This is a genomic window from Microbacterium sp. KRD172 (genome assembly GCF_017168295.1).
GTDB lineage: Bacteria > Actinomycetota > Actinomycetes > Actinomycetales > Microbacteriaceae > Microbacterium > Microbacterium profundi.
Genome location: NZ_JABFAS010000002.1, coordinates 1,403,785 through 1,460,518 on the forward strand (window position 1 = coordinate 1,403,785; position 56,734 = coordinate 1,460,518).

55 protein-coding genes, 2 tRNA genes and 1 pseudogene (2 of these 58 running past the window's edge) are annotated in these 56,734 nt (G+C 66.2%); 49 read left to right on the top strand and 9 right to left on the bottom strand.

All coding sequences use genetic code 11. The features are described 5' to 3' along the window. Window positions 1–639 carry the 3' end of an excinuclease ABC subunit UvrB gene (gene uvrB, locus J1M43_RS07100; protein ID WP_033107524.1) on the top strand. The gene continues 1,437 nt to the left of window position 1, outside the view, so 639 of the gene's 2,076 nt are visible here — the last part of the coding sequence; its start codon lies off the left edge, out of view; it ends in the stop codon at window positions 637–639. Between the two features lie 17 nt (window positions 640–656). Continuing rightward, the gene (locus J1M43_RS07105; protein ID WP_033107525.1) at window positions 657–983 is read left to right on the top strand and encodes a TfoX/Sxy family protein; all 327 of its coding nucleotides are present in this window, start codon (window positions 657–659) and stop codon (window positions 981–983) included. A 31-nt stretch (window positions 984–1,014) separates the two neighbouring features. On the opposite strand, the gene J1M43_RS07110 is transcribed toward J1M43_RS07105, so the two are convergent. Beyond that, window positions 1,015–1,257, bottom strand: coding sequence for a hypothetical protein (locus J1M43_RS07110; protein ID WP_033107526.1), 243 nt, complete (start codon window positions 1,255–1,257; stop codon window positions 1,015–1,017). A gap of 45 nt (window positions 1,258–1,302) precedes the next feature. On the opposite strand from J1M43_RS07110, the gene J1M43_RS07115 reads away from it, so the two are divergent. The 11 genes from J1M43_RS07115 to J1M43_RS07165 all read left to right on the top strand — a co-directional run bounded on the left by J1M43_RS07115 (window position 1,303) and on the right by J1M43_RS07165 (window position 13,177). Next, entirely contained in the window at window positions 1,303–1,758 is a 456-nt protein-coding gene (locus J1M43_RS07115; protein ID WP_033107527.1) for a MarR family winged helix-turn-helix transcriptional regulator, read from the top strand. Between the two features lie 76 nt (window positions 1,759–1,834). Beyond that, window positions 1,835–4,723 (top strand): excinuclease ABC subunit UvrA, encoded by a 2,889-nt coding sequence (uvrA, locus tag J1M43_RS07120; protein WP_033107528.1) that lies wholly within the window; start codon window positions 1,835–1,837, stop codon window positions 4,721–4,723. Next, window positions 4,723–6,627, top strand: coding sequence for an excinuclease ABC subunit UvrC (gene uvrC / locus J1M43_RS07125; protein WP_033107529.1), 1,905 nt, complete (start codon window positions 4,723–4,725; stop codon window positions 6,625–6,627). Before uvrA ends, uvrC begins: the two co-directional genes overlap by 1 nt. 48 nt (window positions 6,628–6,675) lie before the next feature. Beyond that, window positions 6,676–7,548, top strand: coding sequence for an RNase adapter RapZ (gene rapZ, locus J1M43_RS07130; protein ID WP_033107530.1), 873 nt, complete (start codon window positions 6,676–6,678; stop codon window positions 7,546–7,548). Window positions 7,549–7,618: 70 nt separating this feature from the next. Continuing rightward, a complete protein-coding gene (gene whiA, locus J1M43_RS07135) occupies window positions 7,619–8,596 on the top strand; it encodes a DNA-binding protein WhiA (RefSeq protein WP_033107531.1) in 978 nt (325 codons plus the stop codon). 151 nt (window positions 8,597–8,747) lie between these two features. Then, a complete protein-coding gene (locus J1M43_RS07140) occupies window positions 8,748–9,374 on the top strand; it encodes a superoxide dismutase (protein WP_033107532.1) in 627 nt (208 codons plus the stop codon). Window positions 9,375–9,475: 101 nt separating this feature from the next. Beyond that, entirely contained in the window at window positions 9,476–10,486 is a 1,011-nt protein-coding gene (gene gap, locus J1M43_RS07145; protein WP_033107533.1) for a type I glyceraldehyde-3-phosphate dehydrogenase, read from the top strand. Window positions 10,487–10,493: 7 nt separating this feature from the next. After that, a complete protein-coding gene (gene pgk / locus J1M43_RS07150) occupies window positions 10,494–11,708 on the top strand; it encodes a phosphoglycerate kinase (protein WP_033107534.1) in 1,215 nt (404 codons plus the stop codon). Next, window positions 11,699–12,487, top strand: coding sequence for a triose-phosphate isomerase (tpiA, locus tag J1M43_RS07155; RefSeq protein ID WP_033107535.1), 789 nt, complete (start codon window positions 11,699–11,701; stop codon window positions 12,485–12,487). Before pgk ends, tpiA begins: the two co-directional genes overlap by 10 nt. Before the next feature lie 82 nt (window positions 12,488–12,569). Further along, window positions 12,570–12,818 carry a preprotein translocase subunit SecG gene (gene secG / locus J1M43_RS07160; RefSeq protein ID WP_033107536.1) on the top strand — a complete coding sequence of 83 codons (249 nt, stop codon included), beginning with the start codon at window positions 12,570–12,572 and terminating at the stop codon, window positions 12,816–12,818. A 2-nt stretch (window positions 12,819–12,820) separates the two neighbouring features. After that, window positions 12,821–13,177, top strand: coding sequence for an RNA polymerase-binding protein RbpA (locus J1M43_RS07165; protein ID WP_033107537.1), 357 nt, complete (start codon window positions 12,821–12,823; stop codon window positions 13,175–13,177). A 78-nt stretch (window positions 13,178–13,255) separates the two neighbouring features. Here J1M43_RS07165 and J1M43_RS07170 read toward each other — a convergent pair whose 3' ends face one another. Then, the gene (locus J1M43_RS07170) at window positions 13,256–14,353 is read right to left on the bottom strand and encodes a hypothetical protein (RefSeq protein ID WP_033107538.1); all 1,098 of its coding nucleotides are present in this window, start codon (window positions 14,351–14,353) and stop codon (window positions 13,256–13,258) included. 133 nt (window positions 14,354–14,486) lie between these two features. After that, a tRNA-Gly gene (locus J1M43_RS07175) sits at window positions 14,487–14,560 on the bottom strand. 108 nt (window positions 14,561–14,668) lie between these two features. On the opposite strand from J1M43_RS07175, the gene J1M43_RS07180 reads away from it, so the two are divergent. From J1M43_RS07180 to J1M43_RS17080, 14 genes and pseudogenes are all read left to right on the top strand, one after another. Then, window positions 14,669–14,745 (top strand) — tRNA-Pro (locus tag J1M43_RS07180). Window positions 14,746–14,805: 60 nt separating this feature from the next. Next, a complete protein-coding gene (gene tig / locus J1M43_RS07185) occupies window positions 14,806–16,254 on the top strand; it encodes a trigger factor (protein WP_206476380.1) in 1,449 nt (482 codons plus the stop codon). A gap of 219 nt (window positions 16,255–16,473) precedes the next feature. Continuing rightward, entirely contained in the window at window positions 16,474–17,067 is a 594-nt protein-coding gene (locus J1M43_RS07190; RefSeq protein WP_033107540.1) for an ATP-dependent Clp protease proteolytic subunit, read from the top strand. Between the two features lie 19 nt (window positions 17,068–17,086). Then, window positions 17,087–17,734 (top strand): ATP-dependent Clp protease proteolytic subunit, encoded by a 648-nt coding sequence (locus tag J1M43_RS07195; protein ID WP_033107541.1) that lies wholly within the window; start codon window positions 17,087–17,089, stop codon window positions 17,732–17,734. Between the two features lie 249 nt (window positions 17,735–17,983). Continuing rightward, the gene (locus J1M43_RS07200) at window positions 17,984–18,952 is read left to right on the top strand and encodes a sugar-binding transcriptional regulator (RefSeq protein WP_240545709.1); all 969 of its coding nucleotides are present in this window, start codon (window positions 17,984–17,986) and stop codon (window positions 18,950–18,952) included. After that, window positions 18,949–19,950, top strand: coding sequence for a deoxyribose-phosphate aldolase (deoC, locus tag J1M43_RS07205; RefSeq protein ID WP_033107542.1), 1,002 nt, complete (start codon window positions 18,949–18,951; stop codon window positions 19,948–19,950). Before J1M43_RS07200 ends, deoC begins: the two co-directional genes overlap by 4 nt. A 79-nt stretch (window positions 19,951–20,029) precedes the next feature. Continuing rightward, window positions 20,030–21,472 carry an aldehyde dehydrogenase family protein gene (locus J1M43_RS07210; protein WP_033107543.1) on the top strand — a complete coding sequence of 481 codons (1,443 nt, stop codon included), beginning with the start codon at window positions 20,030–20,032 and terminating at the stop codon, window positions 21,470–21,472. Then, window positions 21,469–22,320: an aldehyde dehydrogenase family protein gene (locus J1M43_RS07215; RefSeq protein ID WP_033107544.1), complete on the top strand. Its 852-nt coding sequence runs from the start codon at window positions 21,469–21,471 to the stop codon at window positions 22,318–22,320. Before J1M43_RS07210 ends, J1M43_RS07215 begins: the two co-directional genes overlap by 4 nt. 229 nt (window positions 22,321–22,549) lie before the next feature. Continuing rightward, entirely contained in the window at window positions 22,550–22,705 is a 156-nt protein-coding gene (locus J1M43_RS07220) for a type II toxin-antitoxin system RelE/ParE family toxin (RefSeq protein WP_200881043.1), read from the top strand. A 5-nt stretch (window positions 22,706–22,710) separates the two neighbouring features. Then, on the top strand, window positions 22,711–23,016 hold the full coding sequence (locus tag J1M43_RS07225; protein WP_033107624.1) for a helix-turn-helix domain-containing protein: 306 nt from the start codon (window positions 22,711–22,713) through the stop codon (window positions 23,014–23,016). A gap of 183 nt (window positions 23,017–23,199) precedes the next feature. Continuing rightward, window positions 23,200–24,468: an ATP-dependent Clp protease ATP-binding subunit ClpX gene (gene clpX / locus J1M43_RS07230; RefSeq protein ID WP_206476381.1), complete on the top strand. Its 1,269-nt coding sequence runs from the start codon at window positions 23,200–23,202 to the stop codon at window positions 24,466–24,468. Next, window positions 24,465–25,004: an NUDIX hydrolase gene (locus J1M43_RS07235; RefSeq protein WP_206476382.1), complete on the top strand. Its 540-nt coding sequence runs from the start codon at window positions 24,465–24,467 to the stop codon at window positions 25,002–25,004. Before clpX ends, J1M43_RS07235 begins: the two co-directional genes overlap by 4 nt. A 34-nt stretch (window positions 25,005–25,038) precedes the next feature. Next, window positions 25,039–25,152 (top strand): annotated as a pseudogene (locus J1M43_RS17075) (epoxide hydrolase); the annotation flags it as partial. A gap of 29 nt (window positions 25,153–25,181) precedes the next feature. Then, window positions 25,182–25,364, top strand: a complete 183-nt coding sequence (locus J1M43_RS17080) for a hypothetical protein (protein WP_206477425.1) — start codon at window positions 25,182–25,184, stop codon at window positions 25,362–25,364. Between the two features lie 20 nt (window positions 25,365–25,384). On the opposite strand, the gene J1M43_RS07250 is transcribed toward J1M43_RS17080, so the two are convergent. From J1M43_RS07250 to valS, 3 genes are all read right to left on the bottom strand, one after another. Beyond that, window positions 25,385–27,433, bottom strand: coding sequence for a M3 family metallopeptidase (locus tag J1M43_RS07250; RefSeq protein WP_206476383.1), 2,049 nt, complete (start codon window positions 27,431–27,433; stop codon window positions 25,385–25,387). A gap of 322 nt (window positions 27,434–27,755) precedes the next feature. After that, window positions 27,756–27,971 carry a hypothetical protein gene (locus J1M43_RS07255; protein WP_033107548.1) on the bottom strand — a complete coding sequence of 72 codons (216 nt, stop codon included), beginning with the start codon at window positions 27,969–27,971 and terminating at the stop codon, window positions 27,756–27,758. After that, window positions 27,971–30,559, bottom strand: coding sequence for a valine--tRNA ligase (valS, locus tag J1M43_RS07260; protein WP_206476384.1), 2,589 nt, complete (start codon window positions 30,557–30,559; stop codon window positions 27,971–27,973). The genes J1M43_RS07255 and valS overlap by 1 nt, the downstream gene beginning before the upstream one ends. A 170-nt stretch (window positions 30,560–30,729) precedes the next feature. Here valS and J1M43_RS07265 point away from each other — a divergent pair, with 170 nt between their 5' ends. From J1M43_RS07265 to J1M43_RS07295, 7 genes are all read left to right on the top strand, one after another. Then, on the top strand, window positions 30,730–32,349 hold the full coding sequence (locus J1M43_RS07265; protein WP_206476385.1) for an ABC transporter substrate-binding protein: 1,620 nt from the start codon (window positions 30,730–30,732) through the stop codon (window positions 32,347–32,349). A gap of 7 nt (window positions 32,350–32,356) precedes the next feature. Next, entirely contained in the window at window positions 32,357–33,313 is a 957-nt protein-coding gene (locus J1M43_RS07270; protein WP_307823307.1) for an ABC transporter permease, read from the top strand. 2 nt (window positions 33,314–33,315) lie between these two features. Continuing rightward, complete coding sequence (locus tag J1M43_RS07275; protein WP_307823308.1) at window positions 33,316–34,176, top strand: ABC transporter permease; 861 nt, start codon at window positions 33,316–33,318, stop codon at window positions 34,174–34,176. After that, window positions 34,173–35,675, top strand: a complete 1,503-nt coding sequence (locus J1M43_RS07280) for an ABC transporter ATP-binding protein (protein WP_206476387.1) — start codon at window positions 34,173–34,175, stop codon at window positions 35,673–35,675. Before J1M43_RS07275 ends, J1M43_RS07280 begins: the two co-directional genes overlap by 4 nt. Window positions 35,676–35,772: 97 nt before the next feature. Continuing rightward, window positions 35,773–37,500, top strand: a complete 1,728-nt coding sequence (locus tag J1M43_RS07285; RefSeq protein WP_033107553.1) for a carbon starvation protein A — start codon at window positions 35,773–35,775, stop codon at window positions 37,498–37,500. Window positions 37,501–37,503: 3 nt separating this feature from the next. Then, window positions 37,504–37,788, top strand: a complete 285-nt coding sequence (locus J1M43_RS07290; protein ID WP_234001486.1) for a cory-CC-star protein — start codon at window positions 37,504–37,506, stop codon at window positions 37,786–37,788. Continuing rightward, window positions 37,731–38,774, top strand: coding sequence for an ArsA family ATPase (locus tag J1M43_RS07295; protein WP_235272486.1), 1,044 nt, complete (start codon window positions 37,731–37,733; stop codon window positions 38,772–38,774). The genes J1M43_RS07290 and J1M43_RS07295 overlap by 58 nt, the downstream gene beginning before the upstream one ends. Here J1M43_RS07295 and J1M43_RS07300 read toward each other — a convergent pair. Continuing rightward, complete coding sequence (locus tag J1M43_RS07300) at window positions 38,765–39,415, bottom strand: pentapeptide repeat-containing protein (protein ID WP_206476388.1); 651 nt, start codon at window positions 39,413–39,415, stop codon at window positions 38,765–38,767. The two genes, J1M43_RS07295 and J1M43_RS07300, sit on opposite strands and share 10 nt — an antisense overlap. 267 nt (window positions 39,416–39,682) lie before the next feature. On the opposite strand from J1M43_RS07300, the gene J1M43_RS07305 reads away from it, so the two are divergent. The 5 genes from J1M43_RS07305 (at window position 39,683) to ndk (ending at window position 46,405) form a co-directional block, all read left to right on the top strand. After that, a complete protein-coding gene (locus tag J1M43_RS07305) occupies window positions 39,683–40,528 on the top strand; it encodes a type IV toxin-antitoxin system AbiEi family antitoxin domain-containing protein (protein WP_206476389.1) in 846 nt (281 codons plus the stop codon). A gap of 352 nt (window positions 40,529–40,880) precedes the next feature. Then, window positions 40,881–44,255, top strand: coding sequence for an isoleucine--tRNA ligase (gene ileS, locus J1M43_RS07310; RefSeq protein WP_206476390.1), 3,375 nt, complete (start codon window positions 40,881–40,883; stop codon window positions 44,253–44,255). Next, the gene (locus tag J1M43_RS07315; protein ID WP_206476391.1) at window positions 44,252–45,604 is read left to right on the top strand and encodes a folylpolyglutamate synthase/dihydrofolate synthase family protein; all 1,353 of its coding nucleotides are present in this window, start codon (window positions 44,252–44,254) and stop codon (window positions 45,602–45,604) included. The genes ileS and J1M43_RS07315 overlap by 4 nt, the downstream gene beginning before the upstream one ends. Then, window positions 45,601–45,987: a DUF4233 domain-containing protein gene (locus tag J1M43_RS07320; RefSeq protein WP_206476392.1), complete on the top strand. Its 387-nt coding sequence runs from the start codon at window positions 45,601–45,603 to the stop codon at window positions 45,985–45,987. The genes J1M43_RS07315 and J1M43_RS07320 overlap by 4 nt, the downstream gene beginning before the upstream one ends. A 1-nt stretch (window position 45,988) precedes the next feature. Beyond that, entirely contained in the window at window positions 45,989–46,405 is a 417-nt protein-coding gene (gene ndk, locus J1M43_RS07325) for a nucleoside-diphosphate kinase (RefSeq protein ID WP_033107559.1), read from the top strand. An 83-nt stretch (window positions 46,406–46,488) separates the two neighbouring features. Here the strand turns inward: ndk and J1M43_RS07330 are convergent, their stop codons facing one another. Further along, a complete protein-coding gene (locus J1M43_RS07330; protein ID WP_033107560.1) occupies window positions 46,489–47,100 on the bottom strand; it encodes a vitamin K epoxide reductase family protein in 612 nt (203 codons plus the stop codon). Window positions 47,101–47,398: 298 nt separating this feature from the next. Between J1M43_RS07330 and J1M43_RS07335 the strand changes: the two genes are divergently transcribed. Continuing rightward, the gene (locus tag J1M43_RS07335) at window positions 47,399–49,765 is read left to right on the top strand and encodes an Rne/Rng family ribonuclease (RefSeq protein ID WP_052167125.1); all 2,367 of its coding nucleotides are present in this window, start codon (window positions 47,399–47,401) and stop codon (window positions 49,763–49,765) included. Here the strand turns inward: J1M43_RS07335 and J1M43_RS07340 are convergent. Continuing rightward, a complete protein-coding gene (locus tag J1M43_RS07340) occupies window positions 49,727–49,996 on the bottom strand; it encodes a DUF4031 domain-containing protein (RefSeq protein WP_033107561.1) in 270 nt (89 codons plus the stop codon). The two genes, J1M43_RS07335 and J1M43_RS07340, sit on opposite strands and share 39 nt — an antisense overlap. 215 nt (window positions 49,997–50,211) lie before the next feature. Between J1M43_RS07340 and rplU the strand changes: the two genes are divergently transcribed. The 9 genes from rplU to rsfS all read left to right on the top strand — a co-directional run. After that, window positions 50,212–50,520 carry a 50S ribosomal protein L21 gene (rplU, locus tag J1M43_RS07345; protein WP_033107562.1) on the top strand — a complete coding sequence of 103 codons (309 nt, stop codon included), beginning with the start codon at window positions 50,212–50,214 and terminating at the stop codon, window positions 50,518–50,520. A 20-nt stretch (window positions 50,521–50,540) separates the two neighbouring features. After that, window positions 50,541–50,801, top strand: a complete 261-nt coding sequence (rpmA, locus tag J1M43_RS07350) for a 50S ribosomal protein L27 (protein WP_033107563.1) — start codon at window positions 50,541–50,543, stop codon at window positions 50,799–50,801. Between the two features lie 114 nt (window positions 50,802–50,915). After that, the gene (obgE, locus tag J1M43_RS07355) at window positions 50,916–52,427 is read left to right on the top strand and encodes a GTPase ObgE (RefSeq protein ID WP_033107564.1); all 1,512 of its coding nucleotides are present in this window, start codon (window positions 50,916–50,918) and stop codon (window positions 52,425–52,427) included. Continuing rightward, entirely contained in the window at window positions 52,424–53,218 is a 795-nt protein-coding gene (gene proB, locus J1M43_RS07360) for a glutamate 5-kinase (RefSeq protein WP_033107565.1), read from the top strand. The genes obgE and proB overlap by 4 nt, the downstream gene beginning before the upstream one ends. A gap of 48 nt (window positions 53,219–53,266) precedes the next feature. After that, entirely contained in the window at window positions 53,267–54,592 is a 1,326-nt protein-coding gene (locus tag J1M43_RS07365; protein ID WP_084595907.1) for a glutamate-5-semialdehyde dehydrogenase, read from the top strand. A gap of 52 nt (window positions 54,593–54,644) precedes the next feature. After that, window positions 54,645–54,869 carry a hypothetical protein gene (locus J1M43_RS07370; protein ID WP_033107566.1) on the top strand — a complete coding sequence of 75 codons (225 nt, stop codon included), beginning with the start codon at window positions 54,645–54,647 and terminating at the stop codon, window positions 54,867–54,869. 5 nt (window positions 54,870–54,874) lie between these two features. Beyond that, window positions 54,875–55,477 (top strand): nicotinate-nucleotide adenylyltransferase, encoded by a 603-nt coding sequence (gene nadD / locus J1M43_RS07375; RefSeq protein ID WP_033107567.1) that lies wholly within the window; start codon window positions 54,875–54,877, stop codon window positions 55,475–55,477. Next, window positions 55,474–56,679, top strand: a complete 1,206-nt coding sequence (locus J1M43_RS07380) for a hypothetical protein (protein WP_206476393.1) — start codon at window positions 55,474–55,476, stop codon at window positions 56,677–56,679. The genes nadD and J1M43_RS07380 overlap by 4 nt, the downstream gene beginning before the upstream one ends. After that, window positions 56,679–56,734: the 5' end (the start) of a ribosome silencing factor gene (rsfS, locus tag J1M43_RS07385; RefSeq protein ID WP_206476394.1), read on the top strand. Its footprint extends 331 nt past the window's final position; the window shows 56 of its 387 coding nt (coding positions 1–56); the start codon lies at window positions 56,679–56,681; its stop codon lies off the right edge, out of view. Before J1M43_RS07380 ends, rsfS begins: the two co-directional genes overlap by 1 nt.

Genomic DNA, 56,734 nt, shown 5'->3' on the forward strand with positions numbered 1-56,734 from the left:
CACTCCGACGTCGACACGCTGCGAAGGGTCGAGCTGCTCAGCGAACTCCGCTCCGGCGTCTACGACGTGCTGGTCGGCATCAACCTGCTGCGCGAGGGCCTCGACCTTCCGGAGGTGTCGCTGGTCGCGATCCTGGATGCCGACAAGGAGGGCTTCCTGCGCTCGGGGACATCGCTCATCCAGACGATCGGCCGTGCTGCACGAAACGTCTCCGGCCAGGTGCACATGTATGCCGACAGGATGACCGACTCCATGGCGAGGGCGATCGAGGAGACGGATCGTCGTCGTGAGAAGCAGGTCGCGTACAACAAGGAACGCGGCATCGACCCGCAGCCGTTGCGCAAGCGGATCGCCGACATCACCGACGTTCTCGCGCGCGAGGCATCCGACACCGAAGACCTGCTGCGAAGCAAGAACAGGACGAAGTCCGGGCGCGGCAAGAGCCCGACGCCCCAGTTGCGCCGTGAGGGCATCGCGGCCGAGGGTGCCGAGCAGCTGGAGGACATGATCAAGGATCTGTCCGATCAGATGCTCGCCGCGGCGGCAGAGCTCAAGTTCGAGCTCGCTGGTCGTCTTCGCGACGAAGTGCAGGATCTCAAGAAGGAACTGCGCGCGATGGAGCGCGCAGGGCATGCGTAGGGGCGGTGCGGTCGAGTATGGATGCTGCCGCCACTGAGCTCGCCGATCGGGTCAGGGCACTGCTGATGTCCGAGCCAGGGCTCGAAGAGAAGCGGATGTTCGGCACGCGTGCGTTCCTGCTGCACGGCCGTATCCTCGTCGGCACGCGCAATGAGGGTGTGCTCCTCGTGCGTGTCACCGAAGAGAGGGGCGCTGCGCTGCTGACCGAGCCGGGCGTCTCAGTCGCCGTGATGGGTGCGAAGACGATGGGGCCGAGCTGGTTGGACGTCGCACCGACGGCGATCGACGACGACGACGCGCTGATGTCATGGATCGACGCGGCGCGGGAGAGCGCCGGCGCTTAGCGACGAGCGACGCGTGCGCAGAAGGCGCCTGTCAGGGGCAGTGCATCAGCGGCTTGGGTCCGGTGCGGTCGATCTCGTGCTCCGTCATGGGATGTCCGCACAGCGGACATGCACGCTCGGCGCGCTGCGCAGCCGACGGAGGGGGAGTGGATTCGTACGGCCCGACCGCGGCCGGACCGGCGAGGCGGATCAGGTTCGTGTTGAACCAGCGATACAGCCCTCCGGCCTCACGGATGCGAGTGCGGAGCGGGATCCGGTCTGAACTGTTCGCCATATCACTTAGTGTACTAATGATTAGGCCACACGTATAATCAACGTCGTGACGGATTCCGACGACCTCCTCAAACTCGAGAACCAGCTGTGCTTCGCACTCGTGACCGCGGCGCGCAACGTCGTGGCGATCTACCGCCCGATCCTCGAGCCGCTCGGGCTCACGCATCCGCAGTACCTCGTGATGCTCGCGCTCTGGGAGCGTTCACCGCGCACGCTCAACGATCTCGCCGCGGATCTCGCGCTGGATCCGGCGACGGCATCGCCGCTGGTCAAGCGTCTCGAGAAGGAAGGGCTGATCGCGCGTGAGCGCAGCAGTGAGGACGAGCGACGTCTCGACATCCGACTCACCCCGATCGGGCAGCAGCTGCGGCAGCGGGCACTCGACGTTCCGCGACAGGTGATGGCAGCTGTGCACATGGACATCGAGCAGGTAGCCACCCTGCGCGACGGGTTGTCCCCATTCGCGGGTCGCAGTCCGGTCGAGAGTGTACGTACGTCCTAGCCGCTGAGGGAGAGCCGGGATGCTTCCTGAGGACGGATACAGAGCCGATGTCTGTGGCCCCTCGTAGACTTGTGCGGTGCCCATTGTCCCCGTTGCCACCCCCAGCAAACTCAGTGTCCGCGGCGCCCGCGTACACAACCTCAAGAACGTCGACATCGACATCCCTCGCGACTCGATGGTCGTGTTCACCGGCCTGTCCGGGTCCGGAAAGTCGAGCCTCGCATTCGACACGATCTTCGCCGAAGGGCAGCGTCGCTACGTCGAATCGCTGAGCGCGTACGCGCGGCAGTTCCTCGGTCAGGTGGATCGTCCTGATGTCGACTTCATCGAGGGGCTGAGCCCTGCGGTCTCGATCGACCAGAAGTCGACCAACCGCAACCCGCGGTCGACCGTCGGCACGATCACCGAGATCTACGACTACATGCGTCTGCTGTGGGCGCGCATCGGCATTCCGCACTGTCCCGAGTGCGGTGAGAAGATCCAGCGGCAGACGGTGCAGCAGATCGCCGATCAGCTCATGGAGCTGCCAGAGCGCACCCGCTACCAGATCGTCGCTCCGATCGTCTCCCAGAAGAAGGGCGAGTTCGTCGATCTGTTCCGCGAACTCGGCGCCAAGGGGTACTCGCGCGCCATCGTCGACGGAGACCTCATCCAGTTGGCCGAGCCGCCGACTCTCAAGAAGAGCTACAAGCACGACATCGCGGTCGTGGTCGACCGGCTCGTCGCGTCCGACGACATCCTCGGTCGCGTCACCGACTCCGTCGAGACCGCGCTCGGGCTCGCCGGCGGCGTCGTACAGGTCAACTTCGTGGACGAAGACGGCGACGACGCGTGGCAGTCGTACTCCGAAAAGCTGGCCTGCCCCAACGGGCATCCGATCACGCTGACCGAGATCGAACCCCGTACCTTCTCGTTCAACGCGCCGTTCGGCGCATGCCCGACGTGTTCGGGCCTCGGCACGCGCATGTCGGTCGACGTGGATCTGATGCTCGACGATGAGGAGCTCTCGATCCGCGAGGGCGCCATCATCCCGTGGACCACGCAGGGCAAGGGGCTCTTCCAGTACTACGAGCGGCTGCTCGAAGGTCTGGCGCGCGACCTGAAGTTCGACCTCGACACCCCGTGGAAAGATCTGCGCGTCGATGTGCAGGACGCCATTCTGCGCGGCGACAACTACAAGGTCACCGTCAAGTGGAAGAACCGCTACGGCCGTGAGATGCGCTACGCATCCGGCTTCGAGGGTGTCGTGCCCTACATCGAGCGCCAGTACGCCCAGGCTGAGAGCGACAACCAGCGCGCGCGCTGGGCGGAGTACCTCCGCGAGGTCCCGTGCCCCGCGTGCGACGGAAACCGCCTCAAGCCCGAGGTGCTCGCCGTCAAGGTGCACGGTCACTCGATCGCCGAGGTCTCCCACCTGAGCCTCGCCGACGCCCGCGGCTTCATGGAGACGCTCACGCTCACCGAGCGCGAGGCGAAGATCGCGGCGCAGGTGCTGCGCGAGATCCGGCTGCGGCTCGACTTCCTGCTGCAGGTGGGACTCGCCTACCTGAACCTCAGCCGTGCGGCCGGCTCGCTGTCCGGCGGCGAGGCTCAGCGCATCCGGCTCGCGACCCAGATCGGTTCCGGGCTCACCGGCGTGCTCTACGTGCTCGACGAGCCGTCGATCGGGCTGCATCAGAGAGACAACCGTCGTCTGATCGAGACGCTGCAGACTCTGCGCGACCTCGGCAACACTCTGATCGTCGTCGAGCACGATGAGGAGACGATCGAGGCCGCCGACTGGGTCGTCGACATCGGACCCGGTGCCGGCGTCAACGGCGGTGCCGTCGTGCACTCCGGGCCTTACTCTGCGCTCCTCACGGAGACCGAGTCGATGACCGCCGACTATCTGGCCGGCCGTCGCGAGATCCCGACGCCGAAGAAGCGCCGCAAGATCGACAAGAAGCGGATGCTGAGCGTCGTCGGCGCCCGCGCGAACAACCTGCGCAACGTCACGGCGGAGTTCCCGCTCGGTGTACTCACCGCCGTCACCGGCGTGAGCGGCTCGGGCAAGTCGTCGCTGGTCAACGACATCCTCTACCGGGTGCTCGCATCCAAGCTCAACGGTGCACGCACACTCGCGGGCAAGCACACCCGCGTCACCGGACTCGACAACCTCGACAAGGTGGTGCACGTCGATCAGGCGCCGATCGGCCGCACTCCACGATCGAATCCTGCGACCTACACCGGCGTGTTCGATCGCATCCGCACGCTGTTCAGTGAGACGCCAGAGGCGAAGGTGCGCGGCTACCAGCCGGGCCGATTCAGCTTCAACGTCAAGGGCGGCCGCTGCGACGCATGCTCGGGCGACGGCACGATCAAGATCGAGATGAACTTCCTGCCCGACGTGTACGTCGACTGCGAGGTCTGCCACGGCAAGCGGTACAACCGCGACACGCTCGCGGTGCACTACAAGGGCAAGAACATCGCCGAGGTGCTCGAGATGCCGATCGTGGAGGCCGCCGAGTTCTTCGAGCCGATCCAGGCGATCCACCGGTACATGAAGACGCTCGTCGACGTCGGCCTCGGCTACGTGCGACTCGGCCAGTCGGCCACGACGCTGTCCGGTGGCGAGGCGCAGCGCGTCAAGCTCGCGACAGAGCTCCAGCGCCGCAGCAACGGCCGCAGCATCTACGTGCTCGACGAGCCGACCACCGGTCTGCACTTCGAAGACGTCCGCAAGCTCCTCGAGGTGCTGAACGGGCTGGTCGACAAGGGCAACACGGTGATCGTGATCGAGCACAACCTCGACGTCATCAAGTCGGCTGACTGGGTGATCGACCTGGGTCCAGAGGGCGGCTCCGGCGGCGGCGAGATCCTCGCCACGGGCACGCCCGAGCAGATCGCGCGCGTGGAGGAGAGCCACACCGGCATGTTCCTCGGTGAGATCCTCGGCGCAGGACGCGGGGCGCGGAAGGCCGGCTGATGGCCGACGTCCTCCCGTACAAGCCCTCGCAGGGCGAGATCCCGACCGATCCCGGTGTGTACCGCTTCCGGGATGCCGAGGGGCGCGTGCTGTACGTCGGCAAGGCGAAGAACCTGCGCCAGCGGCTCTCGAACTACTTCGCGCCGCTGCGCACCCTTCACGAGCGCACGAGGCGGATGGTCACAACTGCCGCGTCCGTGGAATGGACGGTCGTGCCGACCGACGTCGATTCGCTGCAGCTGGAGTACATGTGGATCAAGGAATACGATCCGCCGTTCAACGTGCGCTACAAGGACGACAAGTCGTACCCGTTCATGGCGGTCACGCTGGGAGATGAGGCGCCGCGTGTGCTCGTCACCCGCAACCGCAAGATCCCGCGGGCACGGTACTTCGGTCCGTACCCGAAGGTGTGGGCGGTGCACGAGACCATCGACCTGATGATCAAGGCGTTCCCGATCCGCACCTGCAGCGATGCGAGCTACAAGCGTGCGATGGCAACGGGACGGCCGTGCTTCCCCGGCCAGATCGGCAAGTGCGGCGGCCCGTGCTCGATGAAGGTCACGATCGAGGAGCATCGGGCGATGGTCGACGACTTCGTCGCGTTCATGGCCGGGGGCGACGAGCGCTTCACGAAGGAACTCAGCAAGCGGATGCTGTCGGCATCCGCAGCCATGGACTACGAGGCCGCTGCGAAGTACCGCGACCAGCTCGCCTCGATCGAGGCCGTGCTCGGCAAGAGCTCGCTGGTACTGCCGTCTGACGAGGATGCCGACCTCTTCGGCATCGCGGAGGACGAGCTCGCGGCAGCCGTGCAGCACTTCGTGATCCGCGGAGGGCGCGTGCGCGGCGTGCGCGCCACGATGATCGAGAAGGAGATCGACATCTCCGGAGCCGATCTCGTCGAGCAGGTGCTGCAACGCACGTACGGTGAGGGCGTGGATGTGCCCCGTCGCATCCTTGTTCCCTCGCTGCCCGACGATGCCGCAGAACTCGAGGTGTGGCTGCGCGAGCGCCGCGGACGCAAGGTCGAGATCGCGGTCGCCCAGCGCGGTCAGCGCGTGGAGCTCATGCGCAACGCGACGCTCAACGCGACGCAGGCGCTCATCCGTCACAAGACCCGTCGCACGAGCGATTACGTCGCACGCACGCAGGCGCTCACCGATCTGCAGGAGGCGCTCGATCTCGAGACGGCCCCGTTGCGCATCGAGTGCTTCGACATCTCGCATCTCGGCGGCACGAACGTGGTCGCGTCGATGGTGGTGTTCGAAGACGGACTGCCGCGCAAAGACCAGTACCGCTCGTTCAACATCGCCGAGACCACCGACGACACCGACTCGATGTACCAGGTGCTCATGCGGCGACTGGCATACCTCGACAGGCCGGAGGAGGACCCGGTCGCGGAACTTCCCGCCGACCCGCTCTCCGACGGCGAAGAGGTCGTGGCCGTGCCCAGGAGGAAGCCCCGGTTCTCGTACCCGCCGCAGCTTCTGCTCGTCGACGGCGGCAAGCCGCAGGTCGAGGCGGCGGCACGCGCCCTGCGCGATGCCGGCCACACCGAGATCGGGCTGTGCGGAATCGCGAAGCGGCTGGAGGAGGTGTGGCTGCCCGGCGAGGACTTCCCGGTCATCCTGCCGCGCACCAGCGAGGCGCTCTATCTTCTGCAGCGTCTTCGTGACGAGGCGCACCGCTTCGCCATCATCCATCAGCGCAAGCGCCGCAGACGCGACATCGCCACGGTGCTGGAAGAGGTGCCCGGACTCGGTGCGTCGCGCATCAAGGTGCTGTTGAAGCACTTCGGGTCGGTGACCGCGCTGCGCGGCGCGAGCTCGGAGGAGATCCAGCAGGTGCAGGGGATCGGACCGGCACTCGCCCAGAGCATCCACACGCACCTCGCGACTCGATAGGCTGGTCTTCACAGCGGGAGCTGATCTACACATGGAGAGGAACCGTCGATGACCGTCGAGGAGAAGAACGAGTTCCTCATCGTCACCGGCATGTCCGGTGCGGGGCGCTCCACCGTGGCGAACGCCCTTGAAGACCTCGGCTGGTACGTGGTGGACAACCTCCCACCGCAGATGCTGCGCCCATTGCTCGATCTCACCGATCTCGGTGGGGGAGCACTGCCCAAGGTCGCGGCGGTCGTCGATGTGCGAGGTCGCAATCTGTTCAACGACTTCCCCGAGGTGGCTCGTGCGCTGCGTTCGCGCGGTAGCGTGCGCGTGGTCTTCCTCGACGCATCCGATGACGTGCTCGTGCGGCGGTTCGAGTCGGTCAGGCGCCCGCATCCCCTGCAGGAGGACGGCACCCTGCTCGACGGCATCCGGCTTGAGCGTTCGCGCCTGACGCTGGTGCGCGAGGCGGCCGACATCGTCATCGACACGTCCGAGCTGAACATCCATCAGCTTGCGACGCAGGTGTTCGAGGCCTTCTCCGAGGAGGGGGCGGCGCGGCACCGGCTGACGATCCTGAGCTTCGGGTTCAAGTACGGGCTGCCGACGGACGTCGACCTCGTCGCTGACATGCGCTTCCTGCCCAACCCCTTCTGGATCGATGAACTGCGCGGGCTCACCGGTCAGGATGCTCCGGTGCGCGACTATGTGCTCTCACGCGAAGGCGCGACGGAGTTCCTCGATGCTTACGCCACGGCGCTGGTTCCAGTGCTGGAGGGGTATCAGCGCGAGAACAAGGGGCATTCGACCGTCGCGGTCGGCTGCACAGGTGGCAAGCATCGGTCGGTGGCGACGGCGGAGGAACTCGCTAAGCGCCTCGCCTCGATCCCAGGTGTCGCGGTCAATGTCCGTCACCGAGACCTCGGCCGCGAATAGAACGGCGCGGCGCCCGGTAAACTGTTCCTTTGCGTCGCGATCCGGCGCATGACGCTTTACAAGGAGTCCCGTGGCACTAACCACCGACGTCAAGGCTGAACTCGTCAGCATCCGTAACGCACCCCCGACGGTTCGCGTCGCGGAAGTCACCGCGATCCTCCGGTTCGCCGGCGGGCTCCACTCGATCGCCGGTCGTGTCGCCGTCGAGGCCGAGGTCGACGCTGATCTGCTGGCCCGCCGCGTCGCCCGCGATCTCGCCGAGATCTACGGGGTTCGTCCTGAGATCGCCCAGGTGCAGTCCGCGAGCTCGCACGATGGCGCGCGCTACGCGGTCCGTGTGATCGCGGCAGGCGAGACGCTCGCACGCCAGACCGGTCTGCTCGACCAGCGCCGCCGACCTGTGCGCGGGCTCCCCAACAGACTCACCACCGGATCCCGCGAAGAGATCGCGGGTCTGTGGCGCGGTGCGTTCCTCGCAGCCGGTTCTCTTTCGGAGCCCGGCCGCTCGGCGATGCTCGAGGTCTCGTGCCCGACCTCCGAGGCCGCGATGGCGCTCGTCGGTGCAGCGCACCGGCTCGGCGTCGCAGCCAAGGCGCGCGAGGTGCGCGGTCTGCCGCGCGTCGTCGTGCGAGAGGGCGAAGCGATCCGCTCGATCCTCAGCCAGATGGGTGCCCAGAAGACCGCGGCCGCATGGGAGGAGATGCGCCAGCGCCGTGAGATGCGCGCCGGAGTCAACCGACTCGTGAACTTCGACGACGCGAACCTGCGTCGCTCGGCGCAGGCTGCCGTCGCTGCGTGCGCACGTGTCGAGCGTGCTCTCGAGATCCTCGCGGAGGATGTGCCCGACCACCTGCGCGTGGCGGGCGAGCTGCGTCTCGCGCACCGCGACGCCAGCCTTGACGAACTCGGTCACCACGCGGATCCGCCGCTCACGAAGGATGCTGTCGCAGGACGCATCCGCCGCCTTCTGGCGATGGCCGACAAGCGTGCGCAGCAGGAGGGCATCCCCAGCACGGAGGACGCCGTACCCGCAGGGCTCGACGCCTGAACAGACATCGTCTTTTCTCGTCATCCGAGGAAGGATCCGCACCGCTGTGCCGTTGACGTCAGTAGGATGAAAACGTCTGCTCCGCACCGCACACGGGTGGTGCGGGGGACCGACAAGCGCCGCGGCGCGGCGCGGATTGGATGAAAGCGACATGGCGATCTACACGCTCCCCGACCTTCCCTACGACTTTGCAGCTCTTGAGCCGCACATCAGCGGAAAGATCATGGAACTGCACCATGACAAGCATCACCAGGCGTACGTCACGGGTGCGAACGCGGCACTCGACGGACTCGCTGAGGCCCGCGACAGCGGCAACCTCGCGAACGTGAACAAGCTCGAGAAGGACCTCGCGTTCAACCTCGGCGGTCACGTGAACCACTCGATCTTCTGGACCAACCTCTCCCCGAACGGCGGAGGCGAGCCGGAAGGCGAGCTGAAGGCCGCCATCGACGAGTTCTTCGGCTCCTTCGAGAAGTTCCAGGCGCACTTCACCGCCACCGCCATGGGTATTCAGGGCTCTGGCTGGTCAGTGCTCAGCTGGGACTCGATCGGACAGCGTCTGATCATCCAGCAGCTGTTCGATCAGCAGTCCAACTCGGCACAGGGCACGATTCCGCTGTTCCAGCTCGACATGTGGGAGCACGCCTTCTACCTCGACTACCTCAACGTGAAGGCCGACTACGTCAAGGCCGCGTGGAACATCGCGAACTGGGAGAACGTGGCCCAGCGCCTCGACGCCGCCCGTAAGCAGACGAACGGCCTGCTGGTACTGTCGTAATCAAGACGGGCGTCCCGACGGACAACAGCCCGTCGGGACGCCGTCGTCCACGAATTCTCTAATGAAAACGCGCGAGAGCGCACGAGAAACAGGAGACCTGAGTGTCTGTAAAGATCGGCATCAACGGCTTCGGCCGTATCGGACGCAACTACTTCCGCGCAGCTCTTGCGCAGGGAGCAGACCTTGAGATCGTCGCGGTCAATGACCTCACCGACAACAAGTCGCTTGCGCACCTGCTGAAGTACGACTCGGTGGGCGGCGTCCTGGATGCCGACATCAGCTTCGACGACGACAGCATCACGGTCAACGGCAAGCAGATCAAGGCGTTCGCCGAGCGCGACCCTGCCAACCTCCCCTGGGGCGAGCTGGGTGTCGACATCGTCATCGAGTCGACCGGCTTCTTCACCAAGGCCGAACTCGCCAAGAAGCACATCGATGCAGGCGCGAAGAAGGTCCTCATCTCGGCTCCGGCCACCGGTGCTGACGGCACGTTCGTCATGGGCGTGAACGAGGAGACGTACGACGCGGCCAACCACCACATCATCTCCAACGCCTCATGCACGACGAACGCGCTCGCCCCGCTCGCCAAGGTGTTCAACGACGCCTTCGGCATCGAGCGCGGCTTCATGATGACCGCGCACGCCTACACTGCCGACCAGAACCTTCAGGACGGCCCGCACGGCGACCTGCACCGCGCACGCGCTGCGGCGATCAACATCGTCCCCGCGTCCACCGGTGCGGCGAAGGCCATCGGCCTGGTCCTCCCGGAGCTGGAGGGCAAGCTGAGCGGCTCCTCCTACCGCGTTCCGGTTCCCACCGGCTCGATCGTCGACCTGACGCTCGTCACCGAGCGCACCGACATCACTGTCGATGAGATCAACGAGGCCTACCGCAAGGCGGCAGCCGACGGAAGCCTCGCCGGCTATCTGCAGTTCAACGCGGACCCGATCGTCTCCAGCGACATCCAGCACAACGCGCACTCGTCGGTCTTCGACTCGACGCTGACCAACGTCAGCGGCAACCTCGTGAAGGTCTCCAGCTGGTATGACAACGAGTGGGGCTACTCGAACCGCCTCGTCGACCTCACCGAGTACGTCGCAGAGCGTATCTGAGCTCGTCATGACTCTGCGCACCCTGGAATCGCTGGGTTCGCTCGAAGGCAAGCGCGTCATCGTCCGTTGTGACCTGAACGTCCCCCTGAAGGACGGCGTCATAACGGACGATGGGCGTGTGCGCGCTTCGCTGCCGACTCTGAATGCACTGATCAACGCCGGCGCACGTGTCATCGTGTGCTCGCACCTCGGCCGCCCCGACGGGGCACCCGACCCGCAGTACAGCCTCGCGCCCGTCGCACAGCGACTGTCTGAACTGCTCGGCAAGCCGGTCGCGTTCGCTCGCGACACCGTCGGCGAGTCGGCGAAGGAAGCAGTGGCGTCTCTCGAAGACGGCGGCGTCGTCGTGCTCGAGAACCTGCGTTTCAACGCGGGGGAGACCGCGAAGGATGACGCGGAGCGCAAGTCGTTCGCATCGGAACTCGCAGAGCTTGGCGATGCCCTGGTCTCCGACGGATTCGGCGTCGTGCACCGCAAGCAGGCGAGCGTGTACGAGCTCGCCGAGCTGCTGCCGTCCGCGGCAGGGCTGCTGATCGCGACCGAGCTCGACGTGCTCGACCGTCTCACCGAGAACCCCGAGCGGCCGTACACGGTCGTCCTCGGCGGTTCGAAGGTCAGCGACAAGCTCGGTGTGATCTCGCACCTTCTTCCGCGCGTGGATCGCATCCTCGTCGGCGGAGGGATGCTGTTCACCTTCCTGAAGGCGCAGGGGCACGCAGTCGGTGCCAGCCTGCTCGAGGAGGACCAGCTCGACACCGTGCGCGGTTACATCACCGAGGCCGCTGAGCGCGGCGTCGAGATAGTTCTGCCCTCCGACGTCGTCGTGGCGGAGTCGTTCTCGGCGGATGCTGCGCACGAGGTGACGGAGGCGGATGCCATCGAGCAGACCGCGTTCGGAGCATCCGGCATCGGACTCGACATCGGGCCGGCGACCGCGAAGGCGTTCGCCGACGCGATCCGCGATTCGAAGACCGTGTTCTGGAACGGCCCGATGGGCGTGTTCGAGTTCCCGGCGTTCGCCGCAGGAACCAAGGCCGTCGCGCAGGCGCTCTCCGAGGTCGACGGCCTCGGAGTCGTCGGTGGCGGTGACTCAGCGGCCGCCGTGCGTCAGCTCGGCTTCGCTGATGACCAGTTCGGTCACATCTCGACGGGCGGAGGCGCAAGCCTCGAGTTCCTCGAGGGCAAGAAGCTACCCGGCCTGGAGGTGCTCGGATGGGCATAACCCGTACCCCGCTGATCGCGGGCAACTGGAAGATGAATCTCGACCACCTGCAGGCGGTCGCATTCGTGCAGAAGCTGCATTGGGCGCTCAAGGACGCCAAGCACGAGGACGGCTCTGTCGAGGTGGCGGTCTTCCCGCCGTTCACCGACATCCGCAGCGTGCAGACGCTGATCGACGCGGACAAGATCCCCTTCGCTCTCGGTGCGCAGGATGTCTCGGCGCACGATTCCGGTGCATACACCGGTGAGGTCTCGGGTGCGTTCCTCGCGAAGCTCGACGCCAAATACGTCATCATCGGCCACTCCGAGCGCCGTGAGTACCACGCAGAGTCGGACGACGTCGTGGCAGGCAAGGTGCAGGCGGCGCTCAAGCACGGCCTCGTACCGGTGATCTGCGTCGGCGAGACCGCAGAGGACCTGGAGAAGTTCGGCGCGAGCGCCGTGCCCGCTGGCCAGTTGGAGGCAGCGTTGAAGGGCGTTCCGGCATCCGCTGACATCGTCGTCGCCTATGAGCCCGTGTGGGCGATCGGTTCAGGCCAGGCGGCGACCCCGCAGCAGGCGCAGGATGTCTGCGCCGCGCTGCGCGGAGTCCTCGCGAAGTCGCTCGATGAGGACGCCGCTGCGCGCACCCGCATCCTCTACGGCGGATCGGTGAAGGCGGCGAACATCGCCAGCTTCATGCGTGAGCCCGACGTGGACGGCGCACTGGTCGGCGGGGCAAGTCTCGTCGTCGACGACTTCGCCGCGATCATCCGGTTCGAAAAGCACGTCGGAGTGTAAGTGGTGACGGGGCCGCGGCCCCGTCACTGCGTATACTTGACCCTTACGGGCAGACAACAGCCCCTTCGAAAGGCTCTTCTTCGTGGCAATTCTTGAGTTCGTCCTTCAGGTCCTGCTGGGCATCACCAGCGTCCTGCTGACACTCCTCATCCTTCTCCACAAGGGCCGCGGTGGCGGTCTGTCCGACATGTTCGGCGGTGGGATGACCTCTGCGGTCGGCTCGTCCGGTCTCGCGGAGCGAAACCTCAACCGTTTCACCATCGTCCTTGCGCTCGTGTGGTTCATCTCCATCGTCGCGCTCGGACTCATCACGAAGCTCGAGGTGATCTGACCATGGCCAGTGGAGGAAACGCGATCCGCGGAACCCGTGTGGGCTCAGGCCCCATGGGGGAGCAGGACCACGGCTACCACGCCGACCGTACCGCCGTGTCGTACTGGGATGCGCTCGGGAACGAGACGGTCCGCCACTTCGCTGCGGGGCTCCCTGAAGAGGAGATCCCCGAGACGATCGACCACCCGCAGTCCGGGCTTCCAGCCGGCCGCGACAAGGCGAACCCGCCGTCGCTGGCGAAGAACGAGCCGTACAAGACGCACCTCGCATATGTGAAGGAGCGTCGTACCGACGATGAGGCGACACAGCTTCTCGATGACGCTCTCACGCAGCTGCGTGAGCGTCGCGGGCAGGCGTGAACCAGCTTTTCCTCAACCCTTGACGAGACCGTCGCGACGCACCCGTCGCGGCGGTTTCGTCGTCCCGGCTGAATCAGCTCAGCGGCACCCGGTCGCCGTGTCGATCAGCGACTGCGGGGGAGGACCGTATGCGGAGGTGCCGTTGGCGACGTCGGTGTAGCCCATACTGATGGCCCAGGCGGTCGCCCACGCCTCGATGTTCGCCTGATCCGAGTCGTCGTACATTTCGTCGCACTTGACGCTGATCGCATGACCGACCTCGTGCGCGACGAGCGCTTCGCTGCGCGCACCTGGCCAGTACGCGGCGACCGAGTTCGACAGTTCGATCGTCGCGTAGCCAGGATCGGCATACCACCAGGTGGCGTAGCCGCCCATGCTGTCGGCGTAGCCGTAACCGTTCACGAGCTCGGACCAATCGAAGTCGAGCAGTACGCCTGGGGAGAGGGAACGTGCGAAGGCCTCGATCTGCAGGCGTGCTTCGTAGAGCGGTCCGCTCTTCTCAGCGAGCTCTGCCTGCTCAGATGTCAGCATCTGCGATGCGGCCGTCTCGAGATCGGTGTAGGCCGCAGCGGCGGTCTCATCGAAGGATCCCTTGCTCTGCTGCAGCCGCTCCGCCGCCGACCGCAGCGCGATGATGTCGAGGTTTCGGGCCGACACGTGTGCTGCCTCGAACCCCGAGGCAGCATCCGCGGCCGATGCGATCGCGGTGACACCTGCGTCTTCGAGCGTGCGTGCCGCTTCGTCGGCCGACTGGCTGGCGGTGTCAAAGTCATCGACGAGTTCGTCGGTCGCATCGCGGTCGGCGTTCAACTGAGTAGTCTCGCCGAAAAGTTCCCATGCCCAGGTCGGTTTCTCGTCGGCTGCTGGGAGTTGCTGCTCTCGGACCGCCGTTCCGTCCGCGACTGCTGTCTCCGCTTCGCCGACAGTTTTGATCAGCACTTCCTTCGAGGCGGCATCCATGAGGACGCTGGCGTCATGGCCCGCGATTCCGGATGCGACGGCGAGAGTGCCTTCGAGCGCAGCCAGTTCATCGTCGAGAAGGCGGACGCCGTCCTCGGCGTCATCGATCGCATCCTCGAAGCCGGTGAGGGCGTCGTCGTAACCGAGGTTCGCTCCGATCTGCACGGCAGCGCATCCGCCCGCCACCAACACGATGCCGAGAGCGCCCCAGATCACAGAGCTTCGCCTTCTGTGCGATCTCGGCGCGGGTGCCGGTACTGCAGCGACTGGTGCGCCGAAGGCTGTGCCGAGGGCGTGACCGCCTCGAGGAGGAACTGACGGTGCGGTCACGAATCCTCCTGAGGAGAAGTGGAGGGGCTGACGAGAATCGAACTCGCATCATCTGTTTGGAAGACAGAGGCTTTACCACTAAGCTACAGCCCCGGAATCCGACCCTCTGGAGGGCGCGGAAGCCGACCTGACAATCATAGCGGACGATGAGGCAGCTCCTGTCCGTTAGACTCGACGAGGCCGTTCCCGCGCGCGGGGTCACGGGGCGTAGCTCAGCTTGGTAGAGCGCCCGCTTTGGGAGCGGGAAGTCGCAGGTTCAAATCCTGTCGCCCCGACCACGGCCCTCCATACCTCACGACCGCATGATCACGCGGAAATCACAAGGAGAACACACAAGCATGGCGAACAGCACCGTTGAGAAGCTGACCCCGACCCGGGCCAAGCTCACCATCACGGTCACCCCGGACGAACTCAAGCCCAGCGTCGCGCACGCGTATGAGCACATCGCCCAGGACGTCCAGATCCCCGGTTTCCGCAAGGGCAAGGTCCCGGCTCCGATCATCGACCAGCGCATCGGCCGCGGCGCGGTCATCGAGCACGCCGTCAACGAGGGCCTCGACAAGTTCTTCCGCGAGGCTGCGAACGAGCAGAACCTTCGCGTCGTCGGTCGTCCCTCCGCTGACATCACCCAGTGGCCGAACGAGAAGGACTTCTCCGGCGATCTGATCGTCGAGGTCGAGGTCGACGTGCGTCCCGAGATCGAGGTTCCCTCGTTCGACGACATCACCCTGACGGTCGATGCCGTCGAGACCGATGAGGCCGCGCTCGATGCGGAACTCGACACGCTGCGTGCACGCTTCGGCACACTCATCCCCGTCGACCGCCCGGCCGCGAAGGGTGACTTCGTCGAGCTCGACCTGGTCGCTACGATCGACGGCGCCGAGATCGACCGCGCCGAGGGCGTGTCCTACGAGGTCGGCTCCGGTGAGCTGCTCGAAGGCATCGACGACGCGATCGAGTCCCTCACCGCAGGCGAGGACACCACCTTCAACTCCAAGCTCGTGGGCGGCGACCACGTCGGCTCCGAGGCTGAGGTCTCCGTCTCCGTCAAGGCTGTCAAGGAGCGCGAGCTTCCCGAGGCCGACGACGACTTCGCTCAGATCGCGAGCGAGTTCGACACGATCGCAGAGCTGCGTGCAAGCCTCGCTGAGCGCGTGAGCGAGCAGGCCGTCTTCGGCCAGGGTTCGGCTGCTCGCGACCAGCTCATCGAGACGCTGCTCGAGAAGATCGACATCCCCGTGCCGCCGAAGCTCATCGAAGACGAGGTGCACAACCACCTCGAGGGTGAGAACCGCCTCGAGGACGACGTGCACCGCGCAGAGGTCACCGAGGCGAGCGAGAAGCAGTTCCGCACGCAGGTGCTGCTCGACACGATCGCCGAGCAGGCCGATGTGCAGGTCTCGCAGGAGGAGCTCAGCCAGTACATCATCCAGTCCGCAGCGCAGTACGGCATGGCTCCCCAGGAGTTCGTCGAGGCTCTGCAGTCGTCGAACCAGCTCCCCGCCCTGGCCGGAGAGGTCGCCCGCAACAAGGCTCTCGCCGTCGCACTCGGCAAGGTGAAGGTCGTCGACTCCAACGGCAAAACCGTTGACCTGTCTGGCTTCGTCGCCGTCGACGACGAGGCCGAGTCCGTTGAGACCGAGGCTGCCGCCGAGGAGAAGCCCGCGAAGAAGGCTGCGGCGAAGAAGGCTTCGGCCAAGAAGGACGACGACGCTGAGAAGCCCGCCGCCAAGAAGCCGGCAGCCAAGAAGGCTCCGGCCAAGAAGGCTGCCGACAAGGCCGAGTGATCGCACCCCGATCGTGACGAAAGGACGGATGCTGCGGCATCCGTCCTTTCGCGTATGAGGAGACGACATGAAGAAGTGGGAAAACCGCATCGCTCGATGACCGCCTACGCTCGGGAGATCGGCGAGCGCGACACCTTGATATGCCGACGGCGAACACGGCCTGACCGCCGAGTGTGCGCCGGTAGATTCGAATCACCGAACACGGAAACAGGAGCTGAAATGGCTGAACCCCTAGTCGCGACGAGCGTCTTCGACAGACTGCTGAAGGATCGCATCATCTGGCTTGGATCCGAGGTGCGTGACGAGAACGCCAACGAGATCTGCGCGAAGATCCTTCTTCTTGCTGCAGAAGACTCGGACAAAGACATCTTCCTCTACATCAACTCACCCGGTGGCTCGATCACCGCGGGCATGGCCATCTACGACACGATGCAGTTCGTCCCGAACGACATCGTGACCGTCGGCATCGGCATGGCGGCGTCCATGGGACAGCTGCTGCTGACCGCCGGCACGAAGGGCAAGCGCTACATCACACCGAACGCGCGTGTGCTGCTGCACCAGCCGCACGGCGGCTTCGGCGGAACGTCCAGCGACATCCAGACGCAGGCGCAGCTGATCCTCTCGATGAAGAAGCGTCTCGCGGAGATCACGGCAGGCCAGACCGGCAAGACGGTCGAGCAGATCAACGCCGACGGTGACCGCGACCGCTGGTTCACCGCTGACGAGGCCCTCGAGTACGGCTTCGTCGACCACATCCGCGAATCGGCTGCCGACGTCATCGGTGGCGGCGGAACCGACCAGGACGCCAAGTAACGGATTCGAAAGGCCGCATATGTACACTCCCACTTTCCAATCCGCAGGCAACCTGCCTTCCAGCCGCTACGTGCTTCCGCAGTTCGAGGAGCGCACGGCATACGGCTTCAAGCGTCAGGACCCGTACAACAAGCTCTTCGAAGACCGTGTGATCTTCCTGGGCGTGCAGGTCGACGATGCGTCAGCAGATGACGTGATGGCGCAGCTCCTCGTCCTGGAGAGCCAGGATGCTGAGCGTGACATCACGATGTACATCAACTCGCCCGGTGGCTCGTTCACCGCGATGACGGCGATCTACGACACGATGCAGTATGTCGCGCCGCACATTCAGACCGTGGTACTCGGACAGGCAGCCTCGGCTGCGTCAGTACTGCTGGCTGCTGGTGCACCCGGCAAGCGCCTTGCGCTGCCCAACGCACGCATCCTCATCCACCAGCCCGCGATGGGCGAGGCTGGGCAGGGGCAGGCATCCGACATCGAGATCCAGGCTGCGGAGATCCTCCGCATGCGCACCTGGCTCGAAGAGACCATGGCCAAGCACACCGGCAAGCCGGTCGAGCAGGTCAACCGCGACATCGACCGCGACAACATCCTCTCCGCCGCCGAGGCACTCGAGTACGGCATCGTCGACCAGGTGCTCACCACGCGCAAGCGCATCTCCTCGTAACTCGGTTCCTCAAAGGGCTGCAGTCTTCGGACTGCAGCCCTTTGTCGTGTCCGGATGCGGTGGTTCACCCGTAGAGTGCGCTTCGTTCGGAGAAATGCGCTTGGCTCGGATGAAATCCGAGGTTTCGCTCCGAAGAACGAGCATTTCTCCGAAGCACGTGCACGGCGAGGACGCGATGGCGACAGCGAATGCGCGCCCACAGTTGCGATCTATGCGCATGTGAGCAGCGGCATGCGCGACCGTGTGCTCATGCGTAGACTCGGAAACGGAAGGGAGGATGCCGTGGACGAAGATCTGCTCACCGTGCGAGTCGCAGAGCTCTACTATGACGAGGCGAAGACGCAGGACGAGATCGGCGCCCTCCTCAAGATCTCACGCTGGAAGGTCGGGCGACTGCTCACCCAGGCGCGGGAGAAGGGCATCGTGCGGATCGAGATCGTGCATCCGCGTGCCCGCAAGCTCAATCTCGAACGTGAGATCACCGAGCGTTTCGGTCTCGCTGACGCGGTCGTGGTGCCGATGCCGGATGACGAGAGCACGACTCTCGATCGAGTCGCCCAGGCCGCAGCAGATCATCTGACGGCCCTTCGCCCGGTACCCCGCACCCTCGGCGTCAGCTGGGGCCGCACGCTCACCGCCGTCGCCGAAGCGCTGCCGGAGGGATGGGCGAGCGGCGTGACCGTCGTGCAGCTCAACGGCGGCGTCAGCGTCAATCGACGTTCTGGTGGGGCGGCGAGCCTCGCCATGACGATCGCTCAGCGCGCCGGCGGGCAGGCGACACTTCTGCCCAGCCCCGCGATCCTGGAACGCGTCGAGACGAAGCAGGCGATCGAGGCTGATCGGACTGTCTCGGCCATCTTGGAGCAGGCTGCCGAGGCGCAGGCCTATCTGTACTCTGCCGGCCCGGCCGACGCGTCATCCGCTCACGTCGAGAACGGCTACCTGACGCCCGCAGACGTCGAGGAACTCGCTCGTCGCGGCGCTGTCGGCGATGTGCTGGGACGCTACATCGACGCGGACGGCAACATCGTCGATTCGCAGCTCGATGCACGAACGGTCGGCGTCAGTCTTGAGCGCCTGCGATCGGCGAAGCAGGCGATCTTCGTCACCGCCGGTGCCCTGAAGCATGACATCGCGCGTACAGTCGTGACCAGCGGCCTGTGCAGCGTTCTGGTGACCGACGAGAACACAGCCCGAGCATTGTTGGAGGAACGATGACGACCAAAGAACTCACCCGCCGCACCGCGGTGGATGTGCTGGGCGGAGAGCCCGACGATGCCACGCTGCGTCGCTTCCTGCACGGACTCCCGGGAGTTGATGCGACCGGACTGGAGCAGCGCGCTTCAGGCCTCGGCACGCGTTCGATCAAGACGACGTCCAAGGCGTGGGCGATCGATAAGATCATCTCGCTGATCGACCTCACCACTCTCGAGGGCGCTGACACTCCCGGCAAGGTGCGTTCGCTCGTCGCCAAGGCGAAGACGCCGGATGCCGGTGACCAGACGACTCCGCTCGTCGCGGCCGTCTGCGTCTACGGCGACATGGTCGGATACGCCGTCGATGCGCTCGGCGCGCTGCATGGCGACCCTGACGACGGGAAGATCTCCGTCGCTGCAGTGGCGACGGCGTTCCCCAGCGGCCGCTCATCGCTCGCGATCAAGCTCGCGGACACCGCCGAGGCTGTCGCGGCCGGCGCCGACGAGATCGACATGGTGATCGACCGCGGAGCGTTCCTCTCGGGACGCTACGGGCTCGTGTTCGACCAGATCGCCGCTGTGAAGGAAGCGTGCCGCCGCGAGGACGGCAGCCATGCCTCACTCAAGGTCATCCTCGAGACCGGCGAGCTCAACACCTACGACAACATCAAGCGTGCGTCATGGCTCGGCATCCTCGCGGGCGGCGACTTCATCAAGACGTCCACCGGCAAGGTGCAGCCCGCGGCGACGCTGCCCACCACGCTGCTCATGCTCGAGACCGTGCGCGACTGGTACCGGGCGACCGGCGAGAAGATCGGCGTGAAGCCCGCCGGCGGCATCCGCACATCCAAGGACGCCATCAAGTACATCGTCACAGTCGCCGAGACCGCGGGGGAGGAGTGGCTCCAGCCGCACCTGTTCCGCTTCGGTGCGTCGAGCCTGCTCAACGACGTGCTGCTGCAGCGTCAGAAGATGACCACCGGCCACTACTCCGGCCCCGACTACGTCACGATCGACTGAGGATGCTTCGACCACTGAGCCTGTCGAAGTGTCAGCAACCAGTTGGACGCCGCTTCGCGGTGAAAGGATAAGGATAGATATGTCATTCCTGGAATATGCCCCGGCGCCCGAATCCAAGGCGATCCTGAACCTGCGTGACAGCTACGGCCTGTTCATCGACGGCGAGTTCGTCGACGGCTCCGGCAAGAGCTTCACGACGATCTCCCCGGCCGACGAATCGCACATCGCCGAGATCGCCGGCGCGTCCGACGAGGACATCGACCGTGCGGTCACCGCAGCGCGCCGTGCGTACGACAAGGTCTGGTCGAAGATGAGCGGCCGCGACCGCGGGAAGTACCTCTTCCGCATCGCACGTCTCGTGCAGGAGCGCGCCCGCGAGCTCGCCGTGGCCGAGAGCCTCGACAACGGCAAGCCCATCAAGGAGAGCCGCGACGTCGACGTGCCGCTCGTCGCATCCTGGTTCTTCTACTACGCCGGCTGGGCCGACAAGCTCGATCACGCCGGCCTCGGCGCGAACCCGCGTGCGCTCGGTGTGGCGGGTCAGATCATCCCCTGGAACTTCCCGCTGCTCATGCTGGCGTGGAAGATCGCACCGGCCCTCGCGGCCGGGAACACCGTGGTCCTCAAGCCCGCCGAGACGACGCCACTGACCGCGCTCATCTTCGCCGAGATCCTGCAGCAGGCCGACCTTCCCGCCGGCGTCGTCAACATCGTCACCGGTGCAGGCTCGACCGGTGCGACGCTCGTGCGTCACCCTGACGTCGACAAGGTCGCCTTCACAGGTTCGACCGGCGTCGGACGCGACATCGCGCGCGCGGTGGCAGGCACAGGCAAGAAGGTCACGCTCGAACTCGGCGGCAAGGCGGCGAACATCGTGTTCGACGACGCGCCCATCGATCAGGCCGTCGAGGGCATCGTCAACGGCATCTTCTTCAACCAGGGCCATGTGTGCTGCGCAGGCAGCCGTCTGCTCGTGCAGGAATCGATCCACGAGGAGGTCATCGACCGATTGAAGACGCGACTGTCGACCCTCCGTCTCGGCGACCCGCTCGACAAGAACACCGACATCGGCGCCATCAACTCCGCCGCCCAGCTGGCACGCATCCGCGAGCTCAGCGACATCGGCGAGGCGGAAGGCGCGGAACGCTGGACGGCGGACTGCGCCATCCCCGACAAGGGATTCTGGTTCGCTCCGACGATCTTCACGGGTGTCGAAGCGTCCCACCGCATCGCCCGCGACGAGGTCTTCGGACCGGTGCTGTCGGTGCTGACGTTCCGCACGCCCGCCGAGGCCATCGCCAAGGCCAACAACACGCCGTACGGCCTTTCGGCCGGCATCTGGACCGACAAGGGATCGCGCATCCTCGCCGTCGCCGACCAGCTGCGCGCCGGTGTCGTGTGGGCGAACACCTTCAACAGGTTCGACCCCGCCAGCCCGTTCGGCGGGTACAAGGAATCCGGATACGGCCGCGAGGGCGGCCGACATGGTCTCACCGCATACCTGAAGGGGGCTTCGGCATGAGCAAGCGACTGACTGTTCCGAAGACTTACAAGCTCGCCATCGGCGGAAAGTTCCCGCGCAGCGAGTCGGGACGCACCTACGAGGTGCTCTCGGCGAAGGGCGCGTTCCTGGCGAACGCATCCAAGGGCTCCCGCAAGGATGCTCGGGATGCCGTGGTCGCCGCTCGTGCAGCCGTGAAGGGGTGGTCGGGGGCGACGGCGTACAACCGCGGTCAGGTGCTCTACCGGGTCGCCGAGGTTCTCGAGGGGCGTCGTGCCCAGTTCGTCGACGAGATCGTCGCCCAGGAGGGCGTCTCTGCCACCGTTGCCGGTGCGCAGGTCGATGAGGCCGTGGATCTGTGGGTCTGGTACGCGGGTTGGTGCGACAAGTACGCGCAGGTCGCAGGAAACGCGAACCCGGTCTCCGGCCCGTACTTCAACATCTCGGTGCCGGAGCCGACCGGTGTCGTGGCGATCATCGCGCCGCAGAACTCCGCGTTGTTGGGCCTTGTCTCCGTGATCGCTCCCGCATTGGTTGCCGGCAACACCGTCGTCGTGATCGCGAGCGAACAGCATCCGCTCTCGTCGATCAGCTTCGCCGAGGTGCTCGCGACGAGCGATGTGCCAGGGGGAGTCGTGAACGTGCTCACCGGTTCTCCGGCGGAGATCGCGCCGTGGCTGGCCTCGCACGCGGACGTCAACGCACTCGATCTTGCCGGTGCAGACGCGCTCGAATGGGTCGACCTGCAGATCGCCGCGGCCGACACGCTCAAGCGCGTGCTCACTCCCGGTGAGGTGACGGCTTCGCCGGAGCGGATCGCGGCCTTCACCGAGACGAAGACGGTGTGGCACCCGAAGAGCATGATCTAGTACGAGTCATTTTTTGCGTCTTTCCGCCGACGGAGAGCTCGGCTTTCGTTGCGTCCACGCACGTCAGCAGATTGCGTCTAGACCTTGTGGGGTCTACACTTGGTCATGTGGGATGTCGAGCTCGGGCTGATCGAGGAGTGGCTGGAGTCTCTCGATGAGGACTCATATGAGCAGGTGATGGCCGCGATTGAGTTGCCGACCTGGTTCGTCGGGAAAATCTGAGCTGCGGGTGCTGTTCGCCTTCGACCCCAAGAGGCGAGGGATGCTACTGGTGGCGGGTGACAAGGCCGGCAACTGGAAGAGCTGGTACAAGAAAAACATCCCGGTGGCGGACGAGCTGTTCGACGCTCACATTCGCCAACTGAAGAAGACCAAAGGAAAGTGATTGCGATGGCTCTGACACGTGAGCAGATGTTGGCGAAACGCGGCGTTAACCGCGAGCGTGTCGACGCCCACAAGGAGCGGATGCTCAGCGAGGTCCGGGCATATCAACTACGCGAGTTGCGCGAGGCGCTTGGGCTGACGCAGGAGGACCTCGCCGAGCGTATCGGCGTCGGCCAACGTCAGGTCTCGAAGATAGAGCGCGGCGACCTCGACAACGCGAAGGTCGGGACTGTTCGAAAGTACCTAGAGGCTGTCGGTGGTCAACTCGTCGTCGAGTACGTCTCGGGCGACCAGCGCCTTCAGGTGACATAAAGGATTGGCCCGCCGGACCACTCGCTCTCGTGGCTCGCTTGCGGCGAATGTCTATCCGTCGGCTAACCGAGCACGATATGCGGCTTAGAGCATGATCTGAGCCGGACCGCGCCAATGCGGCCCAGTGTCTGAGGGAGAGGTTAGGCTCGAAGGAGTTTCTCAGTCTCCCCAAGGAGGACGCGCATGGCCCGAATCGGTGAAAGCGCTGACCTGTTCAAGTGCTCATTCTGCGGAAAGAGCCAGAAGCAGGTGCAGCAGCTGATCGCTGGCCCCGGTGTGTACATCTGCGACGAATGCGTCGAGCTGTGCAACGAGATCATCGAAGAGCGCATGGCGGAATCGTCCGCCGACGGCGTCGCCGATTTCGATCTGCCCAAGCCTCGTGAGATCTTCTCGTTCCTCGAGGAGTACGTGGTCGGTCAGGAGCCGGCGAAGCGGTCCCTGGCCGTCGCGGTGTACAACCACTACAAGCGCGTCCGCGCGCACGGCACGCTGCAGCTCGCAGAGCAGAAGGCCGACGAGGTCGAGATCGCCAAGAGCAACATCCTGCTCATCGGTCCGACCGGCTGCGGCAAGACGTACCTCGCACAGACGCTGGCGAAGCGATTGAACGTGCCCTTCGCTGTGGCGGATGCTACGGCGCTCACCGAGGCCGGCTACGTCGGTGAAGATGTCGAGAACATTCTCCTCAAACTCATCCAGGCTGCCGACTACGACGTGAAGCGCGCCGAGCAGGGCATCATCTACATCGACGAGATCGACAAGATCGCCCGCAAGGCGGAGAATCCTTCGATCACGCGCGATGTGTCGGGCGAAGGCGTGCAGCAGGCGCTGCTGAAGATCATCGAGGGCACGGTCGCTTCGGTGCCGCCGCAGGGCGGACGCAAGCATCCGCACCAGGAGTTTCTGCAGATCGACACGACCAACGTGTTGTTCATCGTCGCGGGTGCCTTCGCGGGCCTGGAAGACATCGTCTCGTCGCGTGTCGGCAAGCACGGTGTCGGCTTCGGCGCACCGCTGCACGACAAGACGAAGGACCTCGACCTGTTCAGTGAGGTGCTCCCGGAAGACCTGCACAAGTTCGGTCTCATCCCGGAGTTCATCGGGCGACTGCCGATCGTGGCGTCGGTGTCGCCGCTCGATCAGAGCGCGTTGATCGAGATCCTCACCGGACCTCGCAATGCCTTGGTCAAGCAGTACCAGCGCATGTTCGAGATCGACGGCGTGGAACTCGAGTTCGAGGAAGACGCGCTCCGGTCGATCGCCGACCTTGCGGTGGAGCGAAAGACGGGTGCGCGAGGGCTCCGTGCGATTCTCGAAGATGTGCTCGGACCGATCATGTTCGAGATCCCTTCAGCCGAAGATGTGAAGAAGGTCGTGGTCACGCGTGCCGCCGTCGATGACGGTGCACCGCCGACCATCGTGATGGAACGCAAGCGCAAGAGCGCGTGAGTGCTGCGGGGCGCAGCCCCGAGCCGTGGAAGACGACATCCAGCCGGATGATCGTCGCAGACCGTTGGATCCGTCTGCGTGCAGACGAATGCGTGGATGCTGCGGGGCGCACGATCTCGCCGTACTACGTACTCGAACCGAGCGAATGGATCTCGCTGCTCGCAGTCGATGTCGACGGCAACGCGATCGTCGTGGAGGAGTATCGCCACGGTGCGGGGATCATCGCGCTGGGCACGATCGGCGGTGCTGTCGAAACCGGCGAGGAGCCGCAAGATGCTGCGACGAGGGAACTCCTCGAGGAGACCGGGTATGCCGCTGCGGAGGTCATTGATCTCGGTGCGACCTGGGCGAACTTCGGCAATCACACGAACCGCGTCCACCACTTCCTCGCGGTCGGTTGCACGCGCGTGGCAGGTCAATCGCTCGACGAAGGTGAGCTGATCACCGTTCGCGTCCTTCCGATGGCCGGGCTGGGGGAGCACCTGCCGCAGAGCTATCACCAGCTGACCTGGTACAAGGCACTGCCGCACCTCTGACGTCGATGTCCGAGGGGCGTTCTATGGTGAGCGCATGCGAAGCTTTCGAGTCTCCGTTCCCGACGACGTAATCGCCGATCTGCGAGAGCGACTCTCACGTTCACGGTTGCTCCCCGACTCGCCGCGCCGCCCCGAGACGGGCATGAATGCGGCATACCTTCGTGACCTGGTCGATTCGTGGCGCGCGTTCGACTGGCGAGCGCGCGCTACCCCGAGAGCGTCGCACGGAGCTTCTACCGCGACCTGCGCTCGTTCGATCGGATGCCGGAGGGCGGACATTTCGCCGTTGCAGAGGTGCCGCAGGCCATCGCCACGCGCATGCGCGACTTCGCGCGTGAACTCGGGCTGCTGTCCGCATGACCAACGAAGCGCTCCGGCTCTCACCCACCGAGACCGCGGCGCTTCAGCAGCGGGGTGATCTCGGCGTCGCGGCCGCGGAAGTCGCGGTAGGCCTCCAGTGGATCCTTCGAGCCGCCGACGCCCAGCAGTCGTGCCCGGAATCGGTCGCCGTTCTCGCGCGTCAGGCCGCCGTTCTCGCGGAACCACTCCACAGTGTCGGCGTCGAGCACCTCACTCCAGATGTACGAGTAGTACCCGGCACTGTAGCCGCCCGAGAACACGTGCGCGAAGTACGTGGACGAGTACCGCGTCGGCACCGCGGGGTTGTCGAGACCGATCTCCGCGAGAGCCGCGGCCTCGAAGGCGGCGACATCGGTCACGGCATCCGAAGCTTCCACCCGATGCCAGGCCTGATCCAGCCACGCGGCCGCGAGATACTCGCTCGTGTCGTGCCCCTGATTGAAGGACTCGGTCGCGCGCAGACGCTCGACCACGCCTGCATCCAGAGCCTCGCCCGTCTCATGGTGACGGGCATAGTTGTCGAGCACATCGGCCCAGAGGATCCACATCTCGTTGACCTGGCTGGGGAACTCGACGAAGTCGCGGAACACGTTGGTGCCGGCGAAATGCGGGTAGTCGACTGTGGCGAACAGTCCGTGCAGCGCGTGCCCGAACTCATGGAACAACGTCGTGACCTCGTCCAGTGTCAGCAGCGTCGGCTGGCCATCACCCGGCTGCGCCACGTTGAGGTTGTTCACGACGACCGGTGCTGTGCCGCGTAGTGCGGACTGGCTGACGATCGGGTTCATCCACGCACCGCCCCGCTTGGAGTCGCGCGTGTACAGGTCGAGCACGTACAGGCCGAGCGCACCGCCACCGGCGTTGTGCACCTCGAAGACACGGGCGCCGGGGTGGTAGGCGGCCAGATCGGCGCGCTCGGTGAACGTCACGCCGTACAGTTGCGTTGCCGCGTAGAAGACGCCGTCCTGCAGCACGCGCTCCGCTTCGAACCAGGGGCGAAGCGCAGCCGTGTCGATGGCGTACTTCGCGGTGCGCACCTTCTCGGTGTAGAACGCCCAGTCGTGTGCTTCCAGCGCGAACGGCTCCTTCTCGGTCTCGTCGATGATCGCCTGGAGCGCCTCCTGTTCTGCACGGGCGTTGGATGCTGCCGCCGGAGCGAGCCGGTGAAGTAGATCGGACACGGCCTCCGGCGTGCCGGCGGTCTCGTCGGCTGTCACGTATGCGGCGTGCGACGGGTAGCCGAGCAGCGCGGCGCGCTCCGCACGCAGGGTGACGATCTGCGTCAGCACGGCGCGGTTGTCCTTCGCGTTGCCGCGCATCCCACGGGAGCGGGACGCCTCCATGATCAGACGACGGCTCTCGCGGTTCGTCAGCGAAGCGAGATACGGATGCCCTGTGAACAGGGGCAGCGAGATGAGAAAGCCCTCGTGACCGCGTTCGCTCGCCGCCCGTGCGGACGCCGAGAGCTCGCCGTCGGTGAGTCCGTCCAGCTCTTCGGCGTTCTCGAACAGCACGGCGAGCTCATTGGTGTCGGCGAGCAGATTCTTCTCGAACGTCGTGGTCAGAGTCGACAGCTGTTGGTTGAGCGCGGTGAGCCGCGATTTCGCATCGTCGTCGAGGGCGGCTCCGGCATGCGTCATCTCACGGAAGTGCCGCTGAACCAGGTACCGACTCTCGTCGTCGAGCTCCAGGTTGTCGAGCTGCTCGTGCAGGGTCTTGACTCTCCAGTACAACTGCGCGTCGAGGCGTATGGCGTCCTCGTGCGCGGCCATCAACGGAGCGAGTTCCTCGTCGATCGCCTGGATCTCATCCGTGGCATCGGCCGAGCTCACCGTGTAGAAGGCGTGCGCGACGTGATCCAGGGCAGCGCCGGACCGCTCGAGCGGCACCATCGTGTTGTCGAACGTCGGCATCGCCCGCACCATCGTGATGCGCCGGATCTCGGCGAGATGCTCGTCGAACGCCGCGCGGAAAGCCGGCAGGTAGTGCTCGGGCCGGATCGCGGCGTAGTCGGGGAGCGCGTAGGGGAGAGCGGATGGCGTCAGGAGCGGGTTCGCGGCATCGGTCATCTCACGAGCCTATGGCCAACGCAAAAAGTAGCCGCCACACAGGCTATTCCGGTATCGCGGGGCGCATCCACGATCGAGCGCGCGTCAACACGCCTTGCTACGGACCACCTGCTCGCACAGTTGGGTGCACGGCGGTGCTGGGCGACTTCGACTCGCTGCGCTCGCTCAGTCCGTTTCGTCTCGCTGCGCTCGCTCAACGACCCGCGGGGTGCTCGCTCAACGACCCGCGGGGTGCTTGTTTCGTCTCGCTTCGCTCGCTCAACGACCCGCGGGGAGTATCCGCGGGAGCAGAACCAGCGCGGGACGTTGAGCGGAGGCAGGCTCAGTCCTGGAAGGGGCGGGCGATGACCTCACCGGATGCTGCGAGAAGCACTTCCCATCCGGCATCCAGCTCGGCGATCGGCCGGCCCTCCAGCCACGTGAGGGTCCACATGCCGGTGATGCCCTGCGCCTCGACCTCGGCGATGGCGGGCCGCAGCGCGGCGGGAACGGATGCCGGGACAGCCGAACCCGTCGCCCAACGCGTGCCGAGCTGCATCAGCTCGCCTCCACGGGAGCCAGCTCGATCTCGGTGACGGCGAGCTCGTCGCCGACCGCGAACTCCAGCACGGCGATGCGGCCGACCGCACGAAGATCGTCGGCAGCGGCACGCACGGCCTCGAGCGTCTCGGCAGGAGCGACGATCACTGCGCGCGACACCGGCGTCTTCTGCGAGGCCTTCGCCTCGGTCTTGGCCCGGCGGATGCCGATCAGTGCCGCACTCGCGGCAGACAGCACGTCAGGGTCGCCTTCGGCGTCCAGCGGCTCCGGCCAGGATGCGGTGTGGATCGAGCCCTCTTCGAACCAGCTCCACGACTCCTCGGTGGCGAACGACACCACCGGAGCGAGCAGACGGAGCAGTGTCGACAGCGCCATCCGCAGCGCGAGCGCCGCCGAAGGCTGGCCGACGTCGGTCTGGTCGTATGCGCGTTCCTTGACGAGCTCGAGGTAGTCGTCGCAGAACGCCCAGAAGAACGACTCGGTGATCTCCAGCGCGCGAGCGTGGTCGAACGCGTCGAATGCCTTGGTCGTCTCGCGGACGACCTCGTCGAGGGCCGCGAGCATCGAGGCATCCAGAGCATTCGTGATCTCGGCTCCGGAAGGCACCGGGAACGACAGCACGAACTTCGCGGCGTTGAGCACCTTGATCGCCAGGCGGCGGCCGATCTTCATCTGCGTCGGGTTCTGCGGGTCGAACGCGGCGTCCACTCCGAGGCGGCTGGAAGCCGCCCAGTAGCGCACAGCATCCGAACCGTGCTTCTCGAGGATGTCGGCGGGCGTCACGACGTTGCCCTTCGACTTCGACATCTTCTTGCGATCGGGGTCGACGATGAAACCGGAGATCGAGGCGTGCTTCCACGGCGACCGGCCGTCTTCGAGCGTCGAGCGCAGCATGGTCGAGAACAACCAGGTGCGGATGATGTCCTGCGCCTGCGGACGCACATCGAACGGAGCGACGAGGTTCCACAGTTCCTCATCGCGCTGCCAGCCGCCGGCGAGTTGCGGGGTCAAAGATGACGTAGCCCACGTGTCGAGGATGTCGGTCTCGGCTTCGAAACCGCCCGCGACGCCGCGCTGGTCCTCGGTGTAACCGGTGGGGACGTCGCTGGTCGGATCGATCGGCAGCTGCTCCGGCGACGCCATCAGCACGCGGTCGTAGTCGCGATCTCCGTTCTCGTCCAGGCCGTACCAGACGGGCAACGGCACGCCGAAGAAGCGCTGACGCGAGACGAGCCAGTCGCCCGTGAGGCCGCCGACCCAGTTCTCGTAGCGCACGCGCATGAAATCAGGGTGCCACTGCAATTCCTTGCCGTGCGCGATGAGCTGGTCGCGCAGCGCCTCATCCCGGGCGCCGTTGCGGACATACCACTGGCGCGTCGAGACGATCTCGAGCGGGCGGTCGCCCTTCTCGAAGAACTTCACGGCGTGGTTGAAGGGCGCCGACACCTCGAGCAGCTCGCCCGATTCCTCAAGCAGCTCGACGACCCGCTTCTTGGCGCTGAAGACGGTCTTGCCTGCGAGCTCCGCGTAGGCGGCGGTGCCGGCATCCGATTCGATCGCATCAGGGGCGTCTGCGATCACGCGGCCGTCGAGACCCAGGATCGTGCGGATCGGCAGATCGAGCTCGCGCCACCACACCATGTCGGTCACGTCACCGAACGTGCAGACCATCGCGATTCCCGAGCCCTTGTCCTGCTGCGCGAGGTGGTGCGCGAGCACGGGGATCTCGACGTCGAACAGGGGGGTGCGCACCGTCTGGCCGAAGTAGGGCTGGTAGCGCTCATCGTCGGGGTGAGCCACCAGCGCGACACAGGCCGCGAGCAGTTCGGGACGCGTCGTCTCGATGTGGATGTCGCCCGAGCCGTCGGTCTTGTGGAAGGCGATGCGGTGGTACGAGGCCTGCTGATCGCGATCTTCGAGCTCTGCCTGGGCGATGGCGGAGCGGAAGTCGACATCCCACAGCGTGGGCGCGAGCGCCTGGTACGCCTCGCCGCGCTCGTGGTTGCGGATGAACCCGAGCTGGCTCTGGCGGATCGTCTCGTCTGAGATCGTGCGGTACGTCTGCGTCCAGTCGACGCTGAGACCCATCTGGCGGAAGACATCCTCGAACTGCTTCTCGTCCTCCACGGTGAGGCGTTCGCACAGCTCGATGAAGTTGCGGCGGCTGATGGGCTGCTGGTCGGCGGCCTTCAGGCTCTTCGCGTTGCCCTCGAAGGGGGGCACGAAGTCCGCGTCGTAGGGGAGCGTCGGGTCGACGCGCACCCCGTAGAAGTTCTGCACGCGCCGCTCTGTGGGCAGACCGTTGTCGTCCCAGCCGATCGGGTAGAAAACGCTCTTGCCGCGCATTCGCTCGTAGCGCGCCTTGACGTCGGTGTGCGTGTACGAGAACACGTGCCCGATGTGGAGAGATCCGGATGCCGTCGGCGGAGGCGTGTCGATCGAGTAGACGCCATCGCGGCCGAGTTCCGCTGCGCGCAGGCGATCGAACAGGTAGGTGCCCTGCTGCGCCCAGACGCCGTCCCACTTCGCTTCGAGACCTTCGAGGACGGGCTTGTCGGGGATCTGGTTCTGGACGGTTGCCGACATGGAGGTCTCCTTGCGCGATGTATGCGGCACTGTGTGAGCGTGCCTGAGTGTGGGTTGTGACAACCAGTCTACCGAAGGCGGTCGAGGTCGGACGTCGACGTAGATCGACCCAGTCCAACAAACCCCCGCTAGAATCGAGAGACCCCCCTTCACTCTTCCTGAGGATTCGCATGCCCACTCCGCTCGTGCGCCGCATTCTGCCCATCACTGCGATCGCGACTGCCGCTGCTCTGGCGCTCAGCGCCTGCGCCGGCCCCGGAGGGTCATCAGACGGCGATGGCGGTGGAGAAGTGGTCTGGGCCATCGAAGGCGCGAACCTCTCGGCCGGTCACATGGATCCGCAGACCAGCCAGCTCGACGTGTCGAGCATGGTTCAGCGCGTCGTCCTCGACTCGCTGGTGTTCCAGGAATCGGATGGATCGTTCTCGCCGTGGTTGGCCACCGACTGGACGGTGTCTGACGACAGCACGACGTACACGTTCGATCTGCGCGATGACGTCACCTTCCACGACGGCGAGTCGTTCGATGCAGGAGCGGTGAAGGCGAACTTCGACCGCATCGCAGACCCGGAGACGGCATCCGCCCAGGCCGCCAGCATGCTCGGCGGCGACTTCTACGCCGGCACAGAGGTGATCGACGAGTACACGGTCGAGGTCAGCTTCAGCCAGCCGTACGCGCCGTTCCTGCAGGCGGCCAGCACTCCGCTGCTCGGCTTCTACTCACCGGCCGTGCTGGAGAGCTCGGCCGATCAGCTCAAGGCCGGCGGACCCGACGTCACGGTGGGCACCGGCCCGTTCGAGCTCACCGAGTACACGCCCGACCAGGAGATCGTCTACACCCGCAACCCCGACTATGCATGGGGCCCCGATGGCGCAGAAGCTGCGCAGTTCGAGACGCTGAGGGTCGAGATCCTGCCGGAGGCCTCGGTGCGCGCGGGTGTGGTGGAGAGTGGAGAGGCCGACCTCGCCAGCAACATCCCGCCGAACCTCGCGGTAGAGCTGCCCGACACGCTCACGGTCGACGCCAACGAGTACCCCGGTCTTCCGTACTCGCTGTACCTGAACGAGAAGTACGGCGTCTTCGCCGATGAGAGGGTGCGACAGGCGTTCGCCAGCGGCGTCGACGTCGACGCCGCGGTCGAGGAGATCTTCTTCGGCCAGTTCCCGCGCGCCTGGAGCATCCTCGGCTCGACGACCCCGGGATACGACGCCTCGCTCGAGGGTGGCCGGCCGTTCGATCAGGATGCGGCGAACAGCCTGCTGGATGAGGCCGGATGGACCGAACGCGACACCGACGGCATCCGCATGAAGGACGGCAAGCGGCTCTCGGTGCGTTGGATCGCCTACACGCCGGTGTCCGACGACAACGCGGCTCTGGCCAACGCCATCCAGTCCGATCTCGCCGACATCGGGTTCGAGGTCGTGCGCGAGGTGCTTGAACCGGGCGCCTACAACGAACAGTACGGTCCCAAGACCTTCGACCTCACCGACTGGGGCTTCTCGGGCGTCGACGGCGATCTGCTGCGCAGCCACCTGCACACCGACGGTTTCCAGAACGCCTCGCAGGTCACCGATCCGGAGATCGATGCACTGCTCGAAGAGGGCATCGCGACCAGCGACGTCGACGCGCGGGCCACGATCTACCAGCAGCTGCAGCAGTGGAATGCTGAGTACACTGCGATCGTGCCGCTCTACAGCCCGTCGCTCATCACTGCGGTGAACGACACCGTCTCGGGTCTCGAGTACGACCTGTACGGCCGGCCGCTGTTCTATGAGGTCACGGTCGGCTGATCCGGTCGTGAAGCCTGTTCTCATCCGGATTGCGGGGCTCGCAGCATCCGTCGTCATCGTCCTGTGGGGCGCGGCGACGCTCGCGTTCCTCGCATTCAGGGTGATCCCCGGCGATCCGGTCTCGGTGATGCTCGGGCCGCAGGCCCAGGTGAGCGAAGCGGTCAAGGACGGCATCCGGGCTGAGCTGGGGCTTGACCGCCCGCCGCTGGAGCAGTACTTCTCGTACCTCTGGCAGTTGCTGCAGGGGAACCTGGGGGAGTCGTATCAGCTGCGGCTGCCGGTGACCGAGGTGATCGGGCGGCAGCTCGGCGCCACCGTGCAGTTGACGTCGCTCGCTCTCGTGATCGCGGTGGTGCTCGCGCTCGCCGTGGCGCTGTGCGCCCGCGGGCGGGTGTCGCGTGGGATCGTCGCAGGGGTCGAACTGGTCGTGCTGTCTTCGCCGGTGTTCTGGATCGGCATCCTGCTGCTCAGCGTGTTCGCGTTCGGCCTTGGCTGGTTCCCGGTGTCCGGTACCCGCAACCCCGCCACGATCGTCCTGCCGGCGATCACCCTGGCGCTGCCGGTCGCAGCGCTACTCGGCCAGGTGCTGCGCGACGGCATCGAAGCGGCCGAGCGGCAGCCGTGGGCGACCACCGTTCGGGCGCGCGGGGCTGGGCAGGTGCGGCTCACCGCGCATCACACGCTGCGCCATGGTGCCGCTGGTGCTCTCACCCTCGCCGCCTATCTGGTCGGGTCGCTGCTCGGCGGCGCTGTGCTCGTGGAGACGGTGTTCGCCAGGCCAGGACTCGGACGCGTGACGCTGTCGGCGATCACCGACCGCGACCTCCCGGTGATCACCGGGGTCATCCTGTTCAGCGCCCTGGCGTTCGTGGTCGTGAATCTCATCGTCGAATTGCTATACCCGGTGCTCGATCCACGGTTGCGCCGCATCGACGTCCGGCGCGTGCGGGAGGTAGGTGCGTGAGTGTGTCTGCTCGTCCGGATATCGCGCGGCGCATGGGCGTCTCACGGCCGGCGAATGCGTCGCGGCGGGTGCTTCTGTGGGCGGCGCTGGCCGTGCTTGCCGTCGTGGCGGTCATGGCCGTGTTTCCGTCGCTGATAGCGACTCACGACCCGCTGCGCACTGATGTGCGAGCGGCGCTCGAGGCGCCCAGCCCGGCGCATCTGTTCGGCACGGATCAGAGCGGACGCGACGTCTTCTCCCGCGTCGTGTACGGTGCGGGACGCTCGGTGGGCATCGGGCTGCTCGCCACAGGACTCGCGCTCGTTATCGGGCTCGTCGTCGGCGCGCTCTCGGGTGTCGCCCCGCGCGCGGTGGATGCCACGGCGATGCGCATCACGGACGTGCTGCTCGCCTTCCCGGAGTTCCTCGTCGCGCTCGTGGTCGTCGCGATCCTCGGACCCGGACCGACGAATGTCGCTATCGCCGTCACGATCGCCGCGGTACCCGTGTACGTACGACTCGCGCGGGTGCAGACTCGATCTCTCGCGCTCGCCGAGCATGTGGAGGCCGCTCGCATACTCGGGGTGCCACGGATGCGGGCGTTCGTCCGTCACGTGGTTCCCGGTGTGCTCGGGTCGCTCAGTGTGCTCGCGACGATCGGGATCGGCTCCAGCATCCTCGCGGCAGCCGGCCTCAGCTTCCTCGGACTCGGACCGATCGAACCATCGCCCGAGTGGGGTCTCATGCTCTCCGGCGGGCGCAACGTGCTCGGTACTGCCTGGTGGATCGCCGTGTTCCCCGGGGTGGCGATCACGCTGACCGTGGTGTCCGCGACCATCGTCGGCCGTGGTCTGCGGGCTCGCGCAGAGGGGAGAGGGAGATGAGTGCGCTCGCCGTGCAGAACCTTTCGGTGGCCATGCGGGGGACGTTGCTCGTCGACGGCGTCTCGTTCGAGGTCGCCTCGGGGGAGTGCCTGGCCATCGTCGGGGAGTCCGGTGCAGGGAAGACGCTCACGGCATCCGCTCTTCTCGGGCTGACGCCGGATGCCGCACGTGTCACCGCGGATGTGCTGAGCGTCGACGGCGTCGACGCCCGGGGCTTCTCGGAGACCGATTGGCATGAGCTGCGGGGTGACAAGGTCGGCTTGGTCTCGCAGGATGCCCTGGTGTCGCTCGACCCGCTGCGGCGCGTCGGTGCGGAAGTGGCCGAGCCTCTTGCGATCCACACGCGGCTCTCCCGAAGCGAACGACGCGATCGTGTGATCGAGCTGCTCGAGGCGGTGTCGATGACGGATGCCGCGCGCCGCGCGGGCCAGTACCCGCACGAGCTCTCCGGCGGGCTCCGGCAACGTGCCCTGATCGCCTCGGCGCTCGCCGGTCAGCCCGCCGTACTCGTCGCGGATGAACCGACCACGGCGCTCGATGCCACTGTGCAGGCGAGGGTGCTCGCTCTGCTGCGTTCGATCGCGGATGCCGGCACCGCCGTGGTGTTCATCAGCCACGACATCGCGGCGGTGCGCAGGGTCGCGGACCGGGTGATGGTGATGAGGGCGGGCAGGGTCATCGAACAGGGAGCGGTCGCCGACGTCTTCGCAGCGCCGCAGGAGGAGTACACCCGTGCATTGATCGCGGCCACGACGCATGAGCCGCGTTCTGATCGGTTCGGACTCGGGGATGCCGTGCTCACCGCCGTCGAGGTGTCCAAGACGTTCTCTGGGGTTCCCGCCGTCGATGACGCGTCGTTCACCCTGCTGCAGGGACAGACACTGGGGATCGTGGGGGAGTCCGGTTCGGGCAAGACGACGCTCGCGCGGATGATCGTGGGTGTGGAGCGACCGGACTCGGGGGAGCTGCGTTGGAGCGGTGGCACGCACCGGGTGCAGCTCGTGCATCAGAATCCGCTCGGTGCGTTCGATCCGCGTTGGACGATCGGGCGGTCGCTGCGCGAGGCGCTCGAGGCGGGTGGCGTGCCACGCTCGGTGCGGGCTGCGCGCGTGGCGGCGCTGACGGCGGAGGTGGGTCTCGAACCGGCGCTGGCTCGACGCCGCCCCGCCGAGCTGTCGGGCGGTCAGCGGCAGCGCGCGGCGATCGCTCGGGCGCTCGCCGCAGACCCCGACGTGCTGGTGCTCGACGAGCCGGTCTCGGCGCTTGACCCGTCAGTACGCGAGAAGGTGCTGCAGCTGCTCGGGCGCCTGCAGCACGATCGCGAGCTGACCATGATCTTCATCTCGCACGACCTCGATGTCGTCGCCGCGGTGTCAGATGACGTGCTGGTGATGCAGGACGGAGTGGTCGTGGAACAGGGCCCTGTCGCCGCGGTGTTCGCTGCTCCGCAGCATCCGTTCACTCAGGAGCTGCTCGCGGCATCAGCCGGCGGAGTCTGAACACCCCGGCCCACCTCTGTCAGCATTCTCCCAGCTTTGCTACGGTGGGTCGTCACGTGGGGACAGAGCTGTCGCTGCGAGAGAGGAAGAAACTCCCATGAGTCCCGTCCTGTTGATGTTCATAGGCTTGGCGCTGTTCGTCTTCGGCTACCTCGTCTATTCCAAGTACCTGGCCAAACGGATCTACAAGCTCGACCCGGCTTTCAAAACCCCGGCGCACGAGCTGAACGACGGCGTCGACTACGTCCCGACCAACAAGTTCATCCTGTGGGGCCACCACTTCACCTCGGTCGCGGGAGCCGCGCCGATCGTCGGTCCCGCGATCGCCGTGATCTGGGGCTGGTTGCCCGCCTTCCTGTGGGTCACGCTCGGCACTGTGTTCTTCGCCGGAATGCACGACTTCGGTGCGCTGTGGGCATCCACCCGCAACAAGGGCCGCTCGATCGGCGCGCTGTCGGCCCGCTACATCGGCAAGCGCGGAGCGAACCTGTTCCTCGTCGTGATCTTCCTGCTGCTGCTCATGGTGATCGCCGCGTTCGCCGTGGTCATCAAGGACCTCCTGATCAGCACCCCGAGCGCCGTCATCCCCACGTGGGGCGCGATCGTCGTAGCCCTGCTCGTCGGCGTCGCGGTCTACCGGCTGCGCTGGCCGCTCGTGCCAGTGACGATCGTCGGGGTCGCGGCGCTCTACGCGTTGATCGTGCTGGGTGACCAGGTGCCCGTCGCTCTGCCGGACGACTTCCTCGGCATGGGGCCGGCGACCTTCTGGATCCTCGCGCTGTTCATCTACGGCGCGATCGCCTCGCTGCTGCCGGTGTGGGTGCTGTTGCAGCCGCGGGACTATATCAACGGCGTGCAGCTGTTCGTCGGTCTCGGCCTGCTGTACGGTGCTGTGCTCATCGCCACGCTGTTCGCGGCGGACAAGCCGGAGATCGTCGCGCCGATGATAAACATGTCCGTGCCGGAGGGCACGCCGAGCATGATCCCGCTCCTGTTCGTCACGATCGCCTGCGGTGCCATCTCAGGGTTCCACGGAATGGTCTCGTCCGGCACGAGTTCGAAGCAGCTCGACAAGGAACCGGACGCGCGGTTCGTCGGCTACTTCGGCGCGGTCGGCGAGGGGCTGCTCTCGCTCGGCACGATCCTCGCAGTGATCGGCGGATTCCGCACCGTCGCCGAGTGGGAAGAGGTCTACAGCTCGTTCGGCGCCGGCGGTGTGGGTGCGTTCGTCCAGGGCGGCGGAATGCTGATGGAGAACGGCCTGGGGCTTCCTGCCTCCCTCAGTGCCACCGTGCTCGCGACCATGGCCGTGCTGTTCGCCGCGACGACGATGGACACCGGCATGCGATTGCTGCGGTTCGTCGTGCAGGAGATCGGCGACGCGATGCATATCAAGATCAAGAAGTTCCCTGCGACGCTCGTCGTCGTGGTCGTCGGGCTCGGCCTGACGTTCTCGCAGGGGTTCGCGGGAGATGGCGGCCTGCGGATCTGGCCGCTGTTCGGTACGACGAACCAGCTGATGGCGGCCCTCACCCTTTCGATACTCGCGGTGATGCTGATCCGGAAGCGTCGCAATGCTCTGCCCGCGCTGCTGCCGCTGATCTTCGTGTTCGTCATGTCGTTCTGGGCGGCGATCGAGCAACTCGCGTCGTTCGCGGATCCGGCCGAGCCGGACTGGCTGCTGTTCGTTCTCGACGTGATCATCATCGTGGCGAGCATCTGGGTGGCGGTGGAGGCCTTCATCGCCATGCGCAAGGCGGCCGCCGACCCGCCGGAACCGGAGGATCAGGATGCCAGCATCCAGGCGGTGCGCGAGGAGGTCTGATCAGTGACGCATCGAACGGCGGCCCTGCGTTTCTCGGAGCGCTGGGCCGCCTTCCGGGAGGGTCTGACCGAGTACTACGCCGGGCCGTACCGCCAGACACTCGCCCGCGAGAGGCGCGATGAGGACGACCTGTTCACTCTCGTCGTGCTCGGTGAGGCGCTCGGTGTGCCGGATCCTGCCGCGTACTACAGTGCAGAGCTGATGCCCATGCTCGCCGAGGATTTCCACGCGTGGCATCGGCGGATGGGGATGCCGCGCTCACCGCTGGATCAGATGTCATGCTGCTGATGGACGAGCGCCGGCGCATCCTGTTCGTGGGCGGCAAGGGCGGCGTCGGCAAGACATCGCTCGCATCGGCGATCGCGCTCGCGCGGTCGCGGCGCGGTGCTCGCGTACTGGTCGTGTCGACCGATCCTGCGCACAACCTCGGGCACCTCTGGGAACGCGACGTCGAGGATGAGCCGGTGCGGCTGGCAGAAAATAGCAGCGGCGGTTGCGTCGACGGGATGGAGATCGATCCCGAACGGACGATCGCGCGACACCTGGCTGCGGTCGAGCAGACCATGATCAGGATGCTGCCCGAGCGCCAGCACGCTCAGGCGCGAGAGCATCTCGAACGTGCACGTGTCGCGCCGGGCAGCCACGAGTCGGCGGTGCTGGAGAGGATCGCTGAGGCGGCCGAACTGATCGACGGCGACTACGACCTCGTCATCTTCGACACCGCGCCGTCAGGGCACACGTTGCGGTTGCTGGCGCTGCCGGGGCAGCTGGCGGGCTGGACGGACACACTGCTGCGCAATCGCGATCGCTCGGAACGCTTCTCGGCCGCGATGCGTGGGCTGACCGGCAGGGTCGAGCAGGGCTCTTCAAGCGAGGCGGAACTGCGGCGCACCCTGCACCTGCGCCGCGCGCGCTTCGAGAACCTTCAGCGCGCGATCACGGATGCCGAGACCTGCGGCTTCGTGGTGGTGTTCACCGCCGAGGCTCTGCCGGTGGCCGAGACTCTCGAGGTGGTCGAGTCGCTGAACGGCATGCACGTCGACGTCGCCGCGCTGATCGCGAATCGACGGTCACCGAACGATGCCGGCGACCTGCTTCGCGCGCGCCGCGACGTGGAGGATCGGCATCTGAGAGCTGTGCATGCCGCCCTGCCGGAGATCCCCGTGATCGAGGTACCGCTCGTGGCGGGGGAGCTCACGGGCGTCGAGGCCCTGGGCGTGCTCGCAGAGTTGCTGCAGCAGGAGATCGTCCGGCCGAGGACCCCTCAGTCCTGAACGCGGATGCCGACGCCCGTGGCGAGCGCGGGCGCGAGCAGCTGTACCTGGTGGCCCGTGAGGGTGACGCCCTTCAGCCCGTTCGTGTCGACGTACGACATCGCGTCGAGTCCGCGCAGATCGACGTCAGTGGCACGTAGCCCGCGAGGGTCGACCTCGTCGCTGCGGCAATCCGCGAACAAGACCCGCACGAGCTGGGCCTGAGGCATGTCGAGGGTACGGATCGTGGAATGGGCGATCAGCATGTCAGTACCTTTCGCGCCACCGAGATTCAGGTAGTCGATGCGCACGTCGCGCATCTCGAGCTCATCGATGCGGGCGCCGCTGAGGTCAAGCGTGCCGATGCGGCCGCCAGTGATGCGGAGCCTGCGGATCCCGGCATTCCGCAGGCTCAGCGACGCGATGCGGACGTCAGTCATGTCGACATCGAGGATCGTGGCGCCGACGAGGTCGACGCTGTCGGCATCTGCAGCAACGACGCACTGCTCCAGCGACGCGTAGGCGAGGTCGACGCGGCCGGAAAGATCGAGCCGGTCAGCGAGGAGATCTGCGCTGCGCGCAGCAACAGCGTTGCCGAGGCGAGCCGGGATATCGGGGTTGGAGACGCGGGGAGCAGCGGGGGAGTCAGGGGTGCGGGCCACATCCCGAGGGTACGTGCAACCGAGCGGATGCCGCGCGGCTAGCCAGTGCGCCGCGGCTAGCCAGTGCACCGCGGCTAGCCAGTGCACCACCTTCGGAGAACTGCAGCTTCTTCGGAGCCAAAAGGATGAACGGCTCCGAAGAACGTGCAGTTCTCCGAGCGAAGCGCGCCGCACACCTGTTCTGCACATAAGCTGAACCACGAAACCTGTCCACTGCTCGTGCGATCGCTGCGGGCACGCCTCCGAGCTTCAGTGCAGAATCGCGGGATGCTGCATCCGACTGCCCCTGACCCTGTCGAACTCGTGATCGAGTTGGGAGGTGTCGTGCGTACGCAGCGCCTGAAGAAAAAGGGAGTGAGCCGCTCGAGCCTGGAGCGCGCGGTGGCCGCCGGAGAACTTCTCCGGTTCCGACGCGGGTGGGTGGCGACGAAAGACGCGGACCCGGTGCTGGTGGCCGCAGCACGTGCCGGTGTCGTCGTCACCTGCATCTCGCAGGCTGCCAGGCTCGGGCTGTGGGTCCACGAGAAGCCCGAAAAGATTCATGTCGGGGCAGATCCGCATGGTGCAGGAGGCAAGATCGACCGCGCGCACGTGCACTGGTCGATACCGATGCTGCCGCGGCATCCGGATGCCCTGGTCGATCCGATCGAGAACGTGCTCGCGCTCGTCGCGGACTGTGAGCCGTTCGAACAGGCGCTGGCTACTTGGGAATCCGCACTCAACAAGGGCCTGGTGACCATTCCAGGCCTCGCCGAGTTTCCCTGGAAGGACGCAGCGCGCGATCTGCTCGAGCGGGCAAATCCGTTCGCCGATGCGGGCACCGAGACATACATCCGAGAGCGCTTGCGGTGGTTGAAACTGAGGCTGCTGATCCAAACGTGGATTGCCGGGCACCGGGTCGACGTGCTCATCGGCAGCCGGCTCGTGCTGCAGATCGACGGCAAGCATCATGTGGGTGCCCAGCGAAGTGAGGACATCCGCCACGACGCCGAGCTCCGACTCATGGGATACCACGTGATCCGAGTCAGCTATCAGCAGCTGATGCACGATTGGCCCGCTGTGCAGGATCTGATCATGCGCGCCGTGGCGCAGGGCTTGCATCTCACGGCCTGATCTCGGCGCACTAACTTCGGAGAAGTGCACCTTCTTCGGAGCCGAATCCGCGTATGGCTCCGAAGAACGTGCAATTCTCCGAGCGAAGCGCACGCCGAGAGCTCCGAGCGAAGCGCACAACTGCGACTGGACGCACGCCGCGCCATGCCGCGTACAATGGGTGCACACGCTTTGATCCGGCCATCACCGGGGAGCTCTCGGAAGAACAGCCGAAAGGCCCAGTAGAACCGAGCGGGGCAGGCCCGTCATCGCCGCAGTGAGAGTGGCAGTGCCGTGAGGCGCAGCACGTGAGGTGGTACCGCGGTCCGTGAGGGTCGTCCTCGCACATCCGCCACGAGCACTGCGAGCACACATGACCTACCCCCGCCCTTCGACAAGCTCAGGGACCGCATCATCCTTCGGCCCTGCGGCTGACGTCGCCCCCAGCCCGAAGTTCCCCCAGATCGAGCGCGAGGTGCTCGACTTCTGGGAGCAGGACGACACGTTCCGCGCATCCATCGCGCAGCGCGAGGGCGCTGAGGAGTGGGTCTTCTACGACGGCCCGCCGTTCGCCAACGGGCTGCCGCACTACGGCCACCTGCTCACCGGGTACGCCAAGGATCTCTTCCCGCGTTTCCAGACCATGATCGGCAAGAAGGTCGACCGCGTCTTCGGCTGGGACACGCACGGCCTGCCCGCCGAGCTCGAAGCCATGAAGCAGCTCGGCATCACCGAGAAGAGCGAGATCGAGGCCATGGGCATCGACGTCTTCAATGCGAAGGCCCGGGAATCGGTGCTCACCTACACCGATCAGTGGCAGGACTACGTCACCCGCCAGGCGCGGTGGGTCGACTTCGAGCGCGGCTACAAGACGCTCGACACGAACTACATGGAGAGCGTGCTCTGGGCGTTCAAGACCCTGTACGACAAGGGCCTCGCATACGAGGGTTACCGCGTGCTGCCTTACTGCTGGCGCGACGAGACGCCGCTCAGTGCGCACGAGCTGCGCATGGATGACGACGTGTACAAGATGCGTCAGGATCCCTCCGTCACTGTCACGTTCCCGCTCACCGGCGCCAAGGCCGAGTCGCTCGGCCTCACCGGTGTGCGCGCGCTCGCGTGGACGACGACGCCGTGGACGCTGCCGACCAACCTCGCGCTCGCCGTGGGTCCGGAGATCGACTACGTCGTGCTTCCCGCCGGCCCCGCCGGAGCAGCGGACATCCACAACGAAGGCGAGACGGTCGAGGCATCGGCTCACCGCTACCTGCTGGCTCGCGACCTGCTCGCCGGTTACGCCAAGGATCTCGGCTACGAGACGGCAGCGGATGCCGTGGCCGCCGTCGACGCGACAGTCACGGGTGCACAGCTGCAGGATGTCACCTACGACCGGCTGTTCGACTACTACGCCGACACCGAGACCTACGGCACCGAGAACGCCTGGCGCATCCTCGCCGACGACTACGTCACCACCACCGACGGCACGGGCATCGTCCACCAGGCGCCCGCCTATGGTGAGGACGACCAGCGTGTGGCCGGTGCGGCCGGCATCCCCACGATCATCTCGGTCGACGACGGCGGACGCTTCCTGCCGAACGTCACCGATGTCGCAGGCGAGTTGTGGATGGATGCGAACCGTCCGCTCATCCGCCTTCTCAAGGAGGAGGGGCGCCTCGTCCGCGAGGCCAGCTACGAGCACTCCTACCCGCACTGCTGGCGCTGCCGCAACCCCCTGATCTACAAGGCCGTGTCGAGCTGGTTCGTCCGAGTGACCGACATCAAGGACAAGATGCTCGCGAACAACGAGCAGATCACCTGGGTGCCCGAGAACGTCAAGCACGGGCAGTTCGGCAAGTGGCTCGAGGGAGCGCGCGACTGGTCGATCAGCCGCAACCGCTACTGGGGCTCGCCCATCCCGATCTGGAAGAGCGACGACCCCGAGTACCCTCGCGTCGACGCGTACGGCTCGCTCGCGGATCTGGAGCGCGACTTCGGCACGTTGCCGCGCAACCCGGAGGGCGAAGTCGACCTGCACCGCCCGTACATCGACGAGCTCACCAGGCCGAACCCCGATGACCCCACGGGGAAGTCGACCATGCGACGCATCGAGGACGTCTTCGACGTCTGGTTCGACTCCGGATCGATGCCGTACGCCCAGGTGCACTACCCGTTCGAGAACCAGGAGTGGTTCGACTCGCACTCGCCGGCGGACTTCATCGTCGAGTACATCGGACAGACCCGCGGCTGGTTCTACCTGATGCATGTGCTGTCGACCGCACTGTTCGACCGCCCCGCGTTCACCGGCGTCAGCTGCCACGGCATCGTGCTCGGCAATGACGGTCTGAAGATGTCGAAATCGCTGCGCAACTACCCCGACGTATCCGAGGTGCTCGACCGCGACGGCTCCGACGCCATGCGCTGGTTCCTGATGTCGAGCTCGGTGCTGCGCGGCGGCAACCTCGCCGTCACGGAAGAGGGCATCCGCGCCGGCGTGCGCGAGTTCATGCTGCCGCTGTGGAGCTCGTGGTACTTCTTCGCGACCTACGCGAATGCGTCGAACGCCTACGAGGCGACTTGGCGCACGGACTCCACCGATGTGCTCGACCGGTACATCCTGGCGCGCCTCGGCGACCTCATCCGTGAGGTCCGTGCCGATCTCGAAGGACTCGACTCGACCACGGCATCCGCTCGCCTGCGTGACTTCGCCGAGGTGCTGACGAACTGGTACATCCGACGTTCGCGCGATCGCTTCTGGACCGGGGTGACCGACGATCCGAAGAGCCGTGAGGCCTTCGACACGCTCTACACCGTTCTCGAGACGCTGACCCGCGTCGCGGCGCCGCTCGTGCCTCTGGTCAGCGAGCGGGTCTGGCAGGGACTCACCGGCGGTCGCAGCGTGCACCTGACCGATTGGCCGGATGCCGAGGTGTTCCCCGCTGCGGACGAGATCCGCGAGGCGATGGATGCCGTGCGCGAGCTGTCCAGCGTCGGCAACGCCCTTCGGAAGAAGGAGAAGCTGCGCGTGCGCCTGCCGCTAGCGCGCTTCAGCGTCGTCTCGCCTCTGGCGAACACGCTGGGCCAGTTCGAGGACATCCTCCGCGACGAGCTCAACGTGAAGTCGGTCGAACTCGTGCAGCTCACCGACACCGCGGCGGCCGAGTACGGGATCAGCCACCGCCTGAGCGTGAACGCGCGTGCCGCGGGACCGCGTCTGGGCAAGCAGGTGCAGCACGTGATCGCCGGCGCCAGAGCCGGGCTCTGGGAGGAGAATGACGGCACGGTGATCGTCGACGGCATCGCCCTCGAGCCAGCCGAGTACGATCTCGCGCTCGAGACGACCGGCAGGCCGGAGGGCGAGGCACTCGCGATCGTGCCGAGCGGCGGTTTCGTGCTGCTCGACACGCGGACCACGCCGGAGCTCGAATCCGAGGGATTGGCCCGCGATGCGATCCGCGTCGTGCAGGAGGCACGCAAGAACGCCGGGCTCGACGTGAGCGATCGCATCGTGTTGGTGCTCAACGTCTCGACGGAGAACGCCGAAGCGTTACGCACGCACGCCGACCTGATCGCAGGGGAGACGCTCGCGATCGCCTTCGCCGTGCAGGCGACAGAAGAGATGGAAGAGCTGGTGAAGGACGTCATCAACCCCGGCGACGGCGTGTTCCGCACCGGCGCCACTGCGCTCGGATCTGACAAGTCCGCGATCATCGTGACCATCGACTCCAACATCGAAGGAGCATCCGCATGAACGACCGCGCACGCGCAGACGCCGTATACGACACGCTCCTGAGCCGGGCAGGGGAGCGGTGGGTGCAGCCTCGCAAGGAGCGCACCGCGCGCATCCTCGAGCTCCTCGACGACCCGCAGAAGACGTACCGCGTCGTGCACATCACTGGCACCAACGGCAAGACCTCGACCGCTCGGATGATCGAGAGCCTGCTGCGGGCCCACGGCCTGCGCACCGGCCTGTTCACGAGCCCGCACCTCGAGCGCTTCACGGAGCGGATCATGATCGACGGCGAGCCCGTCGACGACGCCGCGATCGCCGACGCGTGGGACGAGATCGAGCCTTTCGTCTCGATCGTGGATGCCGAGTTCGACAAGACCGGTGATGCTCCGCTGACCTTCTTCGAGCTGCTCACGGTGCTGGCGTTCGTCGCGGCATCGGATGCCCCGGTGGATGTGCTCGTGCTGGAAGTCGGCATGGGCGGCTCGTGGGATTCCACGAACACCGCAGACGGTGACGTCGCGGTGTTCGCGCCGATCGCCATCGACCACGCCGATCGACTCGGTGACACGATCGCCGCGATCGCCGAGGTCAAGGCCGGCATCATCAAGGAGGGCGCCGCAGTGGTGTCCGCACAGCAGCCCGACGAAGCCGCCGAGGTGCTGCGCCGTGTCGCAGCCGAGAAGAACGCGACCATCGCGTTCGAAGGCGACGAGTTCGGTCTGGCCGAACAGAAGCTCGCGGTCGGGGGACAACTGCTGACCATCCGGGGCCTCGCCGGCACCTACGTGGAGGAGTACCTGCCGCTGTACGGCGCGCACCAGGGCCATAACGCCGCACTCGCGGTGGTTGCTGTGGAGTCGCTCATCGGCGCGGGTTCGCAGCACATCGCCGGCGACATCATCACGGACGGCCTGCAGGGTTCGACGTCTCCGGGGCGGCTCCAGCTGCTCGGCATCGCGCCGACCGTCGTCGTCGACGCGGCCCACAACCCGCACGGCGCCAAGGCGCTCGCTCAGTCGCTCGACGACAGCTTCGACTTCGACGAGTGGGGCCTCGTGCTCGGGATCCTCGCCGACAAGGACGCGGCCGGCATCATCGCCGAGCTCGCGCCCGCGGCATCCCACGTGTTCGCGACCGCGCCGGAGACAGAGCGCGCGAGCGACGCCGACACCATCGCGGATCTCGTCGAAGCCGCGGGGCACCGCGCCACGGTGCATCCATCGCTCGCCGACGCCGCAGATGCGGCACGCGAATGGGCCGCGTCTTCGGATCGCCGGGCCGTCGTGATCGCCGGATCGATCGTGCTGGCGGGAGAGGCGATCGCGCTGGCAGAGGAAGAGGACTGGAAGGCGGGGTGGCGCGCATGAGCGTGCAGAAACTTGCCCCGATCGTCCTCGGATTCGAGGCGATCGTCGTACTCCTCGTGGGCCTCACGATCTTCGGCCTCAAGTCGCTGCCGTGGGGGCTGCCGCAGTGGTGGGCGATCATCGGAGGCGTCGTCGTGGCACTCGCGATGGTGGCCGTCGCCGGAATGATCACGAAGCCCTGGGCGATCACCGCCGGGTGGGTGCTGCAGGTGATCGTCGCGCTGTCGGCGTTCTTCGTGCCGGCCGTCCTGCTCGTCGTGCTGGTTTTCGGTGGCATGTGGGCGTATGCGACGATCATGGGGGCCCGCCTGGACGCACGAAGTCCTGCCGACCCGAGCCGACTCACTGAAGAAACCACCGACACTCACACAGAGAGCGATTGACATGGCCACCGAAGAAACACTCGTCCTCGTCAAGCCCGACGGCGTCGCCCGCGGCCTCACCGGCACGATCCTCGCCCGCATCGAGGCGAAGGGCTACGCGCTCGTCGACATCCGACTGGTCGAGCCCGACCGTGATGTGCTCGCCGAGCACTACGCAGAACATGAGGGAAAGCCGTTCTACGAGCCCCTTCTCGAGTTCATGATGTCCGGTCCGTCCGTGGCGATCCGCCTCACCGGCAACCGCGTGATCGAGGGCTTCCGCTCGCTCGCCGGCACCACCGACCCCACCAGCGCAGCGCCCGGAACCATCCGCGGCGACTTCGGCCGCGACTGGGGCCTCGCCGTGCAGCAGAACCTCGTGCACGGCTCCGACAGCCCCGAGTCGGCTCAGCGCGAACTGGGAATCTGGTTCAACTGACCCTTCGACGGGCTCAGGGATCGACCACGAAGCCCGCCGGCTGCAGGAACCGGCGGGCTTCGTCGTGTCGGATCCGACTCGCGTCAGAACAGGATCTTCGCCATCTCGCCGAGGAAGTCGAGGCCCTGCAACTGTGCCAGCAGAATGATCAGCGCGAACGCGAGGATCGTCGCGAGCGGCACCCACGGCATCAGGCGTCCCGCGCGGTCGCTCACGTTCTCCGAACGGCTGAAGGTCCCGTTGCGGAGCAGATGCACGATTGTCGCGAAGAAGGTCGGGATCGTCACGGCCCAGGTCGTCATGCACCAGGGGCACAGCACGAACAGGTCGTAGAGGCTCTGTGCGATCAGCCAGCAGACGAGCCCGAACGCGAAGGTGATGCCGGCACCGAACAGGGCCCAGAACCATCGAGGGAAGCGGGCGCCGGCGAGAACGGCCACGCCCACGACGAGCGGCGCCATCCAGCCCGTCAGGCCGATGATCGGGTTCGGGAAGCCGAAGACGGATCCCTGCCACGACTGCAGGTTCGTGCTGCACTGGATGAACGGGCTGAGGTCGCACCCCAGCGCCTCCTGCGGGTTCTCGAGCAGCGCGAACTTCTCGATCGTGAGCTGGAAGGCTGCCCACCAGCCGATCACACTGGCGACGATCAACCAGATTCCGAAGCCGACGGGGCGGGTGCGCTGCTCGCTCATGTGATTGATTATCTCAGCGGATCCTATGGATTCCCGTGCCCGCCGCGCCGGAGAACCCGAGCGCGGTCCGCCGCGCAGAAGTGAGCGGATGCCGCGAACTGCTCAACAAGGTGCGATAATGACATCTGATGCATCGAACGGCGCCGCCGCAAAACGCATCGCCGCAGACTTCGGGGTCCAATGCCCCTCGCGATCAGAGCCATGAGCCGGTCGCAAACCGAGTGAGTTCGCGACACCCGCGGGTGTCGCATGAGATTTCGCGGAGCACCTGTTGCCCCGCGCAGGGAGTTAGCCAGAGATGGCCGATGAGAACAATGACAACAACACACCTACCCTCGAGGCGGACACGGAGGCTCCGGTAGCACCGGAGGAGAACGTACCCGCACCGGATCAGGTCGTCGAGACCGAATCGGTCGCGCCTGTCGCTGATGCGGCTGAGCCGGTTGATGCGGCCGAGCCGGTTGATGCGGCTGAGACGGTTGATGCGGCCGAGCCGGTCGCAGAGGAAGCACCGCCTGCGCCGAAGAAGCCCGAACCGATCACCGCGGTCGCGCTCGGGCTCATCCCCGAGGTGTTCGTCTCGCAGGTCTCGACCCAGCTGCGCTTCTACGCTCCTGAGATCGTTCCGCTGCCGGCACTGTCCGGCCGCCGCGACAGCGATTCGCGGGGCGACTACCGCGGTGGTCGCGATCGCGATGTCCGCGACAGCGATGAGGACGAATCGCCGTCGGCCCGCCGGGGCCGTCGTCGTCGTGGTGGCGGCAACGATGCGGACGAGCAGCGCGAAGAGCCTCGCCAGCGCCAGCGCGCCGTCGAGTACATCACCGAGCCGAAGGCCATCAAGGGCTCGACCCGCCTCGAGGCCAAGAAGCAGCGTCGCCGTGATGGCCGCGATGCCGGACGCCGTCGCCCGGTCGTGACCGAGGCCGAGTTCCTCGCGCGTCGTGAATCGGTCGACCGCAAGATGGTCGTGCGCTCGAAGAACTCGCGCACCCAGATCGGCGTCCTGGAGGACGGCGTGCTCGTGGAGCACTATGTCGCCCGCAACCAGGACGCGTCGCTGATCGGCAACGTCTACCTCGGTCGCGTGCAGAACGTGCTCCCGAGCATGGAGGCGGCCTTCGTCGACATCGGTCGCGGTCGCAACGCGGTGCTCTACTCCGGTGAGGTCGACTGGGACGGTGTCGAGACCGGCAACCAGCCCCGCCGCATCGAGCTGGCGCTGAAGCCGGGCGATCGTGTCCTCGTGCAGGTCACGAAGGACCCGGTGGGCCACAAGGGCGCTCGTCTCACCAGCCAGATCTCGCTCCCCGGCCGCTACCTCGTATACGTGCCCAACGGGTCGATGAACGGCATCTCGCGCAAGCTTCCCGACAACGAGCGGGCTCGCCTCAAGCGCATCCTCAAGGAGGTGCTGCCAGAGTCCTCCGGTGTCATCGTGCGCACCGCAGCAGAGGGCGCGACCGAGGATCAGCTGACGCGAGATGTGCAGCGGCTCACCACTCAGTGGGAGCACATCCGCAAGCAGGTCGAGAACCAGTCGGCCCCGTCACTGCTGCACGCCGAGCCCGATCTTCTCGTCAAGATCGTCCGCGACGTCTTCAACGAGGACTTCACGAAGATGCTGATCCAGGGCGAGGATGCTCAGCAGACCATCCGTGCATACCTGGAGAGCGTCGCGCCCGACCTGCTCGAGCGCGTCGAACCGTACGAGGACGAGACCGATCCGTTCGATGCGTTCCGCATCACGGAGCAGATCGAGAAGGCGCTGGACCGCAAGGTGTGGCTGCCCTCCGGCGGCTCCCTCGTGATCGACCGCACCGAGGCGATGACGGTCGTCGACGTCAACACCGGCAAGTTCGTCGGTTCCGGCGGAAACCTCGAGGAGACGGTCACCAAGAACAACCTCGAGGCAGCCGAGGAGATCGTCCGACAGCTCCGACTGCGCGACATCGGCGGCATCATCGTCGTCGACTTCATCGACATGGTGCTCGAGTCGAACCGCGATCTCGTGCTGCGCCGCCTCATCGAGTGCCTGAGTCGCGACCGCACGAAGCATCAGGTGGCAGAGGTCACCTCGCTCGGTCTCGTGCAGATGACGCGCAAGAAGCTCGGACTCGGCCTGCTGGAGACCTTCAGCGAGCCCTGTGAGGTCTGCGCCGGCCGTGGTGTCGTCGTGCATCACGATCCCGTGACCAAGCACCGTACGAGCTCCACCAACGGTGGCTCGTCGAACAATCGTCGTCAGCGCGGCGGGAACGGCCAGCAGAGTCAGAACTCTCAGCCTTCCAGCACGGCGACGCACAGCATCCCCGAAGGCGCCAAGTCCGCGCTCGCGCAGATCGCAGCCTCGACGCGCGCGCCGAGCGCGGAGGCCGGATCGGATGCCGTCGCCGAGACGAATGAGACGGCGGATGCCGAGCAGCCGGTGGCGTCCGAGCGGCCGAAGAAGCCTCGCAAGAAGCGTCCATCGGATCGGGGCAAGTCAGCCCCGAAGACGCAGGCCGAGCAGCTTCTCGACTCTGTGCTGGATGCTCTTCCCGAGCCGAAGGCACCAGGGCAGGGGCGAGGTCGTCGCCGTGTCACCACGGCAGCGCTCACCGGAACCCCGATCTCTGTGAACTCGTCAGCGACGTCTGTCGCGGGCGGGGATACGGAGTCCTGAGGCGATCAGTCTCCTCGTGAGCTCCTTGCCGCCGACGTGGACAGCGCCGGCGGCGATGAGCCGGGGGAGTGCGTCGGCAGGGACGTCGTAGTGATCGAGGTCGAACGCCCGCGCAGGGAGTGCGTTCGCGTGAGCGAAACCGTGCAGTTCTTCGAGGCTGTCCTCGCTGACCAGGTGCGCCCAGAGCCGTCCGTGCGCCGGCCAGATGGGGTCATCGATCAGAACGGTCACTCCGTGATCCTACGGCGCGGAACACGCGGGCTGGTTCGCTTTGCGACTCGGCCCTCAATCCGGTAAAGTTGTCCTTTGGTGCGCGAGCTGAGTCGTCCCCACGGGTCGGCGCGGTACAGCCTTGTGCTCGCACCCGTCGGACTTGCGACGAACGCAGGCACAGTCTTCCCGTGAGATTTACGGAGCCGTGAGCTCCCCAACGAAACAGGTATGAAGTGGTTTACGCAGTAGTGCGCGCCGGTGGACGGCAGGAGAAGGTCGAGGTCGGCACGATCGTTCAGCTCGACCGTGTCAAGGCGGCCCAGGGCGAGAAGATCGAGCTGGCAGCAGTGCTCCTCGTCGACGGCGCAACGGTGACCACCGACGCCGACAAGCTCGCAAAGGTCAAGGTGACCGCCGAGGTCATCGGCAACCTCCGCGGCCCGAAGATCATCATCCAGAAGTTCAAGAACAAGACCGGCTACAAGAAGCGCCAGGGCCATCGTCAGGACCTCACGCGCGTCAAGATCACCGGCATCAAGTAAGCACAGAAGAGGCTCAGGACATGGCACATAAAAAGGGCGCAAGCTCCACCCGCAACGGTCGTGACTCCAACGCCCAGCGACTCGGCGTGAAGCGCTTCGGCGGCCAGCAGGTCAGCGCAGGCGAGATCATCGTCCGTCAGCGCGGCACCCACTTCCACCCCGGCGTCAACGTCGGCCGTGGTGGTGACGACACGCTGTTCGCTCTTGAAGCGGGCGCGGTCGCATTCGGCGCGAAGGGCGGCCGCAAGGTCGTCAACATCGTCGCCGCTGCTGCCGAGTAATCGCAGCACAGCACACATCCGGTTCGGGGCGGGCTTCGGCTCGCCCCGTCCGCGTATCCGAGGGCCATTCGACAGGCTCAGGGACCAGTTGGCAAGAGAATCTGAGGACACGACATGGTCACGTTCGTCGACACGGTGACGCTGCAATTGCGCGCCGGCAAGGGCGGCAACGGCTGTGTCTCCGTCCACCGCGAGAAGTTCAAGCCGCTCGGTGGTCCAGACGGCGGCAATGGCGGCAACGGCGGCGACATCGTGCTCGTGGCCGATTCCCAGACCGGCACGCTGCTGTCGTATCACCACTCACCGCACCGCAAGTCCGCCAATGGCGGGTTCGGCATGGGCGATCATCGCTCCGGCTTCGACGGCGAGTCGCTCGAACTTCTCGTGCCGGTCGGCACGGTGGTGAAGAACGCCGGCGGCGAAGTGCTCGCAGACCTCCTCGTCCCCGGCGATCGCATCGTCGTCGCCCAGGGCGGACGTGGCGGTCTCGGCAATGCCGCCCTGGCGACCACGAAGCGCAAGGCGCCGGGGTTCGCGCTGCTCGGCACGCCCGGTTTCGAGGGTGAGGTCACGCTCGAACTCAAGACTGTCGCCGATGTCGCACTCGTCGGCTACCCGTCGGCCGGCAAATCGAGCCTGATCGCCGCAGTGTCGGCGGCTCGTCCGAAGATCGCGGACTACCCGTTCACCACCCTGCATCCGAACCTGGGTGTGGTTCAGGCCGGCGAATCGCGCTACACCGTCGCCGACGTTCCGGGCCTCATCGAGGGTGCGAGCGAGGGGCGCGGTCTCGGACTCGAGTTCCTCCGCCACGTGGAGCGCTGTTCCGCGCTGCTGCACGTGCTCGACTGCGCGACGCTCGAGCCGGGCCGTGATCCGATCTCCGATCTCGACGTCATCCTGGCCGAACTCGCGGCGTACGAGGTGCCCGAAGGGCAGACGCCGCTGCTGGAGCGCCCGCAGCTCGTCGCTCTGAACAAGATCGACGTGCCGGAGGCGCGCGACCTCGCCGATCTCGTGCGTCCCGAGCTCGAGGCGCGCGGCTTCCGCGTGTTCGACATCTCGACCGTGTCGCACGAAGGACTGCGCCCGCTCACGTTCGCACTCGGCGAGATCGTCGAGAAGCACCGTGCCGAGACCGCTGTCGCGGCTCCTGCCGAACGCGTCGTCATCCGTCCCAGGGGGTCGGAGAAGCCGTTCACCATCCGTGTCGAGGGCGGTTCGTACGGCACGTACTACCGCATCCTCGGCGAGAAGCCGGTGCGCTGGGTGCAGCAGACCGATTTCCAGAACGAAGAGGCGGTCGGCTACCTCGCCGACAGGCTCGAGCGTCTCGGGGTCGAGACCGAACTGTTCCGTCTCGGTGCGTCGCCGGGCGCCACCGTCGTCATCGGCGAGGGCGAGGGCCTGGTGTTCGACTGGGAGCCGGCCATGTCGTCGGCTGCGGAGCTCATGACGGCACCTCGCGGCACCGACCCGCGTCTTGCACCGAACGCCCGTCGCACCACGAGCGAGCGACGCGAGAAGTACTACGAGCGGATGGACGCGAAGGCGGCGATCCGTGCCGAGCAGGACCTGAAGCGTCGTGTCACGGTCGAGGAGGACTTCGACGGAGACGACGCATGACCGCACGCACGCGTGCGGAGCTGGCGACAGCCGAGCGCATCGTCGTGAAGGTCGGTTCCTCGTCGATCAGCGGTGAGTCCTCGTGGCGCATCCCGATGATCGTCCATGCCCTGGCGTCCGCCCATGCGCGCGGGTGCGAGATCGTGCTCGTCTCGTCCGGCGCCATCGCCACGGGCATCCCCTTCCTCGATCTGGATGCCAGGCCCACCGACCTCGCGACGCAGCAGGCAGCGGCTGCAGTGGGGCAGAACATCCTCGTCTACCGCTACCAGGAGGCGCTGCGCCCGTTCAAGGTCGTCGCCGGTCAGGTGCTGCTCACGACGGGCGATCTCGAGAACTCCATGTCGCGCAGCAACGCCCGTCGTGCGATGGAGCGACTGCTCGGCCTGCGGATTCTTCCGATCGTGAACGAGAACGACACCGTCGCCACGCAGGAGATCCGTTTCGGCGACAACGATCGCCTTGCGGCTCTCGTGGCCCAGCTCATCCAAGCTGATGCACTGGTGCTGCTCAGCGACATCGAGGCTCTCTACACGAAGCCGCCGACCGAGCCGGACGCCGAGCCGATCGAGCTGATCGCGGCGGATCAGGACCTCTCCGGCCTCGAGTTCGGATCGACGGTCGTGAACAGCGTCGGAACCGGGGGAGCGGCGACCAAGGTGTCTGCGGCACGGCTCGCCGCGGCATCCGGAATCGGCGTCCTCGTCACTAGCGCCGATCTCGTCTCCGACGCGTTGACCGGTCGCGAGATCGGCACGTGGTTCGAGCCTGCGCAGGCGACCGCCCTCTGACGCGTCATCCGGCGTCCCCGCGCGCGACGCGCTCGATAGAATGACCGGATGATCGACGCTCCCTCCGAGACCGCTGCTGCGACCGACGCTCTTGCGTCGGCGCACGCGCCTGCCGCGACCGATACGGCTGAGACGCCGCAGGATCGTCTCACGAGGGCCAAGGAAGCATCCCGTGCCACGGCGCGGCTGACGAGCGACGAGAAGGCTCACGCGCTCGAGGCCATCGCACAGGCGCTCGAGGCGAACGCCGCGCTGATCATCGCGGCGAATGCCCTCGACATCGAGCGCGGTCGCGAGAGCGGCATCGGCGAGGGTCTGATCGACCGACTGCGCCTCGATGAGAAGCGCGTCGCAGCCCTCGCCTCTGCCGTGCGCGATGTCGCGGGACTCGCCGACCCCGTCGGCCAGGTCGTCGGCGGACACCGGATGCCGAACGGCGTGACGCTCCAGCAGGTGCGGGTTCCCTTCGGCGTGGTCGGGGCGATCTACGAGGCGCGGCCCAACGTGACCGTCGACATCGCGGCTCTCGCGCTGCGTTCGGGCAATGCCAGCGTGCTGCGCGGCGGCAGTGCCGCCCGCGAGTCCAACACCGTGCTGGTGCGCGTCATGCGCGATGCGCTCGAAGGTGCGGGTGTCACTCCTGAAGCGATCCAGACCGTCGACGACTTCGGTCGTGACGGAGCGAAGGCGCTCATGCGCGGCCGTGGATTCGTCGATGTGCTCGTGCCGCGCGGAAGCGCATCACTGATCGAGACCGTCGTCACCGAATCGATCGTGCCCGTGATCGAGACCGGCGCAGGGAACGTGCACATCGTCCTCGACGAATCCGCGCCGGATGGCTGGGCGCGGGAGATCGTCGTGAACGCCAAGGTGCAGCGACCCAGCGTCTGCAACGCCGTGGAGACGGTGCTGGTGCTGCGACAGGCGGCGCCTCGTCTCGTGCCGATGATCGCCAGCGCGCTGGAGAGCGAGGGCGTCGCGATCCACGGTGACGACATCGTCGCCGGCATGGTCGCAGGCGTCATCCCCGCCACTGAGGAGGACTGGGCGACCGAGTACCTCAGCCTCGACATCGCGATCAAGGTCGTCGACACCCTGGACGACGCACTCGCTCACATCCGCCGCTACAGCACCGGTCACACGGAGTCGATCGTGACGACCGACACACGCAACGCCGAACGGTTCCTCGCCGAGGTGGACTCCGCTGTGGTCATGGTGAACGCATCGACCAGGTTCACCGACGGGGGCGAGTTCGGATTCGGCGCGGAAGTGGGGATCTCGACGCAGAAGCTGCACACGCGAGGCCCGATGGGACTCACCGAACTGACGAGCACGAAGTGGCTGGCGCGTGGGGCAGGTCAGACACGCGCCTGAGCGATAGGATGGGTGAGCGTCTTCTCGCAACCGGTCACGAAACGGAGTCAGGATGAACCTCGTCGCACAGATTGCGATGGCTGCGGCCGAAACGGAGCACACCGGGAACGTCGCGATGGACACGCTCATCTTCGGCGCCATCGCGGCAGGCCTTTTCGCGCTCCTCGGTCTCGTGACCTTCTCGTATCGCAACGTCGCGAACCGTCACTCCGCCAAAGCAGAGGCCTGGGCTGAGAAGCATGGCAAGGACGGCCACGGGGCAGGGCACGGCCACTAGGGCGTATGGAGACCACGACCACGCGCGCCCCGCGAATCGGAGTGATGGGCGGAACGTTCGACCCGATTCACCACGGGCACCTGGTCGCGGCGAGCGAGGTCGCGCACTCCTTCGATCTTGACGAGGTCGTCTTCGTTCCGACCGGTCACCCGTGGCAGAAATCGAACGTCACGCCCAGCGAGCACCGGTATCTGATGACCGTGATCGCCACCGCCTCGAACCCGCAGTTCACTGTGAGCAGGGTCGACATCAACCGCGAGGGGCCCACCTACACGATCGACACTCTGCGTGATCTGAAGCAGGACCGGCCCGATGCCGAGCTCTTCTTCATCACCGGAGCGGATGCCGTAGCGCAAATTCTCAGTTGGAGGGACCATGATGAGTTGTGGGAGTTGGCCCACTTCGTCGCGGTATCCCGTCCAGGACATGTACTGAGCACAGACGGACTGCCGAGCGAGAACGTCAGCCAACTGGAGGTTCCGGCCCTGTCGATCTCATCGACAGCTTGCCGAGAGCGTGTGGGCGATGATCAGCCGGTCTGGTATCTCGTCCCCGACGGAGTCGTTCAGTACATAGCGAAGCATCATCTGTATCGGAGCAAGGCATGAGTACATCGGATCAGCAGGGCAACTCGCCGCTGACCCGCAAACAGCTGCGGGAGATTCGTCTCACCGGCACCACGCCGGTGATCAGTGAGGAAGAGGCGGCGGCAGCCGCCGCCGAAGCGCAGCCCGTACCGGCGGTTCCGGTGCCCCGCCCCGCTGAACCGATCGACATGCCGCCGACGCCCGTGGCCGCCGACTCTGAGGGCACACCGCTCACGCGTCGCCAGGCGCGCGAGCAGGAGCGCATCCGGACAGCATCCGTTCCTGTGATCTCCACCGAGGAGCCCGCGGAGCCCGAGGAATCCGACGCGGATGCGTCAGATGACGCCGCCGCTGAAGAACTCGTCTCCGGCCTGCCGACTTTCGCGAAGCCCGTCGTTGATGAAGAGCAGACGCCGGAGCAGTCAGCCGCGACCGATGCCGGTGACGACGACGACGAGGACTTCGATGCAGAGGCCGTCGGCATCGCGCCTGTGAGTGCGGTCGTCGCAGTGGACTCTTCCGGTGAAGCATCGCTCGATTCCGATGAGCGGGCCGCCGCCGAAGCAGACGGATCGTCCGCAGACGAGCACGTCGCCGAGCAGTTCAGCGCATCGGACGTCGATGCGGCCGGCGAAGAAACGGAGACAGAGGACGACGACTCCGCGGAGGATTCGGCGGCCGACGATCTCCCTGTCGCCGAGCCGGTCGAGACGGGCGAGAACCACGTCGTCAGCCCGACCTTCGGCAACGGCCTGCTGGCGGACAAGAGCGAGGTGCCGTCGTTCGCACCGTCGTTCGACGAGTTGATCACCGCAGATTCCGGCGGGTCGCAGCACCTTGCTCCGAACACACTGATCTTCAACCCCTCACCGGGTGGAGGCTCGCTCTCCGGGCCTGTCGCGTCCACGGGCGAGATTCTCGTCACGGGCAGCTACGAGCTTCCGCGAGGGATCGGCTCGCAGGGGCACGCCCACGGAGCAGCAGACGGCAAGGAGACGGATGCCGTCCTCATCGACGGAGAACTGCCTCCGTCGTCGTCTCCCACACCGATCGCGGCAAGCTCCGCGATCAGCACGATCAAACCTGCCGGCGAGGTCATCCGACCACCGGCGCCTGAAAAGGGCAACAAGCTCATGCTGACGCTGGCGATCACGGCAGGTGGGCTCGCGCTCGCCCTCGCGGTGGCGCTCATCGTCGCATTCACCATGAATATATTCTCTTGATGCAATCACCTGTAAATGCCGAAGAGATGCTGCAGCTCGCAGCATCCGCCGCCGT

Bases quoted from the DNA above. Each gene is read 5' to 3' on its own strand.
- J1M43_RS07105 (WP_033107525.1), top strand. From the start codon at position 657: ATGGATGCTGCCGCCACTGAGCTCGCCGATCGGGTCAGGGCACTGCTG.
- J1M43_RS07110 (WP_033107526.1), bottom strand. From the start codon at position 1,257: ATGGCGAACAGTTCAGACCGGATCCCGCTCCGCACTCGCATCCGTGAG.
- uvrC (WP_033107529.1), top strand. From the start codon at position 4,723: ATGGCCGACGTCCTCCCGTACAAGCCCTCGCAGGGCGAGATCCCGACC.
- rapZ (WP_033107530.1), top strand. From the start codon at position 6,676: ATGACCGTCGAGGAGAAGAACGAGTTCCTCATCGTCACCGGCATGTCC.
- J1M43_RS07140 (WP_033107532.1), top strand. From the start codon at position 8,748: ATGGCGATCTACACGCTCCCCGACCTTCCCTACGACTTTGCAGCTCTT.
- pgk (WP_033107534.1), top strand. From the start codon at position 10,494: ATGACTCTGCGCACCCTGGAATCGCTGGGTTCGCTCGAAGGCAAGCGC.
- tpiA (WP_033107535.1), top strand. From the start codon at position 11,699: ATGGGCATAACCCGTACCCCGCTGATCGCGGGCAACTGGAAGATGAAT.
- J1M43_RS07165 (WP_033107537.1), top strand. From the start codon at position 12,821: ATGGCCAGTGGAGGAAACGCGATCCGCGGAACCCGTGTGGGCTCAGGC.
- tig (WP_206476380.1), top strand. From the start codon at position 14,806: ATGGCGAACAGCACCGTTGAGAAGCTGACCCCGACCCGGGCCAAGCTC.
- J1M43_RS07190 (WP_033107540.1), top strand. From the start codon at position 16,474: ATGGCTGAACCCCTAGTCGCGACGAGCGTCTTCGACAGACTGCTGAAG.
- J1M43_RS07195 (WP_033107541.1), top strand. From the start codon at position 17,087: ATGTACACTCCCACTTTCCAATCCGCAGGCAACCTGCCTTCCAGCCGC.
- J1M43_RS07200 (WP_240545709.1), top strand. From the start codon at position 17,984: ATGCGTAGACTCGGAAACGGAAGGGAGGATGCCGTGGACGAAGATCTG.
- deoC (WP_033107542.1), top strand. From the start codon at position 18,949: ATGACGACCAAAGAACTCACCCGCCGCACCGCGGTGGATGTGCTGGGC.
- J1M43_RS07210 (WP_033107543.1), top strand. From the start codon at position 20,030: ATGTCATTCCTGGAATATGCCCCGGCGCCCGAATCCAAGGCGATCCTG.
- J1M43_RS07215 (WP_033107544.1), top strand. From the start codon at position 21,469: ATGAGCAAGCGACTGACTGTTCCGAAGACTTACAAGCTCGCCATCGGC.
- J1M43_RS07225 (WP_033107624.1), top strand. From the start codon at position 22,711: ATGGCTCTGACACGTGAGCAGATGTTGGCGAAACGCGGCGTTAACCGC.
- clpX (WP_206476381.1), top strand. From the start codon at position 23,200: ATGGCCCGAATCGGTGAAAGCGCTGACCTGTTCAAGTGCTCATTCTGC.
- J1M43_RS07250 (WP_206476383.1), bottom strand. From the start codon at position 27,433: ATGACCGATGCCGCGAACCCGCTCCTGACGCCATCCGCTCTCCCCTAC.
- J1M43_RS07255 (WP_033107548.1), bottom strand. From the start codon at position 27,971: ATGCAGCTCGGCACGCGTTGGGCGACGGGTTCGGCTGTCCCGGCATCC.
- valS (WP_206476384.1), bottom strand. From the start codon at position 30,559: ATGTCGGCAACCGTCCAGAACCAGATCCCCGACAAGCCCGTCCTCGAA.
- J1M43_RS07265 (WP_206476385.1), top strand. From the start codon at position 30,730: ATGCCCACTCCGCTCGTGCGCCGCATTCTGCCCATCACTGCGATCGCG.
- J1M43_RS07280 (WP_206476387.1), top strand. From the start codon at position 34,173: ATGAGTGCGCTCGCCGTGCAGAACCTTTCGGTGGCCATGCGGGGGACG.
- J1M43_RS07285 (WP_033107553.1), top strand. From the start codon at position 35,773: ATGAGTCCCGTCCTGTTGATGTTCATAGGCTTGGCGCTGTTCGTCTTC.
- J1M43_RS07305 (WP_206476389.1), top strand. From the start codon at position 39,683: ATGCTGCATCCGACTGCCCCTGACCCTGTCGAACTCGTGATCGAGTTG.
- ileS (WP_206476390.1), top strand. From the start codon at position 40,881: ATGACCTACCCCCGCCCTTCGACAAGCTCAGGGACCGCATCATCCTTC.
- J1M43_RS07315 (WP_206476391.1), top strand. From the start codon at position 44,252: ATGAACGACCGCGCACGCGCAGACGCCGTATACGACACGCTCCTGAGC.
- J1M43_RS07320 (WP_206476392.1), top strand. From the start codon at position 45,601: ATGAGCGTGCAGAAACTTGCCCCGATCGTCCTCGGATTCGAGGCGATC.
- ndk (WP_033107559.1), top strand. From the start codon at position 45,989: ATGGCCACCGAAGAAACACTCGTCCTCGTCAAGCCCGACGGCGTCGCC.
- J1M43_RS07330 (WP_033107560.1), bottom strand. From the start codon at position 47,100: ATGAGCGAGCAGCGCACCCGCCCCGTCGGCTTCGGAATCTGGTTGATC.
- J1M43_RS07335 (WP_052167125.1), top strand. From the start codon at position 47,399: ATGGCCGATGAGAACAATGACAACAACACACCTACCCTCGAGGCGGAC.
- rpmA (WP_033107563.1), top strand. From the start codon at position 50,541: ATGGCACATAAAAAGGGCGCAAGCTCCACCCGCAACGGTCGTGACTCC.
- obgE (WP_033107564.1), top strand. From the start codon at position 50,916: ATGGTCACGTTCGTCGACACGGTGACGCTGCAATTGCGCGCCGGCAAG.
- proB (WP_033107565.1), top strand. From the start codon at position 52,424: ATGACCGCACGCACGCGTGCGGAGCTGGCGACAGCCGAGCGCATCGTC.
- J1M43_RS07365 (WP_084595907.1), top strand. From the start codon at position 53,267: ATGATCGACGCTCCCTCCGAGACCGCTGCTGCGACCGACGCTCTTGCG.
- J1M43_RS07370 (WP_033107566.1), top strand. From the start codon at position 54,645: ATGAACCTCGTCGCACAGATTGCGATGGCTGCGGCCGAAACGGAGCAC.
- nadD (WP_033107567.1), top strand. From the start codon at position 54,875: ATGGAGACCACGACCACGCGCGCCCCGCGAATCGGAGTGATGGGCGGA.
- J1M43_RS07380 (WP_206476393.1), top strand. From the start codon at position 55,474: ATGAGTACATCGGATCAGCAGGGCAACTCGCCGCTGACCCGCAAACAG.